The organism is Gillisella taibaishanensis (assembly GCF_001938985.1).
Lineage (GTDB): Bacteria > Pseudomonadota > Alphaproteobacteria > Rhizobiales > Rhizobiaceae > Allorhizobium > Allorhizobium taibaishanense.
On the sequence record NZ_MKIN01000026.1, the window covers coordinates 56,694 to 114,364 of the forward strand.

42 protein-coding genes (2 of these 42 cut by a window edge) are annotated in these 57,671 nt (G+C 59.2%); 13 read left to right on the forward strand and 29 right to left on the reverse strand.

The window, feature by feature from the left end:
* Nucleotides 1-3,736, reverse strand: the 5' portion of a protein-coding gene (locus BJF91_RS21060; protein ID WP_075616514.1) for an Eco57I restriction-modification methylase domain-containing protein. 344 nt of this gene lie to the left of the window's left edge; only the first 3,736 of its 4,080 coding nucleotides appear in the window; the start codon lies at nucleotides 3,734-3,736; the stop codon falls past the left edge of the window.
* Nucleotides 3,737-4,386: 650 nt separating this feature from the next.
* On the opposite strand from BJF91_RS21060, the gene BJF91_RS21065 reads away from it, so the two are divergent.
* The 12 genes from BJF91_RS21065 (at nucleotide 4,387) to BJF91_RS21120 (ending at nucleotide 24,759) form a co-directional block, all read left to right on the forward strand.
* On the forward strand, nucleotides 4,387-4,920 hold the full coding sequence (locus tag BJF91_RS21065; protein WP_075616515.1) for a hypothetical protein: 534 nt from the start codon (nucleotides 4,387-4,389) through the stop codon (nucleotides 4,918-4,920).
* Nucleotides 4,921-5,050: 130 nt separating this feature from the next.
* Nucleotides 5,051-5,902 (forward strand): RNA polymerase sigma factor, encoded by an 852-nt coding sequence (locus BJF91_RS21070; RefSeq protein WP_075616516.1) that lies wholly within the window; start codon nucleotides 5,051-5,053, stop codon nucleotides 5,900-5,902.
* On the forward strand, nucleotides 5,899-6,477 hold the full coding sequence (locus tag BJF91_RS21075; RefSeq protein WP_075616517.1) for a hypothetical protein: 579 nt from the start codon (nucleotides 5,899-5,901) through the stop codon (nucleotides 6,475-6,477). The genes BJF91_RS21070 and BJF91_RS21075 overlap by 4 nt, the downstream gene beginning before the upstream one ends.
* 1 nt (nucleotide 6,478) lies before the next feature.
* On the forward strand, nucleotides 6,479-9,877 hold the full coding sequence (locus tag BJF91_RS21080; RefSeq protein WP_075616518.1) for a UvrD-helicase domain-containing protein: 3,399 nt from the start codon (nucleotides 6,479-6,481) through the stop codon (nucleotides 9,875-9,877).
* Nucleotides 9,878-9,958: 81 nt separating this feature from the next.
* The gene (locus BJF91_RS21085) at nucleotides 9,959-10,705 is read left to right on the forward strand and encodes a multiubiquitin domain-containing protein (protein ID WP_075616519.1); all 747 of its coding nucleotides are present in this window, start codon (nucleotides 9,959-9,961) and stop codon (nucleotides 10,703-10,705) included.
* Nucleotides 10,680-11,852, forward strand: coding sequence for a ThiF family adenylyltransferase (locus BJF91_RS21090; RefSeq protein ID WP_075616520.1), 1,173 nt, complete (start codon nucleotides 10,680-10,682; stop codon nucleotides 11,850-11,852). The genes BJF91_RS21085 and BJF91_RS21090 overlap by 26 nt, the downstream gene beginning before the upstream one ends.
* Nucleotides 11,852-12,295, forward strand: a complete 444-nt coding sequence (locus BJF91_RS21095; protein WP_210289128.1) for a DUF6527 family protein — start codon at nucleotides 11,852-11,854, stop codon at nucleotides 12,293-12,295. Before BJF91_RS21090 ends, BJF91_RS21095 begins: the two co-directional genes overlap by 1 nt.
* A gap of 169 nt (nucleotides 12,296-12,464) precedes the next feature.
* Nucleotides 12,465-15,119 (forward strand): PD-(D/E)XK nuclease family protein, encoded by a 2,655-nt coding sequence (locus BJF91_RS21100; RefSeq protein ID WP_075616522.1) that lies wholly within the window; start codon nucleotides 12,465-12,467, stop codon nucleotides 15,117-15,119.
* Entirely contained in the window at nucleotides 15,119-18,511 is a 3,393-nt protein-coding gene (locus BJF91_RS21105; protein WP_075616580.1) for a UvrD-helicase domain-containing protein, read from the forward strand. The genes BJF91_RS21100 and BJF91_RS21105 overlap by 1 nt, the downstream gene beginning before the upstream one ends.
* Nucleotides 18,512-18,627: 116 nt before the next feature.
* Nucleotides 18,628-19,794 carry a DUF6361 family protein gene (locus BJF91_RS21110; protein WP_075616523.1) on the forward strand — a complete coding sequence of 389 codons (1,167 nt, stop codon included), beginning with the start codon at nucleotides 18,628-18,630 and terminating at the stop codon, nucleotides 19,792-19,794.
* The gene (locus BJF91_RS21115) at nucleotides 19,784-21,640 is read left to right on the forward strand and encodes a phospholipase D family protein (RefSeq protein ID WP_075616524.1); all 1,857 of its coding nucleotides are present in this window, start codon (nucleotides 19,784-19,786) and stop codon (nucleotides 21,638-21,640) included. The genes BJF91_RS21110 and BJF91_RS21115 overlap by 11 nt, the downstream gene beginning before the upstream one ends.
* On the forward strand, nucleotides 21,637-24,759 hold the full coding sequence (locus BJF91_RS21120; RefSeq protein ID WP_075616525.1) for a helicase-related protein: 3,123 nt from the start codon (nucleotides 21,637-21,639) through the stop codon (nucleotides 24,757-24,759). Before BJF91_RS21115 ends, BJF91_RS21120 begins: the two co-directional genes overlap by 4 nt.
* An 82-nt stretch (nucleotides 24,760-24,841) precedes the next feature.
* On the opposite strand, the gene BJF91_RS21125 is transcribed toward BJF91_RS21120, so the two are convergent.
* The 16 genes from BJF91_RS21125 to bhcA all read right to left on the reverse strand — a co-directional run bounded on the left by BJF91_RS21125 (nucleotide 24,842) and on the right by bhcA (nucleotide 40,219).
* Entirely contained in the window at nucleotides 24,842-25,096 is a 255-nt protein-coding gene (locus BJF91_RS21125) for a DUF2274 domain-containing protein (protein WP_075616526.1), read from the reverse strand.
* Nucleotides 25,093-26,283: a TrbI/VirB10 family protein gene (locus BJF91_RS21130; RefSeq protein ID WP_075616527.1), complete on the reverse strand. Its 1,191-nt coding sequence runs from the start codon at nucleotides 26,281-26,283 to the stop codon at nucleotides 25,093-25,095. The genes BJF91_RS21125 and BJF91_RS21130 overlap by 4 nt, the downstream gene beginning before the upstream one ends.
* On the reverse strand, nucleotides 26,280-27,320 hold the full coding sequence (trbG, locus tag BJF91_RS21135) for a P-type conjugative transfer protein TrbG (protein WP_139310807.1): 1,041 nt from the start codon (nucleotides 27,318-27,320) through the stop codon (nucleotides 26,280-26,282). The genes BJF91_RS21130 and trbG overlap by 4 nt, the downstream gene beginning before the upstream one ends.
* A gap of 17 nt (nucleotides 27,321-27,337) precedes the next feature.
* Nucleotides 27,338-28,027: a conjugal transfer protein TrbF gene (gene trbF / locus BJF91_RS21140; RefSeq protein ID WP_075616529.1), complete on the reverse strand. Its 690-nt coding sequence runs from the start codon at nucleotides 28,025-28,027 to the stop codon at nucleotides 27,338-27,340.
* Complete coding sequence (trbL, locus tag BJF91_RS21145; protein ID WP_075616530.1) at nucleotides 28,024-29,379, reverse strand: P-type conjugative transfer protein TrbL; 1,356 nt, start codon at nucleotides 29,377-29,379, stop codon at nucleotides 28,024-28,026. The genes trbF and trbL overlap by 4 nt, the downstream gene beginning before the upstream one ends.
* On the reverse strand, nucleotides 29,376-29,693 hold the full coding sequence (gene trbK-alt, locus BJF91_RS21150) for a putative entry exclusion protein TrbK-alt (protein ID WP_075616531.1): 318 nt from the start codon (nucleotides 29,691-29,693) through the stop codon (nucleotides 29,376-29,378). Before trbK-alt ends, trbL begins: the two co-directional genes overlap by 4 nt.
* Before the next feature lie 13 nt (nucleotides 29,694-29,706).
* Nucleotides 29,707-30,474 carry a P-type conjugative transfer protein TrbJ gene (gene trbJ, locus BJF91_RS21155; RefSeq protein WP_075616532.1) on the reverse strand — a complete coding sequence of 256 codons (768 nt, stop codon included), beginning with the start codon at nucleotides 30,472-30,474 and terminating at the stop codon, nucleotides 29,707-29,709.
* Complete coding sequence (trbE, locus tag BJF91_RS21160) at nucleotides 30,471-32,975, reverse strand: conjugal transfer protein TrbE (protein WP_075616533.1); 2,505 nt, start codon at nucleotides 32,973-32,975, stop codon at nucleotides 30,471-30,473. Before trbE ends, trbJ begins: the two co-directional genes overlap by 4 nt.
* Before the next feature lie 9 nt (nucleotides 32,976-32,984).
* Nucleotides 32,985-33,266: a VirB3 family type IV secretion system protein gene (locus BJF91_RS21165; protein ID WP_075616534.1), complete on the reverse strand. Its 282-nt coding sequence runs from the start codon at nucleotides 33,264-33,266 to the stop codon at nucleotides 32,985-32,987.
* On the reverse strand, nucleotides 33,266-33,562 hold the full coding sequence (locus BJF91_RS21170) for a TrbC/VirB2 family protein (protein ID WP_234801693.1): 297 nt from the start codon (nucleotides 33,560-33,562) through the stop codon (nucleotides 33,266-33,268). Before BJF91_RS21170 ends, BJF91_RS21165 begins: the two co-directional genes overlap by 1 nt.
* A 41-nt stretch (nucleotides 33,563-33,603) precedes the next feature.
* Nucleotides 33,604-34,611, reverse strand: a complete 1,008-nt coding sequence (gene trbB, locus BJF91_RS21175) for a P-type conjugative transfer ATPase TrbB (protein WP_075616536.1) — start codon at nucleotides 34,609-34,611, stop codon at nucleotides 33,604-33,606.
* Between the two features lie 190 nt (nucleotides 34,612-34,801).
* Nucleotides 34,802-35,689: a LysR family transcriptional regulator gene (locus BJF91_RS21180; protein WP_075616537.1), complete on the reverse strand. Its 888-nt coding sequence runs from the start codon at nucleotides 35,687-35,689 to the stop codon at nucleotides 34,802-34,804.
* A gap of 198 nt (nucleotides 35,690-35,887) precedes the next feature.
* Nucleotides 35,888-36,853: an iminosuccinate reductase BhcD gene (bhcD, locus tag BJF91_RS21185; RefSeq protein WP_075616538.1), complete on the reverse strand. Its 966-nt coding sequence runs from the start codon at nucleotides 36,851-36,853 to the stop codon at nucleotides 35,888-35,890.
* A gap of 38 nt (nucleotides 36,854-36,891) precedes the next feature.
* The gene (gene bhcC / locus BJF91_RS21190) at nucleotides 36,892-38,055 is read right to left on the reverse strand and encodes a 3-hydroxy-D-aspartate aldolase BhcC (protein ID WP_075616581.1); all 1,164 of its coding nucleotides are present in this window, start codon (nucleotides 38,053-38,055) and stop codon (nucleotides 36,892-36,894) included.
* A gap of 14 nt (nucleotides 38,056-38,069) precedes the next feature.
* On the reverse strand, nucleotides 38,070-39,017 hold the full coding sequence (gene bhcB, locus BJF91_RS21195) for a beta-hydroxyaspartate dehydratase BhcB (protein WP_075616539.1): 948 nt from the start codon (nucleotides 39,015-39,017) through the stop codon (nucleotides 38,070-38,072).
* Between the two features lie 11 nt (nucleotides 39,018-39,028).
* Nucleotides 39,029-40,219 carry an L-aspartate--glyoxylate aminotransferase BhcA gene (gene bhcA / locus BJF91_RS21200; protein WP_075616540.1) on the reverse strand — a complete coding sequence of 397 codons (1,191 nt, stop codon included), beginning with the start codon at nucleotides 40,217-40,219 and terminating at the stop codon, nucleotides 39,029-39,031.
* A gap of 192 nt (nucleotides 40,220-40,411) precedes the next feature.
* Here bhcA and bhcR point away from each other — a divergent pair, with 192 nt between their 5' ends.
* Nucleotides 40,412-41,221, forward strand: a complete 810-nt coding sequence (gene bhcR / locus BJF91_RS21205; protein ID WP_075616541.1) for an HTH-type transcriptional regulator BhcR — start codon at nucleotides 40,412-40,414, stop codon at nucleotides 41,219-41,221.
* 3 nt (nucleotides 41,222-41,224) lie between these two features.
* Here the strand turns inward: bhcR and glcF are convergent, their stop codons facing one another.
* The 12 genes from glcF to BJF91_RS21270 all read right to left on the reverse strand — a co-directional run.
* A complete protein-coding gene (gene glcF / locus BJF91_RS21210; protein ID WP_075616542.1) occupies nucleotides 41,225-42,550 on the reverse strand; it encodes a glycolate oxidase subunit GlcF in 1,326 nt (441 codons plus the stop codon).
* Nucleotide 42,551: 1 nt separating this feature from the next.
* Nucleotides 42,552-43,709 carry an FAD-binding protein gene (locus BJF91_RS21215; RefSeq protein ID WP_075616543.1) on the reverse strand — a complete coding sequence of 386 codons (1,158 nt, stop codon included), beginning with the start codon at nucleotides 43,707-43,709 and terminating at the stop codon, nucleotides 42,552-42,554.
* Nucleotides 43,706-45,163: an FAD-linked oxidase C-terminal domain-containing protein gene (locus tag BJF91_RS21220; RefSeq protein ID WP_075616544.1), complete on the reverse strand. Its 1,458-nt coding sequence runs from the start codon at nucleotides 45,161-45,163 to the stop codon at nucleotides 43,706-43,708. Before BJF91_RS21220 ends, BJF91_RS21215 begins: the two co-directional genes overlap by 4 nt.
* Nucleotides 45,164-45,410: 247 nt before the next feature.
* Nucleotides 45,411-47,645, reverse strand: a complete 2,235-nt coding sequence (locus BJF91_RS21225) for a methyl-accepting chemotaxis protein (protein ID WP_075616545.1) — start codon at nucleotides 47,643-47,645, stop codon at nucleotides 45,411-45,413.
* A 186-nt stretch (nucleotides 47,646-47,831) separates the two neighbouring features.
* The gene (locus tag BJF91_RS21230; protein WP_083943423.1) at nucleotides 47,832-48,803 is read right to left on the reverse strand and encodes an ABC transporter permease; all 972 of its coding nucleotides are present in this window, start codon (nucleotides 48,801-48,803) and stop codon (nucleotides 47,832-47,834) included.
* 26 nt (nucleotides 48,804-48,829) lie between these two features.
* On the reverse strand, nucleotides 48,830-50,371 hold the full coding sequence (locus BJF91_RS21235) for a sugar ABC transporter ATP-binding protein (protein ID WP_075616546.1): 1,542 nt from the start codon (nucleotides 50,369-50,371) through the stop codon (nucleotides 48,830-48,832).
* Complete coding sequence (locus BJF91_RS21240; protein ID WP_083943424.1) at nucleotides 50,368-51,330, reverse strand: ABC transporter permease; 963 nt, start codon at nucleotides 51,328-51,330, stop codon at nucleotides 50,368-50,370. The genes BJF91_RS21235 and BJF91_RS21240 overlap by 4 nt, the downstream gene beginning before the upstream one ends.
* A 76-nt stretch (nucleotides 51,331-51,406) precedes the next feature.
* Complete coding sequence (locus tag BJF91_RS21245) at nucleotides 51,407-52,582, reverse strand: sugar ABC transporter substrate-binding protein (protein WP_075616547.1); 1,176 nt, start codon at nucleotides 52,580-52,582, stop codon at nucleotides 51,407-51,409.
* A gap of 169 nt (nucleotides 52,583-52,751) precedes the next feature.
* On the reverse strand, nucleotides 52,752-54,266 hold the full coding sequence (locus tag BJF91_RS21250; RefSeq protein ID WP_075616548.1) for an amidase: 1,515 nt from the start codon (nucleotides 54,264-54,266) through the stop codon (nucleotides 52,752-52,754).
* Between the two features lie 330 nt (nucleotides 54,267-54,596).
* On the reverse strand, nucleotides 54,597-54,974 hold the full coding sequence (locus BJF91_RS21255; RefSeq protein WP_075616549.1) for a nuclear transport factor 2 family protein: 378 nt from the start codon (nucleotides 54,972-54,974) through the stop codon (nucleotides 54,597-54,599).
* A 256-nt stretch (nucleotides 54,975-55,230) separates the two neighbouring features.
* Nucleotides 55,231-56,961: an FAD-dependent oxidoreductase gene (locus tag BJF91_RS21265; RefSeq protein WP_075616551.1), complete on the reverse strand. Its 1,731-nt coding sequence runs from the start codon at nucleotides 56,959-56,961 to the stop codon at nucleotides 55,231-55,233.
* 39 nt (nucleotides 56,962-57,000) lie between these two features.
* On the reverse strand, nucleotides 57,001-57,671 hold the 3' portion of the coding sequence (locus BJF91_RS21270; protein WP_075616552.1) for a phosphoenolpyruvate hydrolase family protein. It continues 160 nt past the right edge of the window; only the last 671 of its 831 coding nucleotides appear in the window; its start codon lies off the right edge, out of view; its stop codon occupies nucleotides 57,001-57,003.

The window sequence follows — 57,671 nt, forward strand, 5'->3', positions numbered from 1 at the left end:
CAGCGGTCCTGTCGCCAAATCGCGTCCTTTCAAATTGGTCAAGTGGGACCATGGGAAGCTGCTCTAGAACAAACCAGCTCGCATGATTACTAAGGATTTTGGTCCGCGCAACAAAATCAAGAACAACGCTGTTAAAGTTGGCACAGAGCAGAGCCTGCGCTATAGCCCGCTCGCGACGGTCTACCAGTTCCAATTCTAGGATCGCGAGCGTATGACCCGCCGCATAGGGCGGTATGAGGCAGCTTATGATCGAACGCGCGTTCGTGGTGGATGTAATGTCCTTGATAGCAAGCTGAACTGCCATTGGCCTGTCCGCCTTCACGAAATAGCGTGGAGCGGGCGCAAAACTAGGGTTTTGGTGTTCCTCTTCAGTGGTTTGCTCGCCTTGACCGGGCCGGTACATGTTTTTTGACACAGTCACGATTCCGGATGCCCGATGATCGAAGGCCTGCACCATCTTGCCTTCATATAGAGGTACCCAATCGGCCTCTCCGCTTCGCCAGAGATTCTGCCCAATCGGGTAGGCCGCCTCTCGCTCTTCCAGCTCCCTGTGTGTACGGAAGAGTTGAGAATCGTTCGCCATATGGAACATCGTTCCGTACCGGACGGGCCACACTCTCATCTCTGACTCACCAGAACGGTTTACGAGAACGTTCATGCGGGAGTAGATGGTCGAGGAAATGTCCTTGTCACGCGCAGCGCGATAGATGGGCGCCGTGACGGTGTTTGGATTGACGTGACGAAAATGGTCGAGGGAAAGGACGAAGACCTTGCCCGGTTCGTCCAATTCATCAACGTTGCGTACGAACGTCGCGAAGCGGCAACCGTCAAATGACCGGCCTTGTGGTGAAAACACTAGCGCGGAAAACCTGAAGCGGTAATACACATCCGGGAAAAAAAGCTGCCCACTGTTACGCTTGTTGAAGAAATCGTACGCGCACCGCACACCGTCGGTAGCCATCAAGCCCGAAAAGAACTTCTGAGATGTATTTTCCGTGGCAATCCCTGAGGGCACCAGGAGGCCGACCACACCACCCGGCTTGCAAAGGTGCGCGGCGCGCTCCACAAAGAGAGAATTGATGGCCGTGTCGCCTCCTGACAGGAGCGGATAGTCCCCGCCTTTTTGCGCCATGCGCGCTGCAGTTTCGGCGCGCTCATTCGCTTTGGAAAAATCCGCGGCCAACGGATCATTCCCGTCCTCCAATGCAGCAATCATCTTCTTCCGATCTGAAGCGCGTTCGGCCATCGCAATCTCGGGCCGGCGCGCGGCAAACCATTCGACCTGCTGCAGTTTCAGACGGTCCCAAGGCGGGTTGCCGATTATAGCGTCGAAGCCGCCGGTTAGGCCGTCGCCCTCCCAACTGGTCCACACCCCCGGGAACGCTACCTGCCAGTTTAGGAAGCGCTCTTCATTAATCAGCTCGCGAGCGGCGGCAAGGATCTCGACAAAGCGGCGGCCATGATTGTCGCGGACCTGCGGCTCACGCTTACCAAGCGCAATCTCAAAAGGATCCCCAAAGGAACCGTCGAAGAAACCTTGGATTGCCTTCGTGTTATCCTTCCCTTTGAGGCCCTGCCATTCAATCGCGTGTAGCAGCGAAAGGAACGCATTCAGCGGCGCCGTCATCACCTGGACGCCTTCGAAGATTTCCTTCGAGCGATGCGCTTCCGCGATTTCCGCGTCGGGTAGGCCTTCGATCGTCTGCATTGAGGCCGCCGACCCTAGCGCCGTCTTAACAGGTTCATGGAGCAGCAGCGGACTTCCATAGACCGTGGCCTTCTTGATGCCGGTTTTCACCCAAGAACCGAAAAGGCTGTCGCCGCAGCGTAGATGGTGATCGAGGAACGACAGTGGTGCCCCCACCGTGAAACTGTGCAGCCAAAGCGCGACCTTGGCCAACTCAACGGCCATCTGGTTCTTGTCGACGCCGTAGACACAGCGCTTGAGGACCATGCGTCGGATAATGTGGCGGTCATCGAGCTGTTCCGGATCGACCGTCCATCTGCGCTCTTCAGCATTGCCCAGAATAGTGTTGCGGATGCCTTCGATCCGGTCGGCAAGCGGTGAGATATAGTCTGCCCACTCGACCATGGTTTCAGTTTCGGCCATGGCGGTGATGACTTGGTCGGCCATATAGTCGACGAGACTGACAAGGAAGTGACCCGATCCCATTGCTGGGTCGCAGATTTTGAGGTCGAGCAATCTTTCGGCTGGGTCGAACCGCTTCAAGATGCCGAGCTTGCGGCCTTCATCTTGATCGGAAGCCGCAAGTTCTTCGGCCTTTTCCCGGAACGCCGCTAGGCGGTCCTCGATTAGCGGCTTCAGCGTCTCGCCGATAATGAGATTCACGAGATCATCAGGTGTGTAGTAGCTGCCGGAGCCTTTGCGCGCGAAAATATTTGGGCGAATATCAACGATCGTGCCTACCCTGACGACCTCATGCTCCAGCAGCCGCTCATAGATCGAACCTAGTTGCTGCACACTCAGGTCGCGGTAGTTTATATATTTGCGTCCGCCGTCAGCGCGCTCGAAAGAGAGCTTATCGATTATCTCCGCCACAACGGAGTCGGAAAGGCGCACCCTGCGGAGAAGCGGAGTGCGTCCCGAGTCGAACAATCCGCCATTGTAAGGCGGCAGCCCGATCGACGTGTCGCCTTCGTCAACTGCACGGCACAAATCGTCGAGAACAGACCAGTAGCGTGCCGCAGTCGTCGAGAAGGTATCGCCCCTGTCCTTGCGGTCGCCGACATCGAGTCGAACCCGATCGCGCAAGCCATAGTCATCGTACCGGCGATCATTGACCGGCAGCAGGTTGCGGTCCTCGGCGTAAAGGATGAATAGTAGCCGGTAGAGCAGGATAAGTGCGGCTTCCCGCACGTCCTGCAGCGGAGCATCGGATGCGCTTTCCGCGATCGAACGAGCCAGCAGCGGGTAGATATGCTCAAATACGAGGTTCGACAGGTCGGCAGCGACGCGCTCCTCGTAGAACTTTCCTTCTTCGAGAGCTCGGACGTGGAAGGTCCTTGGATCGGTCGCGGAAGGTAGAAACGCCTCTCTCCGAAACACCAGAGCGAATACGCGAAGGGCGTGACGCTTCTGATCATTGTCAAGCGCGACGAGGCCGTCGCCGTATCCAGGGATTCCCAATATTGCGGCTAGGTCGAGTTCGAAGAACTGTTCAGATACTGACCGGGCACCCGAATAGTAAAGCCGCCACCTGCCGCCGTTCGTGAGAATGCCCCAACGCAAGTTGCCGGTCGTCAAATCATCGACGCGCCGCAGGTAGCGGAGCATTTGCGTTGAGGGTGCGAGCTCCTCGCCACGCCTACCCGATTGGCGATCGAGCGGTCGGCGCCACCTCTTTGATTCGACTATTGCAAGGCCAAACTGATAGCGCCTCCATTCTTCGTGAAACCGATCTGCTTGTGCCTTCGTTGCCGCATCTGCAAACAGCAGGCCATCCGGCACATCATCCCTTCCTTTGATTGTCAGATTTTGCTGGCGCATGACTTGATCCCACCCCAGCCGCCGTAAGACTGGCCAGATCAAGTCGTCCTCAGTTCGGGTTTCGTTGGGCGTTTGCCCTGTGGGAAAGGAAGAGAAAACGGCGCTGAAGTCTGCCGCTAAAGCATCGATATCCCGGTCACTTATGCTTTTCCAGTCCGCATTGTTGACGATGGACTGTGTCAGAAAGTCACTAGTGAAAAGGCTCCCCTGAAAGATGCTTTCGATCATTAACGCTACTGCCCAACCAATTGTCCACTCTGCAAGCGATAGCCCAACTGGTGGATTCGCGCGCCCCCTGTTTGCCCCTTATCCAACGGTATCCCACTTTAATCCGCGCCGGACGTACGATTTTGATCGACTGATGGCAGGGCGAAGCTATTGATCACTCAGGCGTGCGCGACGAGGGACGAACTGCACGCAAATGGTGCTGTTTCGTTAGGCACTTGCAATTCGGTGATGATGTCTAATCGCACATCTGTCACCTAGTGGCTTTGATGCCTGATTCCCCACGCACGTATCGCCCCGGATGCATTGCACGTCTATTTCCATCGGGGAAGTGGCAGCTGACGTTGAGTCCGCCTCCAGCGGCTACACTGCGCTTGAATTCCGGCACCGAAATCAATCTGCAGTGTCGTTGGCGCCTCGATTAGCAAGGCGCTGCGTTGGCACGCCGTCGATGGTAATGCCCTGATCGATACCGGCCTTGAGCGCCCAGGGAATAGAAATCGTCGACGGAGAAAATGCACTTTCTCACGCAGTACATGCAGGTTGCCCAACCCATGATCGCTAATTTTCTGGTTCTTAAAGTTGCAAATGACTGTTCGTATATCTCAGTTATCGGGTACCGTCGAAACGCAGACAGTGTTTGGTAGAATCACATGCACCAACTCGACGAAATACTTGCCAAAGCCACTGGGCAAGTCGAAGCCCACTTTTTCAATTTGCCGATCGATGGCGGAGGACCAATCTACCGAGAACGGGTCTATTGCTACGAGCTATATCACCAACTCAGAATCCTCTGGCCAAGGCGGGACGAGACGGATTTCGTTCTCAATGGCGAGGTGGATAAGCGCGGGCACCCGATACTTCATCGGCTGGGGCTTGATATGTCGATCCCCGATCTGCTGGTGCATGTTCCGGGCTATATGGGCCGGAATCACGCTATTATTGAGGTGAAGGCGGGAGGCAACGCGGCAAACAATCCCCGCGGGATCGAAAAAGATTTCGCCACGCTTTCTGTATTCCAGACAGAGGTTGGCTATGAACGTGGGCTGTATCTCTTCTATGGATATTATCCGGAGCGACTCGTTCGAGATATTGCGAGACGGTTTGAAAATGGCCCGCGTATTGAGGTTTGGCTTCATAGTGAACCGGGGCAATCTGTGGCGCTCGTTGACGTAATTGGCGGCTAAATCTCGGAAGCAATGACATGGGGAAAGTGCGGTGCAAGGAATGATTTTCAGAAACCATCCAAAGGCTGAGGTAGCGCACGACAAAATCTCCTCGCACGAGAGCACCTGAACGAGAACATGGGGCGCGACGATGAAACAGGTAGGGGGAAGTGCCGATGCGGGCAAGAGAGCAGACAGCCACGCACGAGTAGCGATCGTTACACCATTACGCAAACGTAGCCTCACCGGCGAACTCTATTCGCGTGATGCAGGCATGGAGAGACTCATTGCGGAATTGACCATCCTTCCACGTGATGAGTTGATCGGCAGGGCTGCAATCACGAAGCGCTCCGATCCAAACTTCGTGCCAAGCGAATGCCTCCTGCATTTCATTCGCGCTAGCCGTCACGACAATAACGAGGCGTGGTTCGAGCGCCTTTATCGTATTCTTATGCAGCGAGTCCTGCGCAGTTTGCCTAACTCAGAAAGCTCCGACGGCAAAACTGAATCGCTAACGCGCGGTCTGGTGCGCGACAAGGTCTTCAGTAGGTTCGTTGAATTGCTTTCAGCGGATCGAGCGTCGTATGTCGACAAACTCGACTATTTCGAGGTGCGTTTCGACGGTGCTGTTGCTAGCCTTCGACGCGATGCGCAGGAACAGGCTTGGCGCGAGGAAAACCGCTCTCGGCCTCTCGAATATGACGAGAGTGGCGAATTGTCTGCAGAGGTTGAGGCGGCGGCCGGAGTGCACGATCCTTTCGCCGGATCACATTTCGACGATCCGTCTTACCGGTTGCGTCTGGATGCGGCGATTGACGCTCTACCGCCAGAACAAATCAGGATCATACACATGCTGAAAGAGGGCTTTCCCATAGACTCAAAGGAGCCAAACGTCATGACCATCGCTAAGGCCTTGGGGCGCTCTGAAAAGACGATCCGGACTTATCGCGACAAAGCGATTGCAACATTGCGGTTGGCTCTGGCTGACGGTGAACAGCAATGATCCCGGCTGGCGAACGCCCCTCCCGTGAAGCCGTACTTGACGCATTCGCGGTCGAAAGCGAGCCAGATCGCTCAACCCTCGAGCGCTACCTGCGACTTTACCCAGAATACTCTACTGAACTAATTGACCTTTCGCTCGAGCTAAGCCGTGAGATTTCAGAGGATGAGGCGCCCCTCTCCGTTGCGGATCAGGCGCTGATCGATGCCGCGTGGTCGCAACATGCCAAGGCTTTGCCAGCGGCGGCGTCAGATCCTTTTGCGGCTCTGACAGCCGACGATTGGCGTACCGTCGCCCAACAACTGAACGTTCCGCGCCAGGTCATCACCGCGTTGCGTGAACGGCGCGCGTCGCTGCTTAGTATCCCGCAGCGGTTTCTCAAGAATCTTGCGACCGCAATGCACTGCTCGCTCACACAGCTCCAGCTGTCTTGGGGGACGGCTCCGTTGGTTGTGGCTCGCAGCTACAAGGCGGATGGCAAGCCGACCGCGGGTGAGCAGGTCACCTTCGAGAAGATTCTGATCGACGCCGGCGTTCCTGATGATAGGCGCGCCGAGCTTTTGGCAGAGGCGGACTGATATGGACAGTGTGGAGCTTGCAAGGCAAGTCGCCGCCGAGCTTCACGCTCATCTGGTCGAATCCGGCGCCAATCCCTGGTCACCGTATGATTTCGTCGTCGCCGAGGCCGCGCGACGGGGGATCGACGTTGAGCCGACAGCCGCGGGTGCAGCTGTGCTCAACGGCGGTCGGGCAACCTTTATCGCTGCCGACGATCTGATCCTCCACGAGAATGTAGGCTCTCTATTCGAGAAAGCCTTCCTTGTTGCGCACGAGATTGGGCATGTCGAGCTTGGCGATGATCCGGATGATGAGCCTGCTCTGACTATCGATCCCGCCCGCGCCGCCGAACCGTCGCCGGTCGGCATTGACCGCGTTGTCGACTACGGGCGCAAGCAACGGCGCGAAGTCCAGATGGATCTGTTCGCGAGAGAGCTGCTACTCCCTCGCAGCGTCGCGCGGGGCCTGCATCTAGATGGAGGGCTTTCTGCCTCGGAAATTGCCGCGAAGCTCGGTGCTCCGTTCGAGGTTGTGGCGCAACAGCTGTTTGATGCCCTGTTGTTGCCGTCGACCCCGACCAAGCCGGTCGCGGCCCATGTAGAGCGGCCGTTAAATGCCTTGCAAGCAACAGCGGCGGCCCATCGCGGGGAGGCTTACCTGCTCGAAGCAGGTCCCGGCACCGGTAAGACGCAGACGTTGGTGGCACGCGTGGAGGGCCTTCTCGCAGACGGTGTCGATCCGAGGCGCATCCTGCTTCTGACGTTCTCGAATAAGGCTGCGGGCGAAATGGCCGAAAGGATCGCGCGCAAGAGGCCCGACGCAGCAGCTGCAATGTGGATCGGCACGTTTCACGCCTTTGGCCTCGATATCATCCGTCGGTTCTATGCGGAGCTCGGCCTACAGAAAGATCCACGGATGATGGATCGAACTGAGGCAGTCGAACTCCTTGAGGAGGAGTTCCCGCGTCTGAGGCTCGCGCACTATCGCAACCTGTATGATCCCACCCAGATCATCTCCGACATGCTGGTTGCCATATCGAGAGCCAAGGATGAGGTGGTCGACGCCGACACTTACGCCTCACTTGCTGGCGCCATGCTAACGAAGGCGACTGACGCCGAAACCCGCGAAGCGGCAGAGCGTGCCGTTGAAGTGGCTCGTGTCTACGCGACCTATGAGCAGCTCAAGCGCAACGCGTATTGCATCGACTTTGGTGACCTTGTCGCGCTGCCGGTGCAACTGCTCGAGAAGGATGCGGCTATTCGCGCAACCCTCCAGGCGCAATATGACCATGTCCTGGTCGATGAATATCAGGACGTGAACCGCAGTAGTGTGAGATTGTTGAGCGCTCTACGACCTGACGGTCGGAATCTCTGGGTGGTCGGCGACGCCAAGCAGTCCATCTATCGCTTCCGTGGCGCCTCGTCTTTCAACATGACCCGCTTCGGAAGGCAAGATTTTGCCGGCGGCAAGCGCGGTCGATTGAAACGCAACTATCGGTCGACGCAGGAGATCGTGACCAGTTTTTCCAACTTTGCTGTCACAATGCGAGCCGGTGACACCGACAGTGGTCTGGAGGCAGAGCGGGACGGCAATGGACATGGTCCAGAGTTGCGCATGGTCAAGCGTGCCGAAGTGCAGCAGGTCGCCTTAGCCGACGCGATCGAGGAACTCCGGCGCCAGGGCCACGCCTATCGCGATCAGGCGGTTCTGTGCACCGGCAACGAAAAGCTGTCGAGGATCGGTCAAGACCTCGAGCGGCTCGGTGTGCCGGTGCTATTTCTCGGCAGTCTGTTTGAGCGGAGTGAGGTCAAGGATCTCCTGGCCATCCTGTCAATCTTGGTCGACCGACGCGCCATGGGTTTGGTACGGGTCGCGTGCTGGCCGGATTTCGCGATGTCTTTCGCAGACGTGAGCGCGGTTTTCGAGCACCTGCGAGCCACAGACCCCGCTCCGGCAAGTTGGCTTCAGCACGTCGAGTCAATCCCAGACGTGAGTGTGGCTGGCCGCCAGGCACTCGGCAAGCTCTCAGCTGCTCTCGCAGGCTTCGACGCCGCCGCCTCACCCTGGACAATCCTCGCGAAGCTGCTCGTCGACCGCACGCCGATTGCAGCGCGTCTCGGGACATCGCCGGATCTTGGTGATCGCACACGCGGTATTGCGATCTGGCAGTTCCTCAACTTCGTGCGAGTACAGCCGTCCGGGCGCGGGCTACCTATCACGCGCCTTCTTGATCGGGTTCGCAGGCTTGTCCGCCTCGGCGACGATCGCGATCTACGTCAGTTGCCGGCAGCCGCTCAACATCTCGATGGGGTGCGGCTGATGACCATTCACGGCGCCAAGGGCCTGGAGTTCGAAGGCGTGCATATCCTAGGGCTCAACAGCGATACGATTCCACGCACGCCCCCTGCCCCGGCCTGTCCGGCGCCCCCAGGCATGATCACAGGTTCTGAAGGCAGCGTTCTAGAGGCATTCCGAGCGGGCCAGACTGAGGAACAGGAGTGCTTGTTCTATGTGGCGCTCTCGCGCGCTCGCGATCGCCTGTTTCTCTACGCGCCGACACAGAAGAGCAACGGGAACAATCGGCCGCTCTCGCCATTTCTCGATCGGCTTGGGACCTTGATGCGCCGCTCGATCGTGCCGTCGCGGCCACTTCCGGTGGCAGCCGAAGCTCGACCTGTTGAATTGATCATCGATGGGCGGCTTCGTTTCAGCGGACCGCAAATCGCACTTTATGAATCATGTCCCCGCCGCTTCCTCTACACGCACGTCCTTCAGGTCGGAGGACGTCGGACCGCGACCGCCTTTATGCAATTGCATGAGGCAGTTCGTATCGTGGTCGGGGCGGTGATCTCGTCCGGCCTGTCGATTTCCGAGCAGGACATGCAAAATCGTGCCGAAGCAGCGTTCGCCAGCCAGGGGCTCTCCGATCACGGCTATCGCGCCGAATTCCTTGACTTGGCCATGGCGATGCTACGCTTCTTCCTGTCCAGCCGCGCAGGAGCGGTCGCGGCCGTCCCCGCGGCTGTCAGTCTCATAATCGATGGGGAGGAGATCTTCGTCCAGCCGGATGAGGTGCTGATGCGACCCGATGGTGTCCGCGCCGTGCGCCGCGTCGGAACAGGGCACCTGCGGTCTACCGAGAGCAAGGATGTCGGTGCGGCGGCGCTGATCCTCGCGGTTAAGCAGGCCTTTCCCGGCGCCGTTGCGGAACTGGTGCATCTCTCCGATGGCGAAGCACGTGCGCTGTCGTTGTCGGATCGCGAATTAACGGGCCGCAGGGACAAGCTCGCAAAGTTTCTAAGCGATATTCGCGCCGGGCGGTTTCCGGCTGATGTTTCACCATTCACCTGCCCGAACTGTCCGGCTTTCTTTATCTGCGGTCCGACCCCCGAAGGCCCACTCAAAAAAAAGTTTGCGTGACCTTACCGGTCGGCCAATCTCGCTCCGATTGGATCTTTAGAGCCGCGGCGTCGCCACGGCGGAAATCTAAGGAACCAATCTATGACTACAGAAGAACTTCTTGAATATGACGATGTCGGCGACGCTCTGCGCGAAGGCCGGCCGCTTCGTCCGGCGCGTGTTTATCGCTTCCTCCTCGCTGAGGGCGATCTCGCTTTTCAGCACCGTCAGGTGAGCGATCCCGTGCCGCTCGGCCGTCAGTTGCTCGAAGCCGCCGGACTCGATCCTCGGCAGGGTCACAGCCTTTTTGCGATTTTGTCTTCGGGCGATTTCGAGGATGTGCGTTTGAACGAGCCTTTCGATCTGCGCGAGCGCGGCGCTGAGCGGTTCATTGCTTTTCAATCGGACCGCGATTTCAAGCTGACCCTCAATGACGACGAACTGCGTTGGGGCAAGCCGATCATCAGCGGCACGGTCCTCTATGGCCTGGCCAAGCGCGGCGACGGCGAGGCGATCTACCTCGAGGTCCCGGGTGGCGAAGACCGTTTGATTGAACGGAATGAGCTTATCGATCTGACCGGCGCCGGGATTGAGCGTTTTATCACTGCGCCGATGACCTTTGAAATCATCGTCAATTCGCGGCCGCGCACGGTCGATGCTCGGACGGTCACGTTCGAACAGATCGTCCAGCTCGCCTTTCCGGGCCATCACCACCCGAATGTCGTGTTCTCGATGACCTACCGGCACGCGGCGTCAGCGCCGCATGCCGGGGAACTCGGGGCCGGCGGCTCTGTCGATGTCAAGAAGAAGGGCACGGTGTTTAATGTCACGCGCACTGTTCAATCGTAATCCGGACCTCAAGCGGTTGCTGGACGAAGGCTACTTCGTCCAGCAACGGGGTGGCTACCTCGTTATGCGCGAGATCCCTTACGTCGATGAGCGTCAACAACTGCGCATCGGCACCTTGATCTCCAGTCTTACGCTGGCCGGGGATCAGACGCGCACACCTGACACGCATGTCGTCCACTGGGACGGTGATTTCCCATGCCATGCCAATGGCGTTCGAATTCAGGGGATTTCGCACAGCAACGGCGCCTTCGACCTTGGTCACGGCCTGAAGGCGACGCACAGTTTCTCCAGCAAGCCGGAAGGTGGCTATACCGACTACCACCATAAGATGACGAGCTACGCGAACATCATTGCGGGCCCGGCGGCAGTGCTGAAGCCCGGCGTGACAGCTCATACTTTTCGTGAGCCCGAGCAGGAGGAAGAGAGCGTATTCAACTACGTCGAAACGGCCTCCGACCGCGTGGGTATCGGCCTGCTGACCGAGCGGCTCGTCAACGAGAAGATTGCCATCATCGGGCTCGGCGGAACCGGCGGCTACGTTCTCGATCTGGTCGCCAAGACACCGGTTCGGGAAATCCGCCTGTTCGACAGCGACGAGTTCCTCACCCATAACGCGTTCCGCGCACCGGGTGCTCCGAGCCTCGAGGAACTGCGGGAAGCACCCAAGAAGGTTGAATACTTGAAGCGCATCTACAGCCGCATGCACCGCAACGTCGTGGCACACGACACCGCTCTCGGCGCCGACAATCTCCACCTTCTCGACGGCATCACCTTCGCATTCCTCTCCCTCGACGCGGGGGAGGCGAAACGGTTGATCGTAGAGAAGCTCGAGGCGATCGGCGCCGCATTCATCGATGTCGGCATGGGTCTTGAGCTCGACGATGGATCTCTCGGCGGCATCCTGCGGGTCACCGCCAGCACGCCGGAGAAGCGAGACCACGCGCAGCAGCGCATCTCTTTTGTTGGCGGCGGCGCCAAGGACATCTACGCGTCCAACATCCAGGTCGCGGATCTCAACGCCCTGAATGCCGTTCTCGCGGTGGTGAAGTGGAAGAAGATCCGCGGGTTCTATCGCGACCTCGAGCGCGAGCATCACTGCACCTACACCACCGACGGCAACATGCTGATCAACGGAGACCTCGCGTGATGCGGCACCACCTGCTCGAACATCGTTTCGTAGAACACATCCCTGAGCGCCTCCAGCCAGGCGTACTTTATGTTTCGATGGAATATGCGACATCGGCCCATAGTTGCTGCTGCGGCTGCGGAGAAGAGGTCGTCACGCCTTTCACACCGACGGACTGGAAGATGACGTTCGACGGCGAGACAGTCTCGCTTCGCCCGTCGATCGGCAATTGGACGCTGAAGTGCCGGTCGCACTATGTGATCGACCGGGGCAAAGTGATCGAAGCCGGTCCCTGGAGTGAGGAGCAGGTCGAGGCCGAGCGTCGTCGCGATCGCGCGGCCAAGGCCCGTTATTATGGCCAGCCGCCAAAGGTCGCGCCTGCCGTTCAGCCCACTCCAGCGAAAGTACAGCACAGTCTCTGGCAGCGCCTCTGGGCGTGGATCTCGGGACGCCCCGCAAAATAAACTTGTGAGTTACATTTCCGCGCGAGCATATCGCGCGGGAGTGTACTTCGAAACATCACCGATACCTCATAGAAAGATGCAGTTCACTCTGCACTCCGAGAGAATCGTGCGTCTTCACGTAGGTCGTGCAAGGCGCCTCCGCGAGGATCAGCCCAGAAAGGAAAGCAGTATGACCAACTCGAGCCGGGCAACACTTGTCGTTCATGGTCGCCTCGCTATGCGCCAAGCCCGCCTCGCTGCGGCCAGCGGCGCCTGCCACGGCCTTCAGATCATGTCCTTTGAGCAAGCCGCGGTGCGGCTTGCCGGGGGATTTGCACGGCCGATCGACGAAGAGAGCCTGCGCGCGGCGATCCAAGCGGTCCTCCCCAATACGCCCATGGGCGAGCTGGAAAGCATCAAGATGCTGCCCGGCATGACCGGGGCAGCAGCGGACACACTGCACAAGGCTTGGCGCGCCGGCATCGATCTGCCTGCTCGGGCGGGTGAGCATCCGCGACTCGTAGCAATCGCCCGGCTGGAGACCGCTGTCCTGGAGCAACTTCCTGCCGGAATGATGCGCCCGGTCGACATCGTCACGACAGCTCTTAGCCGCATCGCCCATGCATCCGCGATCTTCGGTAAAATCGAGATCGTCGGATTGACAGAGCTTTCTCCGTGTTGGCGTCCGCTGATCAAGCAACTGGCCGAACGCCTTCCCGTTCAGTGGACGGCCGGTCCACGCTCAGTCCCGGCCTGGCTGGCCGATAGCGGCGTCACTGTCGTGCAAAGCAAGGCTGAAGCGCCATCGGTTCGGTCTATCAGTGGTGCGACCGCGTATCACGAAGCCATAGAGGCCATGCGCTGGGCTCGCACCTTGCTCGCGTCGGGCATCTCACCGTCAGAAATCGCAATCGCGACGGCTTCGCCGGCGGATTATGACGACCATTTCCTAGCGCTGCGCGCCGATGCCAACATCGACCTGCATTTCGTCCATGGCATCCGGGCGGTCGCGACACGCGAGGGACAGGCGGCTGCGGCACTAGCCGACATCGTTGTGCGCGGGCTCTCACAATCACGTCTGCGCCGCCTTGCCGCGCTGTGCCGAGAATCAGCGCCATTAGAGACCCTTCCCGACGGCTGGCTAGGCGTTCTGCCGAGCGATGCACCCTTGTCGACGTCTGCCGCCTGGAACCGGCTCCTTTCGCGGCTCACGCCAAAGGACTGGCCCGATGGCAAAGATCACGCACCAACGTTGCGCAAAGCGATTGACCTATTGGCAAAGGGACCGGACGCCGCTCAGGAGATCGGCAATGCCTTCCTTAAAGGTCGGTCGTTGGCCATCTGGCGCAAAGCGCTGCTGGCCGGGCCTGCCGCATCTGTCGATGCCACGCTCGAGGCGTTGAAGCAGGATGACGGGCTCGAGGCTTGCGTTTCGGTTGCCTGGATGCCAGCAAGTGCGCTCGCGGCCTCACCCCGGCGCTTCGTTCGGCTGATCGGTCTCAACTCTTCTCGTTGGCCGCGCGGGATTGCCGAGGACCGGCTGATCCCGGACCACATCATCCCGACCGCCGAGCTCGACCCGCTTCCAGTCAGCCTCGCAGATCGCAGGGACTTCGAAACAATTATCGCGACTACGTCCGGCGAAGTCGTCCTCTCTCGCGCCCGTCGCGACAGCGACGGTCGTCTCCTCGGACGCAGTCCATTGTTCGCTGCTCATGGCGACGAAACGTACCTGCGTCGCAACGCCATCCCCGAGCACGCCTTTAGCGAAACCGATCGATTGATGGCGCGACCGCAGGAATTCGCCGCCAACACCCAAGCGATCACTGCCCGCGATTGCTGGCGCGACTGGCGCGCGCCGGACATCACGCCCCATGACGGCCTCGTGCGGCCTGATCATCCGCTCATTCTCGCAATCCTCGCGCGGACCCAGTCGGCCAGTTCGCTGAAGACGCTGCTGCGCAGCCCGCTCGGTTTCCTTTGGCACTACGCCTTCGGCTGGCGCGCACCGCAGAGCAGCGCCGAGCCTCTAGTGCTCGATGGGCTCGCAGCGGGCGATCTGATCCACCTGGTGTTGGATCGCGCTTTGCGAACCCTCGAAGCGGCTGGCGGTCTGGCCTCCGCAGATGCGTCTGCGATTGAGAAAGCTGTCGCCGCGGCTGCGGATGCGGTCGCAATCGACTGGGAAAGTGAACGCCCGATCCCTCCTAAAGTTATCTGGGGCCGAACACTCGGTGACGTACGCCTTCTGACGGCGCAGGCCCTCGCTTATGGCGACGAGCATCTGCCGGCAAGCCGCTCCTATAGCGAAGTTCCCTTCGGCGGGTCCGAGCCTAAGTCGACGGCGGAGCTTCCCTGGGATGCGAGCTTGCCCGTCGTGATCCCGAACACGGGCTTTGAGATTGCGGGCTATATCGATCGGCTCGACATTGCCGGCGACGGAAGCCGGGCGCTCGTTCGCGATTACAAGACTGGCAAGCCTCCCAAAGGTGAAATCCGACTGAATGGCGGACGCGAGCTCCAACGCTGCCTCTACGCCTTCGCCGTGAAAGCGTTGTTGGGCGACCAGGTCGCGATCAGTGCGTCGTTGCTTTATCCGCGCGAACCGCTCGAAGTTCGGTTGGATGACCCGGAAGCCATGCTGGCTGAAATGACGCAGTATCTGCAGGCTGCTCGGAGCGCGTTTGCAAGTGGCGCCGCGCTGCCCGGTCCGGATACGGGCGGTGACTACGACGACCTCGCATTCGCCCTGCCGGCCAATGCCAACGCAACATACTGCAAACGCAAGCAATCCGCCGCCACGGAGCGGCTTGGCGAAGTCGCTCAGGTGTGGGAGGCCGAATGATGACCATCATGCAAAAAATCCTCAAGGATGACCGTGCCCGGCGCGATGCCATTAGCGGTCACGAGCGCTCCATCCTGGTTGAGGCAGGTGCGGGTTCGGGCAAGACAGCGGTTATGGCCGGGCGCATTGCTGTCATGTTGGCACAGGGTGTTGCACCTCGCGCGATTGCGGCGGTCACCTTCACGGAACTCGCGGCAAGCGAGCTCCTTTCCCGGGTTCGGGAGTTCGTCAGCGATCTTGCGGCGGGCAATATCGCACCAGAACTTCGGGTGGGGCTGCCAAACGGTCTGTCGCAGATGCAGCGTGACAATCTCATCGCCGCCAGCGCCGCGATCGACGACATCACATGTTCGACAATCCATGGGTTCTGTCAGCGTTTGATCAAACCCTATCCGGCAGAAGCAGACATCGATCCGGGCGCCACGGTCATGGACCGGAACCAGGCCGACCTCACCTTTCTCGAAATAGTGGACGGCTGGCTTCGGGAGAGCCTATCCGGCGACCAAGATGGCATCCTCGCCGAAATGGTTCTGCACAGCCCTGGCGAGACCGTGGCCCTGATGCACAGGGTCGCCGAAGCACTCCGCCGGCGCAGGAGCCTCATCACTCCGGCGGTGACACCGCTTGCCATGCATTTGGACGCCTTTCAGCAGGCGGCTGATGATTTCTCCGCCTTCATGCAGGCCGCTAGCGCCTGCGAGCCGGAGACGGAGGTTTATGCGGCACGCTTTTCCGAAATGGCTGCGCGCTTGCCCGCAGCGTCGAACGTGGAAACGCCGGCCGGATTAGTCGGGCTGCTGGTCTCGCGCCCACATCCCGACCTGTGCACCAAGGCTGGGGACTTCTCCTCCTATCGCAAGAAGGGCAAATGGGCGGCGGCGGCAAAACAGGCCGGGCTTTCCAAAGCCGACGCCGACCGGTTGAATGATGCCGCAGAAGGCTTCTTTGACGCCTGCTGCGCTACGTGGACCGCCCTCCTTCAGGCTGCGTCCGGCCAGGTGCTCGCGGCGCTGATCGATGAAGCACGGCCGATGTTGGAGCGGTATCGAGAGCACAAGCGCGCCAGCGCCCAGTTCGATTTCGACGACCTGATCTACGCCGCACGTGATCTGCTGCGCGATCATGAGGCGGTGCGACAGGCGCTCGGGCAACGGTACGCGAAGGTCCTCGTCGACGAGTTCCAGGATACCGATCCGCTTCAGGCGGAAATCTTCTGGCGGCTGTGTGGTGACCCCATGGGGGATCCGCGAGATTGGGTCAGCTTCCGAATCCGGCCCGGCGCGCTCTTCCTCGTCGGAGATCCCAAACAGGCGATCTACCGTTTCCGCGGCGCGGACGTCCGCGCCTACGTCCAGGCGCGGACAGCCTTTTCAGGACAGGATGCGGACGGCCTTGTGTCGATCTCGACCAATTTCCGGTCCTGCGCCTCGATCCTCACCTTCGTCAACGAGCGTTTCGAGGCAATCCTGTCGGCGGACGGACAGCCCGGCTTCACCGCACTCGATCCCTTCCATGACGATCGCGGCGGCGTCTGCGTCGCCGCGCTCGACATCGCTGTCGCCGACGAGAACGGCAAAGCCAGCGCGGAACAGCAACGCGATGCCGAAGCCGATGCGGTCGCTGATCTGTGTGCCCGGTTGATCGGTAGCCATCCCGTTCTGGATCGCAAAGCCGGCGCGGAACGCGCCTGCCAGCCGGGCGACATCGCTCTTCTCGCACCGACCGGCGCAGATTTGTGGCGTTATGAGGAAGCGCTTGAACGGCACGGCATACCGGTGGCAACGCAGGCCGGTAAGGGTCTGTTTCGCCGGCAGGAGGTGCAGGATCTGATCGCACTGACCCGGGTGCTGGCCGATCGCCGTGACACTCTGGCCCTGGGGGCGCTGCTGCGCGGCCCGCTGGTCGGACTCAGCGAAGAACAGTTGCTGGACGTCGTCTGGGCGCTCCCGCGGTCTGACGAGGAACCTAACCGCATCCCTCGCCTCAACCTTGGTGTCGACGCGGCGGCAATCAGTCATCCGCTGGCGCGCGATATAATCGAAAAGCTGCAGGCGCTCCAGCGACGCGGCAACAGCACCACACCGCACGAACTGCTTTCGCAGGCCGTGGATGTCCTGCGCTTGCGTCCCATTCTACTCGACCGCCATCGGGGTCAGGCCGAGCGGGCGCTCGCCAATGTCGACCTCTATCTCAGCCTCTCAAACAGCTATGCGGTGCGCGGCCTCCGCGCCTTCTCCGAGGCGATGACAGCGGCCTGGACCGACGAGGCCCGGGCGGTTGAGGGACGACCCGACGCGCAGGAGGAAGCCGTCGCGCTATTCACCATGCATGCCGCTAAAGGCCTCGAATGGCCGGTAGTAATCCCCATCAACACCATGACCGGCGTGATGGCACCTGACAGCGCGGTGATTGACCGGCAGAATGACACTTTCTATTGCCCTGTTCTCGGTGTCCCGCCCTCTGGTTATGACACGGCGCGGCAAGCCGAGAAGGCCGAGTTGGACCGCGAACGTGTCCGTCTCTGGTATGTCGCTGCGACTCGGGCCCGTGAGCTGCTGATTCTGCCGCGCCTCGACGTAACGCCTTCGAAGTCTGCCTGGATCGGTCTTGTCGATCTATCACTCGCAGGACTCGTCGCGCTGGACACATCGCATTTATCGCCAGATCCGGTGGTGGTGGCCGGCGGCCACGGCAACAGTCAGACGCGGGAGACTTTCGCCGCTGAGGCCGGCGCAATCGCCGATCGGCAGATGCGATTGAAATGGCTTGCTCCGAGCCGGGACGAGAACTCAGCCGGAGCGCTCTTGCAAGAGGAGGACGCCGATATCTGGACCGGCTCGGATGATGATGCGCCGCCTGAGCTCGTCGCTTCCTCCACCGTGCAGGGTGGCCGCGAGCGCGGGCTCGTCCTTCATAAGCTTATGGAAGAAGTCCTGACCGGCGAAACGGACGACTCGCCCGCGGCGCTCTCTGCGCGAGCCGAGGAACTCGTCCGTGCGCTTGGCAGGGTTCCGGTCCCCGACCCGACCGCCGGACTTTCCCCCGAGGAGTTGGCTGGTTGCATCGAACGGACCTTAGGGTTGCCCGAAATCGCAGCCTTACGGCCAGCACTGTCTGCGGAGTTTCCTGTTTATGCGCTTCGCGAGGAAGACGCTGAACTGGTCGCAACGGCGGGCATCGCCGATGCGCTGACGGTTGGTCCTGGGGGTCGGCCAGCGGTGGTCATCGATTGGAAAAGCGATGTGAATTCCGATCCCAGAACACTCGATCATTATCGGGCGCAGGTCCGCGCATATCTCGAAATGACGGGTGCAGAACAGGGACTGATCGTCCTGATGACGAGCGCGACGGTGATCGCGGTCAAGCCAAATGTCCCCTCCCCTCCATCGTAACCGCCGAATCTTCACATAAGCCCGCCGACCTTTCATCAGGCCAGTTCTAAAACCGTGACCACTACCGCGGCAGGAACGAGCCGTCTGTTCCCCTCAGCGCTTTAGACGGAATTTACATGTCCTATCTTGCCTGGATTGATTTCGACCCCGAGGAACGGCGACGCGCTCAAACGCTCATCGATCTCTTCAAACAACCTGAAGCCCGCGATGAATTAGGTTTGGGAACAGTGCGAGATGGCCTTGCCGATCTGCTTTTTCCGGGCACCAGTACGATCCAGACGCGGCTCCGCTATATGCTTTTTATTCCATGGATCTACCGAGAAGCGCAAAGTCGAAAGGCGACGCAAGCGGAGCGGACGAATGTTGCCCGGGACCTGGAATTCCGGTTGAGCGAAGCTCTGCTTCGGGGCGACGAGACGATCGGCGTGATCGGCCGGGATGCGGGCCGAAACCTCAAGCGGCTTGCCTCAAGCGTCTACTGGGCAGGTCTCAACACCCTTGGCATACGCACACTGGCGGGTTCCCAAGCGACCTTCCTGTCCTATGGTCCCGAAAGCCTCAAGGACCACGATCTGAAATTGTGGGCATCAAGCCTGCCCAAAGCGCCCGGAGATTTGTTTGATGAGGCAACATTTGCGCTGACGGTGGAAGAAGCGGATTTCCTGCGAGATCGCATCGCCGGCAATGCAAAGCCAACGCTGCTGAACGAGCTGGCACGCTCGGGTAAGTCTTACACTCAGGATTGGCCATGGCAGGTGAGCGAAAGCAGCATCTCGAAATCAAATCGCGCGATATTGCGACACGCAGAAAGGTTCTCCGGCGTGATGTATGGCGCCAGTCTGTTCTACAATCTTCTACTGGCGCTGCGTGCCGCTACGCGGCCAAATGCCAAAAAACATGCAGATGCTCCAGCCCTCGTGGAGCACTATCGGTCGCGCCTTGAGGACTGGGTGGCGGAGCTCGAGCATCTCAATTTGAACGAGTGGGATCTCGATGATCTTTTTAGCCTGATTGGCAAAACCAGCCATAGTCTGACCAAGTCGTCCCGCGACTTTATCCGCAGCTGGGCATCTATCGCGCGGGACGGCTCAGGCCAGTTGGAGACAGACAGTGCCGCGATCGAGCTTCTAAAGCACCGGGAACATGGCCTGAAGCGGTTGAAGGCGCGTCTGCTGCACGATGCGCCACTTGAGAGATGGTCAGGTGCCTCTGGCGACGCCCGTCTCGATTTCAGATGGGGTATCTCGAGAAGCTATCTTGGGGAGCTCGCCGATGCCGGCTGAACCCGTCTTCAACCCTGAAAATCGCGAACTCTACACATCTCTTATGCGCGCGCCCGATCATTATCGGTTCGACAACGCCGTTGCGACCACCTACTCGCTTGACTTCGAAACAGCCCTTACTATTCCGATCGCCATCGTTTTCCGAGACGCCGAGAACCGTGAAGAAATGTTGCGGAGCCCGCTTGCCCTGCTGCAAAGCGTCGAGCGAATGACCGGCAGGATGGCCATATACTGTGACCGGGGCCGCATCAAGGAAGCGCGCCCTAATGCAGCGCGGCTGATGGCGCTTTACGAGAAGACGATAATCGAGGTTTCGGCTCCAGAGGGGGGTGCATTCCATCCGAAGCTATGGTGCATCCGTTTCCAGCCGGAGCAAGAGGGACAGCCCACGCGAATACGGCTCGCCATTCTGTCACGCAACCTGACCAATGATCGATGCTGGGACCTGGCTCTTTGCCTCGACGGGAAGGTCGGCGACGATGTCAACGATGCGAACGAGCCTGTCGTGCAGCTTGTTCGTGCACTTCCAGGTTTGGCGAATTCTGCCAATCGCCCGCCGGCGCCAAAATTTCTTCCTTCTCTCATGCGGGATCTCGAGCAGTGTATCTGGGATGATCTCCCTGCAGGTGCCACCAAAGTCAGCTTTGCAGTGAATGGTTTGAAACCCGGCGCCTGGTCTCCGCAAAAGGGTGAGCGCCTCGCCGTTCTCTCACCTTTCGTAAGCAGTGCCGCGCTCGCGCACCTGGCCAAAGGCTACGACGACCCGTCAGCGTGTCAACTCGTGGCACGAGCCGAGGAACTGGATTGTATCAAGCCTGACATTCGCGAGCTTTTTGATATACGGACCCTCGATGACCGAGCGACCCGTTACGAGGAAGAAGATCGGGACGACATAGGTTCTGCCGATCTTGAGGGCCTTCATGCCAAAGCCTACGTGGTGGAGCGTGGGTCGCGTCTGCACATTCACCTCGGCTCCGCCAATGCAACGAGCGCTGCACTGGTCCCTGGCCGCAGTGGTCGTACGCAAAACATCGAAATCATGGCGACCCTCGACGGCCCCAAAAGCCGCATGGGTTCAATTGCCGAAACGCTTTTCTCCGACGAATTTCAGCGACTCCTAACCCCTTACGTGCCCTCTGAGCCGCCCGAGCAGGATGCTGCCGCAGCTGCTGAGAAGGTCCTCGAAAATTTGCGCACCAGGATCGCAGCACTGCCGCTTGACCTCTTCTGCACCCAACTTCCCGACGGCGTCGGGCTTGAATTGGCGGTATCCGGCGACGCGGCGCCTATCCAGATACCCGCGGGAGTGAGATGTTTCGTTCGCCCCATTACGGTTGCGAATGAACAGGGGTATGACGCGGCGTCTTTGTTCTCCGGCATGGCGCCGAGAATGGCTGTAAGCACCGTCCCTTTGAGCGACGTCACACGTTGGCTTGGAATGCGGCTCCGCGACGAGGGCACAGGCGTCGAGATTGCGTTTACGTTGGGCGCCAAGCTCATCGGCCTGCCCGATGGCCGGGATGCTGCCGTCCTGCGAGCGCATATTGCCAACGTCGAGAACTTTTTCCGCTATCTGAGCTTGCTACTCGGAAGTTTGGGTGAAGGCAGTTTTCTCGAAAGCGAAACTGCGGGTGAGGGCCAATGGATTCGACGGCTCGGTCAAGGTGGAAACGCGTTGCTTGAGCCGATGGTGCGGGCCCTTGCACTCGATGGCGGTGAACTCGCCGAGATCGATCAACTCATCAAACGCCTTGACGATGGTGGCAAGAGCATTGTCCCAGAGGATTTTCTTCAGTTGTGGGCCAGCTTCGCGCCGATTGTAGCCAGCAAGAGAACCCGAAAATGACCTATCAAGCGGAAGAGCATTTGAAGCTCCTCAAACCTTTTCAGCGGGCCACAGTCAATTATGTGTTTCGGCGTCTGTTCACTGATGCGCTGCCCACGGGGCAGTTTCTCGTCGCCGATGAGGTCGGCCTGGGAAAGACCATGGTGGCGCGGGGTGTCATTGCCAAAGCAATCGAAGAGTTGACCGGCAAGGTCGATCGTATCGACGTCGTCTACATATGCTCTAACCAGGCGATTGCCGAGCAGAACATCAAGTCGCTCAACGTCATTGGCTCGGCGACAAAACCTCTCAATACACGTCTCACTTTGCTGCCGCTCGAAATCGAGCAAGAGGGCGGAATTGCGTCGCAGCCCGTGAATCTTATCAGCCTCACCCCAGGAACAGCACTCGATCTGAAGTCATCATTGGGTACCGCAAAAGAACGGGTCCTGATTTACGAGATGCTGAGAAAGAGGCTCGGTATCCGACACAGCGGCGTGCAGCGTGTCTTCCGCGGAGGCGTTGACAAAGAAAACTGGCCTGGCTGGACCGACTGGATACGCTATCAGAAAATCTCCGAGCAGATTTCGAAGAATTTCAACGCGGCTGTCGGAGACGAATTCGTAGAGCGGATTCGCGCAGCCGCAGAACTGGCGAGGAGCAAGAAAAATCCAAACTATCCCCCCGATCAGCGGCCGCCTGCCATGATTGGGGAATTGCGCCGTGTCCTGGCACGAACCTGTGTCGATGCCCTGACCCCCGATTTGATCATCCTCGACGAATTTCAGCGATTCGCCGATTTGTTGCACGAGCACGATGAGCAGTTGGCTCCCGAAAAAGCAGCGGCGGCGGAGCTCGCGCGTGCGCTCTTTTCCTATTCTGGCGGCGACGGCTCGAAAGCTCGGCTTCTGCTATTGTCAGCAACTCCATACCGCATGCTGACCTTGAATAGCGACGATCCAGAGGACGGTGATCACTACAGTGATTTCCTGCGCACCATGCGTTTCCTCTTTGGCGCAGAAGCGGGTGATGCGCGGATTAAAGAGCTGGAAACAGAGCTTATCAACTTCCGCCGCGCGTTACAGGCAATGCCAGAGACAAGTGTTCAGGCTCGCGTCAGGCGCGATCGCGTTCAACACATTTTGGGGGAAGTCATTGCCCGCACCGAGCGCGTCGATTCCAGCGATGACCGCAATGCGCTTGTCAAGGAGAGCAAGCCGCAGCTGAGGATCGAGACGGATGATCTTAGGGAGGCGAAGGTGATTGCCCAGGTAGCAGCGCTCGTCGGTGCGCCGGGTATAGTTGAGTATTGGAAGTCGGCGCCGTACCTCCTCAATTTCATGCGTGACTACAAGCTCCGGCAGAAGTTACAGGCGGTGAAGCTCCGGCCATCTAGTGAACTCCGCCACGCAATCAAGGCTGCCACTCCGTTCCTCATCAGCAAGGAGCAAGTCGAGGGCTACGAGGAGATTCCGCTGCGCAACGCACGAATGCGCGTTATGGCGGACATGGCCTTCCAGCATGGGCTTGATCGCGCATTGTGGGTTCCTCCATCTCGGCCATCATACGGCGCGCAGATCCCGGCAGCGAAGTCGCTCATATTCTCTGATTGGTCGATGGTGCCTGACGCGATCGCCGCCCTTCTTTCGCATGAAGCAAGTCGCCGCATGGGCATGACGACCGACCTGGTCAGCCGCACCAGCCGCCCGATCGGCATCGAGGAGATGATGCCAATGCTCTGCCCCTCCCCTACCCTGGCGGCGTGGGTCGACCCGCTGGCCTTGGAGCGCCGGTTTGGACGTGCGTCAAGCTATGATGACCTGCACCTCCAGGCCGTCCAAGTACTCACCGAGCGTATCGATAAAAAGCGACTATTACGCCTGGCCGAGAGATCCGATCGCCTCCTGCCGCTCACACTTGAGGAAGGATTGGGGACCGGCGTTGACTGGGGAAGGGTCGGTGCGATTGAGCATGAAGGCCATGATGAACACGGGGCTATGGCGCGCGCCATCGAGGTAATTGGAAACGCACTCGAAGCCGAAGATCATCTTGACGACGGAGACGTCAAGGAAACCTGCGACAAGCTCGCAGAATTTGCCCTTGGGTCCCCAGCGACCTGCGCACTTCGCGCGTTGGGCCGCCTTTGCCCGGAGCTACCTCTGAACGACCCGGCCCTCGTCGGGGCAGCGATGGCGATCGCGCTAGGATTTCGGAGCCTGTACAATCAACCAGAGAGCAGGGCGTTGTTGGCAGAAGCATCGCCCCTGAATTACTGGCGCCAGGTCAACTCGCATGCAGCGAGACACGACTTGGCAGCTGTTTTGGATGAATATCTCCAACTCGTGGTCGATGCTGAGCACGCCGCCGAATTGCACGCGGGACAACGCGCGGCTCTCATCGCCAACAAGGTTGTCGAAGTAGTCGCTTTGAGACCAGCTCAGATAACCCTGGATCACTGGACGGCTGGACGCTCGCGCTTGCACGATAAGACCTTCGAGGTGAGGGCGCGCTTTGCGATGCGCTTTGCGACGAAAGCCGAGGATGAAAAAGGTGTTCGCCGTACGACGCTCGTGCAGGCTGCGTTCAAGTCGCCTTTCCGTCCGTTTGTTCTGGCGTCAACCTCGATCGGCCAGGAGGGCTTGGATTTCCACCCTTATTGTGCCCGGATCGTCCATTGGAATCTGCCCCGTAATCCAGTCGACATTGAGCAGCGCGAAGGCCGGGTTCACCGCTTCAAGAATCACGCGGTCCGCCGCAATATCGCTGCCAAGCTTGGTGAATTTGCGATCTGCGGCGATGCGCGTGTCGCACCATGGGAGAGCATGTTCGAGGCCGCTCGGCAGCATGAAATCGCGCAAGGTCGCCCTGGGGATATCGTGCCCTACTGGCTCTACCCCGGCGACACAAAAATTGAGCGGGTTGTTCTCATCCCCCCGTTTAGCAGAGAGGTTGAGCGCTTCGAGAACCTGAAGAAATCTCTCGCGACGTATCGACTTGCCTTCGGACAGCCCCGTCAAGATGAACTGATCAACCTTTTTTCCGCCTTCGGACCGGACGTCGTCGCGGAGCTCGCTGACCTGCAAATTTCACTCAGGCCGGTGGGTGAAGCAAAGATATCGCCCAGCCCTACGGAAGGATGATCGACCTCGACTAAGATCGCGGTCGATCATAGTGTCACATAAGATTCTGTGATCGGTGAAATAGAAACCTAATCGTGAGCGATCATATGGCGGAATTACTGTCCTTCCGCGGCAGAGGGTGATTTCGCTTCGCCTTCCCAAAGTCTCGGTCACTCGCCATAAACTTCTGGATCATCGGCGCGATTAGTTTCACCGGCTCCGGTGGTGTAGCCTCCCCATTCGCCCTTGCAAGAATAACTGCATAGGCCTGCAAATCCTGAAACACCGCAGCCGGCAGTTCGACGGTGATCTTCACGGGCCTGTCGTCCGGAATAGCGGAAAGCTTCAGCTTGGTCATGTCGGTTCCTTCGCGGCTCGGTAAGGCTGCATAACGAGATCCCGATTGACGATGACACGAACCGGGAATCCCTGCCGAATAGTGAGCGTTGGCTGTATGTTCAGCTGCCGGCCAACGATCTGCTGACCAACGTTGGAAGCCGTCCCTTGCGCGCTTTCCCGTATCGCCTGAGCGATTTCGCTTTCCTCGTCGTCGCTGCCGATCTGCGTGCCGACGCCGAGCAGCGTCGAGAGCGCGGCCGCCTTGAAGAGCAGACCCCAATGGTAATCCACCTCATCCTCGAGGCCGGAGAAGCCCTGCGGATCCGTGCCCTGAAGGCGTTCGAGCACAATGGATGTGCCGTCCGGCATGACGACCCGGTTCCAGACCAGAAGCACGCGCGACTGCCCGAAGGCGACCTGGCTGTCATACTGACCGATCAACCGCGAGCCCTGCGGGATGAGCAGATGCGACCCGGTCGGGCTGTCATAAACGTTCTCCGTCACCTGCGCGGTGATCGAGCCCGGTAGATCGGACTTGATGCCGGTGATCAGGGCGGCGGCGATCACCGACCCAGCCTGCAGCACATAGGGCGAGGCCTTCTCCTCGACGCGATCGGGGCTGACGGTACGCCGGTCTGCCTCGGCGTTGACAAAGGCCAGCTTGCGGTCCTGCATGTTCTGCGCCGCGCCGGCGTCGAGCGACGGCACCGTGTCGGCCTGCGTAAGTGCGTTAGGATCGGCCGTGCTTGTCCGCGTGCTTACGACCTGGTCTGTGCGCTCGGCTCGGCTGTCGGTGAACAGCTTGGCAACACGCGCGGCTTCGATCTCCGCCAGGCGGCGCTGCTCCTCCGGATCGGCACGCGGCGTCTGGATTGTCGGGACGGCGACAGGCTTGCCCTCCTCCTGCGCCTTCAGGATCGGTCGACCGAGATCCCCGGGAAGTGCAGGCCCGAGTTTCGGAATGCCGGTATAGTCCTTCGGTAGGTTGGCGAGGCCGTCCGCCGGCGTGCGGTTGTCGGTATTGTAGAGTTCGGCAGGCGTCTGGGCCCTGCGCCGATTGGTGTCGAGCGCAAAGAACAATGCTGCGGCGATCGCGAGGCCCGAGACACCGCCGAGACCGATCAGCACCTTGCGCGACAGGCGCGTGACGCGTGGCGGTTCCGGCCGCAGCCGGAACTCCGCCTTGAGATCGGAGGGACCGGTCATCGGCTTCTCTCCGACGAGAACAGCGCCGTGCGGTTGGCGACGCGTCGGCCATCGGTGCGCACGATGCGCACGCGGCGCTGGCTGTCCTTGTCACCGAGCCGGAGTTCCGCGGCAGCAAACAGCCGGTCGACGACATAGTAGTTCTGCTGGGCGCGGTAGTTCACGAGCTCCGAATTGCCCGACGCGCCGATGACGAAGAGCGGCGGCATTTCGCCCTGGGCGATGCCGGAGGTGAACTCGATATAGACCTTAGTGCCATCGTCGAAGGCGCGCAAGGGTCGCCAGGGCGCGCTGTCACCCTCGATCCGGTAGCGGAAGTTCAGGCTCTGCAGATCGACACCGCTCGCCACAGCCTGTGTTTCAGCGGCCCTGGTGTTCTGGCGCCGTAGCGCGATCAGCTGGTCGGCCGGATATTGCCAGGAGACCGAGGCCATGTATGTCTTTTCCGTCGAGCGCAGTTCGAGATGATAGGTGCGAAGATTGGTGTTGATCACGAGATTGGTTTGCAGCTCGGAGCGCGTTGGCTTGACGAGGATATGCATCTGTTTTGCTGCGCCCGTGCCGCTCTCGGTATCACCGACGATCCAGCGCACGGTGTCGCCGGCTGCAACCGGGCCTGAGCCAACCAGCTGCTCGCCCGGCTGCAGCGCGATGTCGGTCACCTGCCCGGGTGCTGCATAGACCTGGTAGAGGGCGCCGATGGCGAAGGGATACACCTGGACGGCATTGATGAAGCCGTCGCGGACCGGCTGCATGCGAGCCGCCTCATTGGCGGCGGCAATCCGCGCCTTCGGATCGGAGCTGTCGGGCTTCTTCTTGCCCTCGTCGATCGGCTTCAACTGGCCGGGCAGCGGAAGCGGCTTCGATACCTCGACCACTTTTACCGGCCCGACTGGATCAGCAAGCTTCACCGCGGGTGCCGCATCGTCATAGTCGATTTCCGGCGGGATGTACTTCTTGGCGCAGCCAGCCAGCGCTGTCGCTGTCAGCAGTGCCGTTGCGAGCACGGTGGCTCTGCCCGATCGGATCCTGTTCATGGCTTTTCCTGCCCCCTTCATTGCGAAAGCTCCTTCGACCAGTTGATGGCGTTGACAAAGACCCCGAGCGGATTGGCGCGCAGCTTGTCGGCGTTGCGCGGCTGCTCGATCACGACGGTGAGGATGGCCGTCCACCGCTCGGTGGATGAGAGTTGCCCGTCCTCGTAGCGGTGCTCCGACCAGGCGACGCGGAAGCTCTCGGGCGAGGCGCGGATGACGGATGAGACGTCGACCGCCACCTGCACCTTGCCGACCTTGGTGAAGGGATCATTGGCGCGGGCGTAGTCGTTGAGCGCCACCGCGCCACGGTTGGTCGTGAACTCGTAGGCGCTCAGCCAGTTCTGGCGGACGATCACCGCGTCGGCCGGGATAGAGCGAACGTTTTCAACGAAGCGGGCAAGATGCCAGGCGACCTGTGGGTCGGTCGGCCTGTAGTCGGCGGTCGCCGGCGCGATAGCCTGGGCTTCGCCGATCTTGTCGATCTGAACCACCCACGGCACCACCGTGCCTTGCGTCGACTGCCAGATGAGGGCGGAGGCAAAGCCGCCGGCCAGTATGAGCGAGCCGAAGGCCATCAGCCGCCAGTTCCTCGCCTGCACACGGGCGGAGCCGATCCGCTCGTCCCAGGCCTGAGCAGCTTTCTGGTAAGGGGTTTCAGGCTCAGGCGTTCGGGCATAGCGCACCGAGGCGCGTTTGAAAGGGTTCATCTGCGGTCATCCTGATTGAGGGAAACGGACATGGAACCGCCGCCGTGATCGCCGGAGCGGACGGAATGAGCGGCGGTGCTGACACCGTGCTGGAAGGCGGTCTTACGCTGCATGCGCTCAGCCCATGGCGGCGGCGAAGAAGCTTGCGCGGCTCCGCCAGAGGTCTCGCTAGGCGTGCCGGACGCACCGGCGCCGACATCGTTCCCGCCGCCTGTGGCCTTCCAGCCAGCAGACTGCCCTGTTGCGTAACTGGAGTGCAGCCCCTCGCCCGAAAGGCCAGCAGCTTCCTTCGCCTTGCTCATTACAAAACCGGCGCCAGCTTTGGCCATGCCGGCGAGACCCGCGGCGGCGCGCCCAGCACTACCTGCGTCGGAGGAGGCACTGGCAAGCCCATAGGCGGTGCTGGCGCCACCTGCGACAGCCGCCCCTCCCCGCATCGCTCCGCCGATAGCGCCGGCAGCCGCGCCCATTCCAGCACGGGCGCCGACATAGCCGGCAGCACCGAGGCCCGCGGCAGCAAGCCCCGTTCCGACGGCAGCGCCGGCGCCAAGCTGCGGTGCGCCCGACACAAGGCCCGTGGCGATTCCGGGTCCGAAGATCGAAAGCCCCATCAGCGCAAGCGCGCCCAGAACGAGCGACAGCGCCTCCGAGATAGTAGGCTGCTCGGAAAAGCCGGCAGTGAACTCGCCGAAGAGACCTGACCCGATACCGACGATCACGGCAAGCACCAGGATCTTCACGCCTGAGGCGACGATATTGCCGAGCACCTTTTCGGCTAGGAAGGCGGTCTTGTTGAAGAAGGCAAACGGGATCAGGACGAAGCCGGCCAGCGTCGTCAGCTTGAACTCAATCAGGGACACGAAGATCTGGATCGCGAGGATGAAGAAGGCGACCAGCACGATCACCCAGGCGGTCATTAGCACGAAGATCTGCACGAAATTCTCGAAGAAGCTGACATAGCCCATCAGGTCGCCGGCGGCCTGCAGGATCGGATTGCCGGCGTCGATACCGACCTGAGCAACACGACCGGGCTGCAAAAGCTCGGTGCTCGACAGCGAGGATCCCGCTGCCTTCAGACCAAGACCGGAGAAACTCTCGAAGACGATGCGGGCGAGATTGTTGAAGTTGCCGACGATGAAGGCGAAGAAGCCGATGTAGAGGGTCTTCTTGATCAGGCGCTGGATGACGTCCTCATCCGCGCCCCAGGCCCAGAAGAGACCAGCCAGCACGACATCGATCGCAATCAGCGTCGAGGACAAGAACGCCACCTCGCTACCGAGCAGACCGAAGCCGGAATCGATATAGGAGGTGAAGGTTTCCAGGAAACGATCGATGATGCCGGTATTGTTCATGGCTTCACCGTGGCATCGGCGCCAGATGCCGGCGTGGTCGGGCGACCGGATACCGAAGGCTTCAGGAACCGCCGGCGGTTCTCCATCCAGGCCTTCAGGCAGTCCTTGTCTCTTAGCGCCTCGGCGCCGAGATCACGGCAGCGGAGCAATTCCTTTCGTGCCCCATCAGTCTCAGGATCGCCGCCCGGATCAAGGGACCGGAAGATGGGGGCTTCTTCTGGTCCCTGTCGCTGGCTGAATGCCATGAGCGTCGCGGTCAGTCCTGCTCCAATGGCAAGCACAGAGGTCATCCGGGCGGCGATCTTGAAGTCCATGGGTCCAAAGCTCCTACTGGTGGAACATGCGGACGCTGGACGGACTGTAGGCCGTACCGGTCATGAAACGGCTGAACTGTTCGCGCGCCTGCTCCTGGGCGGCGGCTTGGCGCGCCCACTCGAGCGCTTCCGCCCGTCCCTGAGCGGCTAGCATGGCAGTGAGATCCGACATCTGCTTCGCCTGCACCGCGAGCAGCTGGTTGCCGGCCTGGGCGGCCTGCAGGACACCGACGGCCGACTGGCTGGCGCTGACGAGGGTGGAGGTTTGCGCCTGGGTGCTCGCAATACCATCAACCGCGACCGCGCCGGTCTTCAGCGAATCCTCGAAGGCCGAGACCGACTGCCGCCAGCGTTCACGTGCCGACGTCACAAGCTGATCGTTACTCTTTCCGGCGGCAAAGGTCTCGTAGGTGGAGCTGAACTGCTGGTCGATGGCCTGGACATTGTAAGCAAGCTGCTCGGCCTGATCGAGCAGGCTCTTCATCTCGGAGAAGTTCCCCTCGATATCGGAGAGCATCGACGTCGGCAGACTGGTGAGATTGCGCGCCTGATTGATCAGCATTTGCGCTTCGTTCTGAAGCGAGGTGATCTGGTTGTTGATCTGCTCCAGCGCGCGGGCGGCGGACAGCAGGTTTTCGGTATAGTTCTTCGGGTCAAAGACGATCAGCGCATGGGCCGGCTGCGGCACAAGCGTGACGGCGATCGGCAATAGCGTGGCGGCGCTGAGCGCGAGTGCGATTGCACGGCCGGAATGGCCGGGGCGGAAAACGAAACGGGTCATGGTGTGATCTCCTCTTCGAGTGATGGGGAATTGGAATTGTGGTCGCTGGCTCCGCCGGGCGTAGCTTCAGTGAGGTTGGCGAGGACCGGAATGAGGTCGGCGGCCCAGCGGAGACCGCGGGCGACAAGCCACGACTCCAGGAAGCGGGGACGTTCGCCGTCTTCGACCAGGTCATTCATCGCCGCATGGGCGGCCTTGTCGGAGGAAGCGCAGAGCGCGAGCGCCACCTCGCCTAAGCCCAGTTCGAAGAGCCGGTTGCCGCGCCTAGACTGGCAGTAATAGTCGCGCTTTGGCGTCGCACGGGCGACGATCTCAATCTGCCGATCGTTGAGGCCGAACTGCCGGTAGACGCTGGCGATCTGCGGCTCGACGGCGCGTTCATTGGCGAGGAAGATCCGGGTCGGGCAGCTTTCGACGAGCACCGGTGCGATCGGCGAAGCCTCGATGTCTGCAAGCGACTGGGAAGAGAAGACGACACTGACATTCTTCTTGCGCAGGGTCTTCAGCCATTCCTTGATTTTCTGGGCGAATCCGCCGTCATCCAACGCCCGCCAGCCCTCGTCGATGATCAGCAGCGAGGGCCGGCCGTCGAAGCGCGCCTCGATCCGGTGGAAGAGATAAGCGAGCACGGCAGGCGCGGCCCCGGTTCCGATAAGACCTTCCGTTTCGAAAGCCTGGACCGAGGCATCTCCCAACCATTCCAGTTCCGCATCGAGCAGACGACCGTATGAGCCGCCAATGCAATACGGCCGAAGCGCCTGCTTCAGGGCGGTTGACTGCAGAAGGACCGTCAGGCCGGTGATCGTCCGTTCCGGGACCGGCGCGGACGCAAGCGATGTCAGCGCCGTCCAAATATGCTCCTTGACACCAGGCGTTATCTCCACCCCTTCGCGGGTGAGAATGTCCACGAGCCAATCGGCCGCCCAGGCACGTTCCGGCGTGTCGTGGACGCCAGCAAGTGGCTGCAGCGCGACCATGTTCAGGAAGGATGTTGCGTCCGAGATCGAGCCACCGAGATCCTGCCAGTCGCCGCCCATGGCAAGGGTCGCCGCACGGATTGAACCGCCGAAGTCGAAAGCGAAAACCTGGGAGCGCTCATAGCGCCGGAACTGCAGCGCCATCAGAGCCAGCAGCACCGATTTGCCCGCCCCTGTTGGACCGACGACAATGGTATGGCCGACATCGCCAACATGCAGCGAAAAGCGAAACGGGGTCGCGCCCTCTGTCCTCGCATAGAAGAGCGGCGGCGCGTTGAGATGCTCATCCCGCTCAGGGCCTGCCCAGACCGCCGAGATCGGGATCATGTGGGCGAGGTTCAGGGTCGAGATTGGGGGCTGGCGGACATTGGCATAGACATGGCCGGGAAGGCTGCTGAGCCAGGCCTCGATCGCATTGACCGTTTCCGCGATGCAGGTGAAGTCGTGGCTCTGGATGATCTTCTCGACGAGCCGGAGCTTTTCCTCGGCAATGCTGGGATCGGCATCCCAGACGGTCACGGTTGCCGTCACATAGGCCTCGCCGATCTGATCGGAACCGAGGTCCTGGAGTGCGGCATCGGCCTCGGTCGCCTTGTTGGCGGCATCGGAATCGACCAGCACCGACTGTTCATTGGTCAGCACTTCTTTCAGGATTGCCGCGATCGACTTGCGCTTGGCAAACCACTGCCGCCGGATTTTTGTGACGAGGCGCGTCGCGTCGGTCTTGTCCAGCATGATGGCCCGAGTGGACCAACGATAGGAAAAGGCAAGTCGGTTGACGTCATCGAGGATGCCGGGAAAGGTGACCGTCGGAAAGCCGATGACCGTCAGCGTGCGCAGATGGAAATTCCCGAGCCGCGGCTCCAGTCCGCCTGCAAGCGGCTGGTCGGCGAGAAGTGCATCAAGATGCATCGGCGTCTCTGGAACCCGGACGCGCTGGCGTGTCACCGAGACGGTGGAATGCAGATAGGTGAGTGTGTCTGCGTCATCGAGCCATGCGGCTTCCGGAACGAACCCTTCGAAGAGATGCAGCACACGGTCGGTGCGATCGATGAAGCCCTTCAGAATCTCCCATGGATTGATGCCGGACTGCTCGCGCCCCTCGTAAAGCAAGCCTTCCATGCGCGAGGCCTCCTCGGCCGGCGGCAGCCAGACGAAGGTGAGACAATAGCTGCTCTCGAACAGGAGGCCGCTTTCCTCGAACTGCTCACGGCGTTCGACATCAACAAGCGCAGACGCGGTATCCGAAAACGCGCTAGCCGGATAATCATTGGCGGGATTGCGCTGTGCTTCCACAAAGACGGCCCAGCCGGAGCCAAGGCGCCGTAGTGCATTGTTGAGGCGCGCGGTGACTGCCACGAGTTCGGCCGGCGTGGCGCTGTCGAGGTCCGGCCCGCGAAACCGCGCCGTCCGCTGGAACGACCCGTCCTTGTTGAGAACGACGCCGGGTGCCACGAGCGCTGCCCAGGGCAGGAAATCGGCGAGGCCGGTATTCTTCTTCCGGTATTCGGCAAGGTTCAACATGATCGACCCTCACACGCCCATATGCGCGGGATAGCGCAGGTGGCGGCGACCGACGTCGACGAACTGCGCGTCCCGCCTCGCCGCCCAGACCGCCGTGAAATGGCCGATCGCCCAGATGGCTAGCCCCGCGAGCCAGAGACGGAGACCGAGACCGACGGCGCCGGCAAGCGTGCCGTTGACGATCGCCACTGCGCGCGGCGCACCCCCGAGCAGTATCTGCTCGGTCAACGCGCGGCGGACCGGCGCGTAGAAACCGCGGATCTCGTCGTGTTCAGAGTCGAACGCCGCCATCAGACCAGCGCTCCGCCGCCGAAAGAGAAGAAGGAAAGAAAGAAGCTTGAGGCGGCGAAGGCGATCGACAGGCCAAAGACGATCTGGATTAGCTTGCGGAAGCCACCAGACGTGTCGCCAAAAGCGAGTGCAAGGCCAGTCGCGATGATGATGATCACGGCGACGATCTTGGCGACTGGCCCCTCGATGCTTTCGAGGATTTTTTCCAGCGGCTCCTCCCAGGGCATCGAGGAACCGGAGGCGTGGGCGGGTAGCGCCGTCATAATGGAGGTGGACAGGAGCGCTGTTGCCCGCATGAACTGGCGACGGGATCGGCGAAACAGGGAGATGGCTAAGATCATTTCTGTTCTCCTTTCGGGAGCGGTTGACGGTCGGTTGGGAGGTGGGCGCTGAGGGTGCAATAATCGCCGGTTGCCGGATCGAGCCCGTCGACGAGGGCGATTTCGACAAGCCGGCGGGCGGTGCCGCGGCCGGAAAGCACGGCAATCAGATCAATCGTGTCGGCGATTAGCGCTCGTGGCACGGTGACCACCGCTTCCTGCACGAGCTGTTCCAGCCGCCGAAGCGCGCCCACGCCCGAGTTGGCGTGAATGGTGCCGATGCCACCCGGATGGCCGGTGCCCCAGGCTTTGAGGAGGTCAAGCGCTTCCGCGCCACGCACCTCGCCGATCGGAATACGGTCGGGTCTGAGTCGGAGTGACGATTTGACGAGATCGGAGAGTGAGGCGACGCCGTCCTTGGTGCGCAGCGCTACAAGATTGAGCGAGGCGCATTGCAGTTCGCGCGTGTCCTCGATCAGCACAATGCGATCGGATGTCTTGGCGACTTCGGCAAGGAGGGCGTTGGTCAGCGTCGTCTTGCCGGTGGAGGTGCCGCCGGCGACCAGGATATTCTTGCGTCGTTCGACCGCGATCCGTAGCACATCGGCTTGCGCTGCGGTCATGATGCCGGCCGCAACGTAATCGGAGAGCGTGAAAACAGCGACCGCCGGCTTGCGAATGGCGAAGGTGGCAGCCGCGACGACGGGGGGAAGCAGGCCTTCGAAGCGCTCGCCGGTTTCTGGAAGCTCAGCGGAGACACGTGGATTTGCGGAGTGAACTTCAGCGCCGACGTGGTGTGCGACGAGACGGACGATGCGCTCGCCATCCGCCGCCCGCAGCGTTTCACCGGTGTCGGCGAGCCCTTCCCCCAACCGGTCGATCCAGAGCCGACCGTCTGGATTGAGCATAACCTCGACGACCGCGGGATCCTCAAGGTGACGCGCAATGGTCGGCCCCAGCGCCGTGCGGAGCATGCGCGCGCCACGCGAGATCGCTTCCTGATTCTGATAATGATGTGCCGACATTCGGTCCCCACTTTCGGCGATCGGGGCCAAGCGGCAGATCGCGACGGGGACAATCAAGAAAGGCAGAAATATGCGATCAGCAACAAGATAATCGCGGGGTTCGCAGAGGATCGTAGGCGGTCGGAAAAATACTGGCCGGCTGCGGTTCTGCTCTGATCATTATCGTGCGGGAGCTATGGTTCTGCGAGAATCAATCCGCGCAGCGGAACACATCGAAAAAATTCTTGAGAACCGGATTGGAGTTGTCGGGTCTCCAGCATGCGATATAGCCGAGCCGTATGCCGCCGTTGCCGTCGTGAACAGGTCGGGCAATGACGCCCTCTCCCGCAACAGGCTGCGTGCCCTCGCATTGCAGGCTGATCCCCTGCCCGCTTGCGACCTCGCCGAGGATGCTTTCCCGGCTTAGCTGACGCATGATGATTTCCGGATGATCGGAAGGTGCGGCCAGGTGACGAAGCAGGATGTTTCGCAGGTCTGGCCCAGGATCATCGTGGCTGATCAGGAAGCGCTCCCCCTTCAGCTCCGACCAATAGACCGTCGCTTTTTCAGCAAGCGCATGGTCCTCCGGCAAAGCTATCACCAATTGCGTGGACCAGAGCGGCATGGAGTCGAGAAGCTCTATTCTTCCGATATCGCCGAGAAGGATTGCGAGGTCGACCATCCCGGACATCACACCAGCTTTGAGCTCGATGTAGGAGGCCTCCATCAGCTCCACGTCAACTCCAGGGTATTTCCCGCGGAACATCCTTAAGGCATTCCGGAAACAGCCTGACGACATCGACTTATAAGAGCCAACTACTATGCGCCCGGTCCTGCCGGTACCGCTCGCCTTCGCCCGTTCGGACAATCGCTGGAAACCGTCGATGATCCGGCGAGCGCCGACTACGAATTCCTCTCCTGTCGGCGTGAGCCGTGCTCCAGCCGTTGAACGGTCGAACAGGAAAACGCCGAGTTCATCCTCCAGCTCGCGGATACGCTTGCTGATGATCGGCTGCCGCACGTTTAGCTCCTGGCCGGCGGCGCTGAAGCTCCCGTTCCGGGCAGCTGCAACGACGTATCGGAGATGACGAAGATCCATCAATTCCCCCAGCCTCAGTTACGACGGGCGTAAACGTCACCGTAGCTGTTGTGATTTGCCACATCAGCGCCTTTGGTCGCTAGCGCCTACCCTTGCCGGCGACAGCGCCGAATTCCCAAAAAGCCTGGCCGCCTTTTACAAGTATCGTCTTTGTGATCATCCACCAACGGAAGCTATCTTGTATGGTGGGTACAATTTTCAAAAATCAATCTCGATGGCGACACCTTTCACCAACGCCAGCTCGACGGCCACCGAAGCGACAGCAAGATCCTGCAGCGCAATGCCGGTGCCATCGAAGAGCGTGATCTCATCCGCTGAGCTTCGGCCGGGATGTTTTCCACTGATCACCGCACCAATTTCGATAATTGCCTCTTTGTTGGTGATGCCCCTTTCGACGGCGTGCTGGCACTCACCGATGGTCACAGCTTGCGCAATTTCGTCGGTGAACACGGTGGCCATGGCGACTAGTTCCGGCTCGACCTCCTGCTTTCCCTTGGTGTCGGTGCCCATGCAGGCCACATGGGTGCCTGGCCGAACCTGCGATGCTTTTAAGAGTGGGGCAAAGGATGAGGTGATCGAGATGATCACGTCCGACTCGGCCCCAAGCCGCTCAAGATCAAGCACCTCAAAAGGAAGCCCTTCGTCATTGGCGACTTGTTCCAGGCGGCTCAGCATCTCGGGATGGAAGTTCCAAGCCACCACTTTCTCGAATTGCCGCTGCTGAAGGGCTGCACGAAGTTGGAAGGCGGACTGGTGCCCCGCGCCGATCATGCCGAGCACCTTTGCTTCCTGTCGGGCAAGATATTTGATCGACACTGCCGACGCGGCTGCCGTGCGGAGCGCAGTAATCAGATTGCCCCCGACGGCCGCACGGCATTTTCCCGTATCGGCGTCGAAAAGAAAGATGGTCGACTGATGATTCGTCAGTCCCTTTGATACGTTATTCGGCCAGAAACCACCCGCCTTGAGGCCCAGTGCTAAGCTCTCGCGATCAAACCCGGACTTGAAGCCGTAGAGCGCATCCGCATGACCAATCGCCTCCCGAATGACTGGGAAATTGTAGGCCGCCTTGTTGGCCATAGACGCGAATACGCGTTCCACAGCGGTGAAGCAGTCAGCCGCGGTGATGAGATTAGCGATCTCTCTCTCAGGGACGATGAGCATAAGGTCTCCGATCGGTGCGGCCGCGGCCGCCTTTGATGTTAGTAGGCTTTACCGCGGGCTGAGATTGGCCACAGAGTTTCGACCTTGCCGTTGCGGACGCCGACATACCAGTCGTGAACGTTGCATGTAGGATCGCAGTGGCCGGGAACGAGGCGAAGCTTCTCGTTGATCTTGAGAACGCCGTTCAGGTCTTCGATAACGCCGTGCTCATCGGAGCATTTGATGTATTTCACGTCGTTGCGACCGTAGACAAAGGGCAGCCCGGAATCGACCGATTGTGCCTTGAGGCCGGCATCGCAGATTGCCTTGTCGGCTTTGGCGTGGCTCATCACACTGGTCAGAATGAAGAGCGCATTCTCCCATTCGCCATGGTCGATCCTCTTGCCATCCTTGTCCTGAATGCGGCCGTAGTCGGCATCCATGAATGCATAGCTGCCGCATTGCAGCTCGTTATAGACGCCCGAATTGCTCTCGAAATAGTAGCTGCCGGTGCCGCCGCCGCTGACCAGTTCTGGTTCGAGACCTTCGGCCTTAAGGGCATCGACGGCATCCTTGACCTGGGCAATGGCCGCATCGAGCTTCGCCTTGCGGTCTTCATATTTGTCGATGTGCTGCATCGCGCCCTGGTAGGCCTGAATGCCGGTGAACTTGAGACCGGGTGCCGCATGGATGGCATTGGCGAGCTCGACGACGGCCGACGTCGTCGTGACGCCGCAGCGTCCGGCGCCGCAATCGATCTCCACGAAGCATTCCAGCGTCGTGCCGTACTTCTGTGCCGCCTTCGAGAGCTCTTCGACATTTGCGAGATCATCGACGCAGACGATGATGCGCGCACCATGCTGCGGCAGGAGTGCCAGGCGATCGATCTTTGCCGGGTCGCGAACCTGGTTCGAGACCAGCACATCCTTGATACCACCGCGAACGAAGACTTCGGCCTCGGACACCTTCTGGCAACAGACCCCGACAGCGCCGCCAAGTTCCTGCTGCAGCCGCAAGACATCAACGGATTTGTGCATCTTCCCGTGTGCGCGGTGACCCATGTTATGCGCCTTTGCATAATCGCCCATTTTGCGAATGTTGCGTTCAAGCGCGTCCAGATCGAGGATCAGGCAAGGCGTCTGGATTTCGTCGACTTTCATTCCAGGAAGAGCCGGCACGTCGTAGCCGACTTCCATGCCAGCGAATTTCGTTTCGATGTTCATCATTGGATCTCCCTTTACTGCCAAGGTAATTTGTCAAGATCGACGTTGCCGCCCGTGACGATGATGCCGACACGTTTCCCGGCGAAGATCTCCTTGTTCTTCAGGATCGTCGCAAGCGGCACTGCGCTGGAAGGCTCCATCACGATTTTCATCCGCTTCCAGATGAGCTTCATCGCGTCGACGATGTCCTCTTCGGAGGCCGTGAGGATATCGGACACGTGGTTCCTGACGAAATGCCAGGTCAGATCCTTGAGCGGGACTTTCAGACCATCGGCCACCGTATTCGGCGCGTCATCAGCGATGATGTGTCCGGCTTTGAAACTGCGGTAGGCGTCATCCGCCTGCTCCGGCTCAGCCGCATAAATCTTGATGCCCGGCGCGAGATTGGACAGGGTGAGGCAGGTGCCGGAGACCATACCGCCGCCGCCGATCGGCGCGACGACGGCATCGAGCCCGTCCACTTGTTCGATCAATTCCCTCGAGCACGTTCCTTGGCCGGCAATCACCCTGGGGTCATTGTAGGGATGGACGAATTCTGCGCCTGTCTCGGCGACAACGTCTGCAAAAACGGCTTCGCGTGACGAAGTCGAAGGGTCGCACTCGACAACCTTGCCACCATATCCGCGAACAGCATCCTTCTTTGCCTGTGGCGCGGTGTGCGGCATGACCACGGTACATGGAATTCCCCGCCGGCCGGCGGCATAGGAAAGGCAGGTTCCGTGGTTGCCCGATGAATGCGTTGCGACTCCTTTGGCGGCCTGCTCGTCACTTAGGCCGAAGACGGCGTTCGATGCGCCACGAGCTTTGAAGGCGCCCGCCTTCTGGAAGTTCTCGCATTTGAAGAACAGTTCGGCGCCCGCAAGCACGTTGATGTAGCTCGACGTAAGAACCGGCGTAAGATGGATATGAGGTTTGATCCGCGTATGTGCGGCAACCATGTCAGCGAGCGTTGGAATATACATGATTCAACTCCTCAAGCCGCAGCTTGGACTGCAGACAAGTGGACGTTCCGGTAGTGATCCTGTGCGGCTGCAACACCTGATCCGAGTGTGATTTCGAGGCCGAGGTCGACCATGACCATTTCGGCCGTAGCAATCCCGGATAAGGCCATCACGTCCGTCAGGCTGCCGAGATGTCCGATGCGGAACACCTTCCCGGCCACTTCGCCCAAGCCAACCCCGAAAGCGACGTCGTACTTTCTCGCGGCGTGCGTGACGATCGATGTGGCGTCGAAACCTTCGGGCGTGCGGATTGCGCTAACAGTGTCTGAGTAGAGTTCCTCATCTTTTGCGCAGAGTTCGAGGCCCCAGGCCCGGACAGCAGCGCGAATACCGGAGGCAATGCGCCGGTGCCTTGCGAATACGTTTTCCAGCCCTTCCGCCAGCAACAGTTCCGTCGACAACTTTAAGCCATTCAGCAGGCCGACTGCCGGTGTGTAGGGGTAAGCGTTGTTCGCGTAGCTCTTCGTCATATCGCGGACATCGAAGAACGTGCGCGGAAGCTTTGCGCTATCCAGTGCTTCCAACGCTTTAGCTGAAAACGCCGCAATTGCCAGGCCGGCGGGCAGCATGAAGCCCTTTTGAGAACCGGTAATCGCGATGTCGACAGCCCATCCGTCCATGCGGAAATCCATCGACGCGATGGAACTGACGCCGTCGACGAAAAGCAGGGCTGGATGCTTGGCAGCATCTATTGCCTGGCGAATCGCACCGATGTCCGATTTAACCCCGGTGGCCGTCTCGTTGTGCGTGACGAGAACCGCCTTGATTTCGTGTCCGGTGTCGGCCGTCAAGATTTCCTCGTACCGGTCGGCAGGCGCGCCGCCGCCCCATACGCTTTCGATGACATCGACCTTGAGACCATGGCGTTGGCACATATCGATCCAGCGGTGGCTGAACATGCCGTAGCGGGCCGCCAATACGCGGTCACCCGGACTGAGCGTGTTGGTAATAGCGGTTTCCCACCCGCCCGTGCCAGTAGAGGGAAATACGAATACCGACGCCGTTTCAGTTTTCAGAACCTTCTTTACGCCCGCAAGAGCCGGCCTCAGAATCTCACCGAACAGCGGCGAACGGTGATCCAGCGTCGGCATGTCAGAAGCCTTTCGAAGAACTTCGGGCATGTTAGTCGGGCCAGGGATAAAGACGGGGTTTTGCATGTACATCTAGGCGTCCTCCGCGTGTGAGAAACTCCTAACACGAGAGCCGCGCACAAGATATTTTTCTGAAAATGGTTTTTAGAACCTGATGCAACGGCTATAATCTTCGTGAAAACAAGCAATTAAGTTTTTTCATTGTACAAAGCAATTTTTCAGTTCAGAGATTTTCTGAACCCATTCTCACGGAGACGATTTCCGATGCCCGTTGAAATGCGCAAAAGAGGACGGCCGAAAGCCTTCAATGGACCACAGTCACAAAACACCATTCAAGCACTCGACCGGGCACTGGATGTACTAGAGGCTCTCGCTACACCGGAGGGTATGACGCTTTCGAAGCTCGCTGACCATCTTGGTCAATCAACGGCCACGATGCACCGCGTGTTGGCTACTCTTGAACGGCGTGAATTCGTCGAAATCAGCCCCGATCGCCAGGTCTGGCATATCGGCCCTGAAGCGTATCGGCTGGGCTCGGCGTTTCTGCGCAGATCCAACGTCGTCGAGCGTAGCCGCCCAATCATGCGCGAGCTCATGCTGGAAACGGGGGAGACGTCCAATCTGGGGATCGAGAAGGGCGGTCATGTCCTGTTCATAAGCCAAGTGGAGACGCACGAGTCGATCCGGGCCTTTTTTCCACCGGGAACACTGTCTCCTCTGCATGCTTCTGGCATCGGCAAGGCACTTCTCAGCACCTATGACGGTGATCGGCTCACGGCTCTCTTCAAGACGAGGGAACTCGAGCGGTTTACGGAAAACACCGTGCGCTCCCTCGATCAATTGAAAGAGGAACTGCAAAGGACGCGAGAAAGGGGCTATGCGTTTGACGACGAGGAACGCACCTGGGGTATGCGATGTGTCGCGGCGCCGATCCTCAATGTGCATGGAGAGGCCGTGGCAGGCATCTCTGTCTCCGGACCGAAAATTCGCCTCCAGGACGCCGACGTGCACCAGATTGGAGAGCGTGTGAGACGCGCGGCGAGCATGGTGTCCCGCCGCATTGGTGCGCCATGACGGTCAGGCGTGCGCTTCTTCTCGAACCGGCACTTCGGGCGGGGCAGCCAGACTCGGGGGCATGGGGCCACCTGTTGCCCAATCGAGAAGTTCCACCGTGTGAACCACCGGAATGGCCGTTGCCGATCCGATCTGCATCATACAGCCTATATTGCCCGCGCTGATCACCTGGGGCAGCGTCGCCTCAAGTGTCGCGACCTTGCGCGTCTTGAGGTCGACCGATATTGCCGGCTGCATCAGATTGTAAGTGCCGGCTGACCCGCAGCAGATGTGGCTTTCACGGGGCTCGAACACTTGGAATCCGGCGGCTTTCAGCAGGTCTTTTGGCGTCGAGCGGATCTGCTGGCCGTGCTGCAAGGAACATGCGGCATGATAGGCGACGCGCAGCGGTTCGGCGTGCGACGGGTCCCTCAGCCCGACGTCGGCAATCACCTCGGAAATGTCTTTCGCACGAGCTGCAACGCGTCCAGCATCAGCGGCCAGCGGACCATTGCGGAACATGTGACCATAGTCTTTGACCGTGGTCCCACAGCCTGAGGTATTTATGACGACGGCATCAAGCCCCTTACCATCAAGCTCGGCGACGATCGCCCGGATGTTGGCAGCGGCCATCGCATGACTGTCATCGGTCTTACCCATATGATGGGTAAGCGCGCCGCAGCAACCGATTCCCTGCGGAATGACAACTTCGCAGCCGTGCCGTCTCAGCAACCTGATGGTCGCGTCATTGATGTCGGTGTTGAGGGCGCGCTGTGCGCAGCCGGTGAGAAGAGCAACGCGTTTGATCTCCTGACCCTCAGCAGGAAAGCATTGCGGCCGATCATTCTTGCTCGCGAGCGGTATTCGGTCCGGCGCCATTTCCAGCATCGCCCTGAGCCGGAGATCCGGAACAATTTTCCTCAAGGGTCGAGCGAGCATTGCGCATGCCAGTGCAAAGCGAAATCGGTTGGGATAGGGCAGGATCTTCGAGAGAAGCCATCGAAGCGCCCGGTCGTCCCACCTACGTTTGTAGTTCCGCTCAATGTAGGCGCGCGCGTGATCGACAAGGTGCATGTAGTGAACGCCGGACGGGCAGGTCGTCATACAACTGAGGCAACTCAGGCACCGGTCGACATGCATCACCGTCTTTTCATCCGGCTTCCTGTTGTTCTCCAGCATGTCCTTGATCAGGTAGATGCGGCCGCGCGGACTATCGAGCTCATCGCCGAGCACCTTGTAAGTTGGACATGTGGCCGTGCAGAAGCCGCAGTGGACGCATGATCTCAAGATTTCGTTGGAACGTTGGGTAGCGGGGTCGGCCAGTTGCGCTTCGGTAAAGTTCGTCTGCATCTCAGTTGCCCATCAGGCGGGGATTGAAGATCCCGGCGGGATCGAATGTTTTGCGCAGCGACGCTGATATCCGGGCAACGGCGCCGTATTCAGGTGGGAAGAGGTCGGCGGCAGGCAGCGGACCACGTCTCACCAGCATCGCGCGTCCCTTGCCCACGGCTTTGCGAACAGCCGCACTTGCGGCCACACCTGAGAACCAGATCAAGCCCCCGCCCCAATCGGCAGATGCATCTCCGCCAAGCTGACGCAGTGCCTCTACCACGGCCGGTGCTTCGCTCGGCTTGATCAGGATCCGCCAAATCGGAGCTTTCGAATCCGCGAAATGTTTAACGTCGCGCAGGTCACGCCACACGCTGCGGCTTACAGCGTCCGCGACGACATTGATTTCCCGGGGCAAGAACAGCTCCTTGAGCCGTTCCACGCGATAGTCGACTTGTGCCTCGAAACCTTCGACCCTCAACCATGCAGTACCCCCGTGAAACGCGGCGCCGGACACCTCGAACGGCATGGCGAGAGCTGCGACGAAGATTTCGCATGCATCGCGGAGAGTGATCCGAGGAAATGCCAAGCTCTTCTCGACTTCAGCCCGAGGCAGCGTCTTCAGCGCGACTTCCGTCAGCACACCCAGAGTGCCAAAGCTGCCGCAAAGGAGCTTGCCGAGGTCAAGCCCGGTGACATTTTTCATCACGCGGCCGCCATTCTTGATTGTTCGGCCGCGACCATCAACGAACCGAACACCGAGAAGGTAATCTCTACATGCGCCGGCCTGGATTCGTCGTGGTCCTGAGACATTAGCGGAGACAATGCCGCCGATCGTCGGTGTGCCTTTTGAATCGAGGATTTCCCTGTGGTCCATTGGTTCAAACGCCAGGGCCTGCCCTTCGGCTGCCAGCGCGTCTTCCACATCCTGCAAGGACGTGCCCGCGCGCGCGATCAGCGTCAATGCGCCCGGTTCATAGGTTACGATCCCCGACATCTTGCGAGTTGTGAGAATATGCTCCGCTTCGGCGGCTCCCGCCTCAATCCGCGTCCCGCCCCCGACAATGCGCATCGGCGCTGCCCTTGCATGGCTTTCGCCAACGAAAGCTGCGAGCTCGGCTTCGTCCTTCGGACTGATGAGGGAATGAGATGCCTCAATTGTTGACTCGTCGATGTTCATCGGCCCCTCACCACCTCGCCCCTGTATGGCTGACTTGCTTCCAGGGGGAAAACCTTGGCCGAATTTAGCAGCCAGTTTGGGTCAAAGACGCTTTTGATCTCCATCTGGATCGCCAGGTCTTCAGCCGAATATTGCTTGGTCATCAGATCGCGCTTCTCAATTCCGACGCCATGCTCCCCGGTCAGACACCCCCCGACGTCGACGCAGAGCCGGAGGATATCGGCTCCGAATGCTTCCGCCCGCTCTAGGTCGCCGGGCGCATTGGCGTTGAACAGGATTAGGGGATGCATGTTGCCGTCACCGGCGTGGAAGACGTTGGCTACCTCCAGGCCGTACTCTTTGGAAAGCTCGCCGATGCGCTTCAGTGTATAAGGCAACTGCGAGACGGGTACGGTTCCATCCAGACACAGATAGTCGCCGAGCCTTCCCATGGCACCAAAGGCCGACTTGCGGCCTTTCCAGATGGCAAGCGACTCATCCGCGTTGCGGCTGATGCGAAACTCCACAGGGTTGAGCTCTTCAGCGATCTGGCGAATCCGCTCGATCTGGTGAAGGATCTCACCGTCGGAACCCTCTACCTCGACAATCAGAACCGCTGCGCAGTTTGGATATCCGGCGTTCGCAAAAGTCTCGATCGCCCGCAGGCAGACATTATCCATGTATTCGATTGCAACGGGGAGCAGACCGGACCGAATGATGCTCGCTACGCACTTGCCTGCGGTCTCGGCGCTGTCAAATCCGATGAGGATCGGGCGCGCGCCTTCCGGCTTTGGCAGGATGCGCAAAGTCGCCTCGGTGATGATTGCAAGCTGCCCCTCCGAACCGCATAGCAGGCCCAAAATATCGAGCCCGCTTCCACCCAGCAAAGGCCCACCGAGATCGACGATATCTCCGTTGGCCATGACCATCCGGACGCCCATTAGATTGTTCGTGGTGACACCATACTTGAGGCAGTGCGCGCCGCCGGAATTCATCGCTATGTTCCCGGCAATGGTGCATGCGAGCTGGGAGGACGGATCCGGTGCGTAGAAGAAACCCTCAGCCTCCAGCTCGGCGCTCACCGACAGATTGGTGATACCTGTTTGGACGCGGATGAAGCGGTTCGCGGTGTCAACCTCCAGAACGTCGCGCAAGCGAATGGTCCCGATGACCACGCTGTCAGCCGTTGGCAACGCCCCGCCGGCTAGCGATGTGCCAGCACCTCTCGGAATAACGGGCACGCCCAGGTCATGACAAATCTTCATCGCTGCTGAGACCTCCTCCGTCGTCCGCGGCAGAACCACCGCAAAGGGCGGGCAACGATAAGCAGCTAATGCGTCGCACTCGTAAGCACGGGTCTCTTTAGGATCCGAGATAACCGTGTCTGGCGGAAGCGCAGCCAAGAGCCGATCGACAATGTATGAGGCTCTGGCGAGTATGCGCCGGTCAGGTTCCGGCATGGCTATGATTCCCATGAAAAGCTCCTCCCTTGGGTTGATCACGATGCGAGCGCTACTCACACCTATGCCTGCGCCTCTAGCCGGGCCTCGAAAAGGCATGCTCGGGAGCCAAGACGTCCTTTACTCACCGTTCCACGCCACGGACGCCCCTGCTGAATATCCCATGGATCAGATAAGGTGGAGGTGAAACGGGGGGTGAGCTGGGTAAGTTTGGGTAATGTCGTCGCGGTTTGATTGTCAAGCGGCAGCCAAACCCTAAAAGCTAGCTTGCAAGCAATTGCTGCTCGGCTGACTTATTATCGGCTAACGAAAACTGACTGATGAGTGTTTGCAGATGCGTGGCTTCGCTCTGCAATGACCGACACGCCACCATGGATTCGTCGGCCATGCTAGCGGTCCGCTGTGTGGCGGCATCGATCTGGGATATCGTCGATTTGAACTCAGCGAGATGATTGGCTTGGCCAGCAGCTGTGGTCGCTATTTCAGATACCATAGACCTGATAAGTTTGATGTGGTTGGCTACATATTTTAGGACATCGCTCGTCGAACCCACGAGTTGCATTCCTTTCTCGACCCGTTGAGATGAGACGTCAATCAGGCCCTTGATTTCCTTTGCCGCCTCCGCAGAGCGTTGCGCCAGCGCACGCACCTCTGAGGCAACCACCGCAAAGCCCTTGCCGGCATCGCCTGCCCTCGATGCCTCGACCCCAGCGTTGAGGGCAAGAAGGTTTGTCTGGAAGGCTATCTCGTCGATAACGGTGATGATGCTGGCGATATCGAGGGATGAACGCTCGATTTCGGCCATGCCACTCAGCGCGCTGGAAATGATCTCGTCGGATGACGCGGCCGCCTTATGGGCCTCGGAAACCAGTTGGTCAGCCTTAGTGGCAGCGGCAGCCGTCTGGCTGACATCTCGCGCAATCGCAGTCATCGTGTTGACCGCTTCGTCAAGGACGAGGGCTTGTCGCTCGGTTTGCGCCGCCAAGCTGTTGCTGGCATTGCTGATCTGGTCGAGCGTGGCTGACATTGACGTCGCCTGCCCTGCAACGGATTGGATCGTATGATTCAACTGCACAAGCGCGTCATTGAAATCGCTCTTTAGTTGCCGGTAATCGTCAGGAAAACTTCCGGAAATTTGACACCTGAGATTACCTTTTGCGAGCGCCGAGAGGCCACGACCGATCTGGTCGACAATCTCGGCTTGGGTTTTGAGCCGCTTCATCCTTTCGGCCTCCATGGCCAGGCGTTCGGCTCCGGCAAGCTTTTCAGCCCTGAGCGCATCGGCCTCGGCGTTGGTCTTCGCCACGGCATTATCACGAAAAACGACAACTGCGCGTGACATGTCACCCACTTCGTCACCACGATCGATGCCCTCAATCCGCCCGGTTGTGTCACCCGTGGCGAGCCTCTTCATGCTCGAAACCAGCCGGGTGATTGGCTTTGAAATAGAGCGAGAAGCCATGATCGACACGATGAGCGTCGCGAACGCTGTAAATCCGGTTATTCCGAGAATCTTGTAAATCATCATAACTGCTGGGGCGAAGACCTCAGCCGTCGGCTCCACAGCCACCACGGTGAGTTGCCGGCCCCCCCACTTCAATGTCTCGGAAGCAGAAAGCACGTTCAGACCCTCGAAAGTGCCTGAAGATATGCCCTCTGCGAGGAAGCGCGTGTCGATTGATCCAGTCTCGTCTTGCGAAGCCCCAAAACGGGATGTTGAGCGTAGGCGCCCGTCATCGCCCACGATCACCGCTTGACCGCGGGCGCTGAAGCCCGCCGCGTCATGCATAATGTCGTCGAGTACCGTTGTACTCACCGCCACGACCAATGTTCCGCTTCGCTCGTTCGGATTATATGGATCCGCAACTCCGACCGTAAAATAGGCTTCCCCCGGCCCCACCACCGAAGGTGCGGTAAAATCCGTCATTGTGATGTTTTTGGCATCTTGGGAGGAGGCGACGAGTCGACCGGCTGAGGTGTCCGCCTTCAACGGACCCAACGGCTCTTTACCGGTGCTGAATACGAGATCATCATTTTTGTTTATAAGGGTAATACTGGCGTATCTGTGTTCACTGCTGAATTGCCGTAGCCATTGCTCAAGCTTCGCGTAGTTCGATAGGAAATACTTGGCCTTGTCCGGCGCGCCAGCCGTAATATCGCTGCCCGCTTCTTTTTTGCTGGAGAGGGCCGATACGATTTCTGCCGGCAACATCTTCAAGCCGTTGTTGGTGTCATCAAACAGTTGCACCAGTCCCGGATTGGCAGCCAGTGCCTCGACTTCGAGGCGCGTGCTGCTTAATTTCGACGCGACCGTGTAGCGCTTAGTGCTCGCTATGTATTCGAGATGCTTGCCAATCAGATCCCGTGTCGCTGAAAACGATGTGATACCCGCATATGTAGCGACTACGCTACATGACACGACAGCTATGCCGACCGTGAGCGCGGGAATTTTTTTACTAATCGTCCATTGGTATCGTGTTTTGAACAGGCGCCGCATTCAATTCCCTCCCAAAATCGATAAGCATCATGGAAACGTCCGCTAATGAAAGCGCCCGTGGAAGATAGTTTTTCATCATCAGCCGGTTCTTCGTCTCAGTCGGATCGTCAGCAATCGCAGTCCGATAAAGACATCAATGCAACTGCTGCGGTGACAAAGAAGAGTGACTTGTTCAAGTCTCGCTAGTTATTTGATAAAGGCTAGCCGCGACCTATCCAGCGTGATGGTCACCGACAGGATCACGATCATGCCCGTCACCATGATCTGAACGTAAGGGTGGACACCGGCGATGTTCAGCCCATTTTGAAATACCGCTATGACCAATACGCCGGTCAGCGTCCGATGCACTCCTCCAGAGCCGCCGGACAGTGCAGTCCCACCCATCACAACTGCTGCGATTGCCTGAAGCAGAAGATCGTCACCCATGTGTGCGGTGCCAGTCGAGGTTCTGGACACAAGCAGCAGTCCTGCCGTGCCGCACAGTACGCCGGAAGTGATAAACGCAAGAGCTTTCGTGCGGACAACACTGATGCCGGAGAGCCGGGCAGTCACTCCGCCTCCGCCGATCGCAGTCAGCGACCGACCAAAATGGCTGCGAGCGCCGACGAACGAGGCTGCTGCGAATATTATTAGGGCTAGGACGCCTGAGTTAGGAACTCTGCCCACCATCGCGCCCGAAGCGATCCAAGTTAATTCGGGGCTGCGAAAGAAGACAGTAACGCCACCGCTTATCCAGGTGGAAATACCACCAACTATCGTCATCGTGCCCAAAGTGGCGACAAATGAGGGCAGTCTGAACTTGAGAACCAGGACCGCGTTGAGAGCGCCGCAAATAGCCCCGATCCCCAGTGCGGAGACAGCCACAGGCAACGCACCGAACCCAGCCTGGGTCACCAAGACGGCACACGAGACGCCGACCAGGGTGACGATGGCACCGACAGAGAGGTCGATGGCACCCATTAGTATGACGAAACTGATGCCGGTAGCCACGACGAGCAGGATGGACGACTGCCTCATTAGATTGAACAGATTGATCCAGCTAAGGAAGCGCGGATTGATGGCAGTGAAGACTGCCACCATCACTAGCAGCAGAACCACAGGCCCCAGGGCGCTGACGAAAGCACGGTGTCGATGATAGAATGTCGTAATGGGCTGCATCTGCTTGCTCTCCCTTCGTTACCTGTTCAGACCATGTGCTTTACAAGCTCCTGCTCGGTCGGCTTGTCTTTCGCCGGCGCAGGTCGCTCGAACTGAATTGATCCGTCCCTCATGACCAAGATTCGATTGGACAGACCAATTAGCTCCAGAAGATCGTCAGATATCAGAAGCACCGACACACCTTGGTCGGCCAGATCGCGCAGCACCCCGTAGATTTCCTCCTTCGCACCCACATCGACGCCTCTTGTAGGGTTATCAAGAACAAGGACGCTCACCCCTCGGGCAAGCCACTTCGAAAGAACGACTTTCTGCTGATTGCCGCCTGAGAGAAACTGGCACAGCTGGGCAGCGCTGCTGCAGCGGATACTTAGAAGTTCCACGTGCTTTTTGGCTAAGCGCCTTTCAAGGCGCCTGGAGATAAATCCCCTAACATTCGAAACTGCTGGGAGCGATGCCAAGGTGACGTTTGCCTCGACCGACATGTAAGGAACTATGCCTTCCGTTTTCCGTTCCTTCGGGACGAACCCTACGCCAAGCTCCATTGCCCACTTGACACGGTTGCGGACAGGAAGAGGCTTTCCGCCGACTTCCACCGTGCCGCCAACAGGGAATGGGTCATATCCGACGATGGCTCGTGCAACTTCTTCCTTGCCGCAGCCTACAAGGCCTCCAAGGCCGAGAATCTCACCACGCCGTACCTGGAAGCTCACCTCGCGTACCGTTGCCCCTGACAGCCCGTTCACGGAAAGGGCGACTTCCGCGTTGCCTACTTCCAGCTGACGGTGCTCCTTGAAGTACTCGTCATCACGAATGCGGCCGACCATGGCCTTATGAAGGTTCTGTTCGGAATTCGATTCGCCGATGAACTCGCCGACGTTCCGGCCGTCCTTGAACACGTAGATTCTGTCGCAGAGCTCGGTGTATTCTGCAAGACGATGAGTAATGAGCACGAAGGAAGCGTGCTTTCGAAAGCGGCGGACCGACTCAAAAAGAACTTTGACCTCTCGCTCGCCGATCGCAGCAGTCGGTTCGTCCAGGAGGATGATCGGGTGCTTGATATCGAAGAATTCGGCTAACGCGAACGCCTTGGCGATCTCTATCATCTGTCGGTCATGAAAGGGGAAATCGCTGGTGCGTTTGCGAGGATCAATATGGTCCAGTCCAAGCTTCGCAAGGTGACGCCGGCTATATTCAATCATCTGTTGGCGGTTAATGATACCGGCAAACCTGGAGAAGTTTCTTTCTAGTGAAAGGAACATGTTCTCGTAAACCGCCATGTTGGGGATTAGGGCCTGCTCCTGGAAGACCATCGATATCCCAGATTCCACAGCGTGGGTGTATCTTGAAGGCCTGAATTCCTTACCGAAAAGCCGCATTTCACCCGAAGAAGGAGGATGAATTCCGGCGATCATCTTGAGAGTGGTGGACTTGCCAGCTCCGTTCTCTCCTGCAATTCCAACGATCTCGTTCGGGAATATCTGGAGGTCGATACCCTCCACGACGGTGATACCGTTGAAGGCCTTCGACGCGTTCGTCATTGTGAATATGGGTTCACGCAGGCTCGTCATCTCACGTCCTCCGCGCGGGCACGGCTGGTGTTAAGTAGAACAGCCAAGAGAATGACCGTGCCCTGGATTATGGTCTGTAGAAACGGCTGTAAGGCCATGATATTCATGCCGTTGGTGAGTGTCGTGATAAATGCAACGCCTAGAAGCGTGCCCGCGACAGTTCCGATGCCGCCAGTTATCGCCGTTCCTCCGACGACGACCGCGGTGATGGAGTCCAACGTCATGGAGTTGCCCATCGTGGCGGTACCGGATCCAAGTCGTGCTGCAAGCAATGCGCCTGCAACGCCTGCAAGAAGACCGGAAAAGGCGAACGCCTTGATCTTCGTTGATTTGACCTTGACCCCCACCAATGCCGCGGTTTGTTCATCGCTGCCCATAGCAACGGTCATTCTGCCAAAGATCGTGCGAGAGCCTATCGCCACGGAGCCGAGATAAATTGCCACCGCAATGAGAACTGCATTCGGCACGAGGGGGATCCAAGTACCCTGCGCCATGTCGAGGATGATCGGATCGACGATCGGTACTGACTGGCCATCGGAGATAAAGAGCACCGCGCCGGAAAGCGTAGTGGCTGTCCCTAAAGTGACAAGAATTGAAGGAATTCTCAAATAGACATAGATAATGCCGTTGAGCACACCGAACACCAATCCTGCAGCGCAGGCGACCAGCACAGCTGCGAAACCCAACTGCGGCGCCAAGCCCGCCACCAGCATGCCGCAGAAGGTTGCAATTGCTCCGACTGAAAAGTCTATCGATCCCATAAGGATGACGAACGTCGCGCCAACGGACACGATCAGCAGCGCAGAACTCGAAAGAACAATGGCACGGACATTGTCTGCAGAGAGAAACGATGGTGCTAGGGCGCTGAATAGTAGGCATGCGACAATATAAATCACGACGGTAAGGAGGCGCCGGGTGAATTCGCCATGACTGGGGTCGCTAAACAGATCTTTAAGCATTTCGAAGTCCGGTTGAACGTGGGCAGGTTGCGATGCCCTCTTCGAGAACGAAGAAGGGCATCGCTCGAGTTCGCTTTTAGTCCGGAATGCGTTGCTTGTAGTGCGTTTCGTATTCCGTTTTCAGCTTCTCCACGCATCCGGAGTCAAGTGCCTCCTGATATGCCTTCGGGAAGGTATATCCAGCAGGAGTGGACTTACCCCAGTAGTTGGCCACGTCGATCGGCCAAACCACGTTCTGAGGATCCCAGTCATTTGGATGCAGCACGCGCGACATCTTCTTCCAGTCGAACGGCAGCTTATCGCCTGACAGGAATTTCTGATAGGTGTCCACATTGGCAGCGGTGATTTGGGTGGCGCCCGTATACATCATGCGCTCACAAGGGCTGGGTTTGAAGCCCTTGGATACATCATAAGCGCGAACGAGCGCATAGCCTGCCTGCCACTGAGGCGTGAACGCCATGGTGCCGAGAATGCGCCCTTCCTTAATGAGGTCCAAGGTCTCCTTATTGCCGTCGAGACCAACAATAGGCAGGTTTAGACCGGCATCCTCGACTGCCTGCATCGCACCAAGAGCGATCGAATCGTTCTGGCCGAATACAGCATTAATGTCAGGATGCGCGACGAGCAGGTCTTCCATCACCTTGCGCGAGTCGTTCTGGTTCCATTTTCCTGGCTGCCGGGCAACAAGTTTGATGCCAGGGTATTCGGCCAAAGCCTTGTCGAAACCTGCGGTTCGTGCAACGTCTGGCGGGGCACCGGGGAAGCCCGTGATATGAACCACATTGCCCTTTCCGCCGATCTTGTCAAACAAGAGCTTCGCCATCCGATACCCGCTCTGGACGTCATCGGGGGTAAAGAATGTTGCAAAGGCGTAGTTATCCGCGCCCGCATCAAGCGGATGGAAGCCGGGCAACGATTCCCATACACCCACGTGGACAGCACCGGCTTTCTTGGCCTTCTCAATGATTTGCTTCAGATTTGAAGCATTGAGATTTTCGCCAAAGGTGATTTTAACACCGCGAGCAAACTGAGCCTCGTAGATTTCGATCTGCTTCGCGGCGTCACCTTTGTCGGCCAACAATTGATAGTTGAGACCAAGAGCCTCAGCCGCTTGTTTGGCGCCTTGGTCCCAGTTGTTGAAGTATTCATTCTCGATGGTAGAGACCTCGGACAGGACGTCCTCGGCCCACGCCGCCGCGGACATTCCCGACAACGCGGCAGTCGCAAGCAGGCATGCAAGTAGTTTTCGCATCAGTTCACCCTCCTGTTGTAAACAGATTATATTTTGCTGCCAGTTTGCACGGGTACTATAGAGAAACCCTGCACGGTCATCCTGGCGATGACTTCCAACTTTGGCGTGAAAGCGTTGAGCTTCGCCAAAGCTTGAAACTTAAGCTGGTGGTTTGCTGAAGTGCGACTGGCTACATCGTTCGCCAGTCACCGCTCTGCTCGAAGGCGTGAGCTGCCGCGTAAATAGTCGACTCCTCAAAGTGCCGACCGACGAGCATGAGCCCAACTGGAAGACCGTCCACGAATCCGCACGGGATCGACATTGCCGGATGATGCGTGAGGTTGAACGGAGCAGTGTTCGTAAACATTTCCGTGGCACGGGTGATATACTCTTTCCGGCTCGCATCTTCCGGTGGCAGCTTCGTCGCCTTCATCGGTGTTGTGGGCATCAGGATGAGATCGTAGTCCTTTAAAACAAGGTCGTACGCGGCTCGAAGGCGTCGGGTGATGTTGACTGCCTTTCCGTAGTAGCGCGGTCCGTACATGTTGTTCACATAGGTACCAAGCAGCAGAAAGAGCTTCGCCTGATCAGAAAGCATATCGGCCTTCTGGCGCCAACCTCGATGGAAATCCATCAGCGAGAGCGAATATAAATCGTTACGTCCCACACCGTAGCCATCGCCGAACATCATGTTTTGCGTGGCACCTTCGGTGCCAATCGGCGTCCAGATGGCCGGACCATCCAAATGCATCGGGATGGAGACTGTATCGACCGTTGCGCCCAACGTCTTGTAGCGCTCAGCGGCTGCAAGCACCTTTTGGTTCACCTCAGCCTCGGCCCCCTCCTGAACAAAACCCTCCTTGAGCACGGCTACCTTGAGACCCCGCACGCCGCGGCCTAAAGCTGCTGTGTATTCCTGGACTTTCGGAGATTTGATTCGCGGATCGTATCCATCGTCTCCTGCAATTACTTCCAGCAGAAGGGCATTGTCAGCAACGTTTGCTGTCATCGGGCCGATATGGTCGATCGTCAATTCATTCGGCATGATGCCGGTGTATGGCACGAGGCCCCATGTCGGCTTCATGCCATAGATGCCGCAGAAGGAGGCCGGCATGCGGATAGACCCTCCCTGATCGCCTCCGATAGCCATATCGACTTCACCAAGCGCGACAACAACGCCCGAACCCGACGAAGAGCCACCTGCAGAATAGCCCATTCTGTGCGGGTTATGCACTGGCCCGAGGGCCGCGGTGTGGCTGCCGCCAGAAGTACAGAATGTTTCGCAGTGAACCTTTCCTGCTATCTCGGCACCTGCGTCAAGCATACGTTCCACAATTACAGCATCAATGTCCGGAACGAAGCCTTCGAGCGTTGAGGAGCCATTCATCATCGGCACCCCCGCAAGCAGGACATTATCCTTTAGCGCAATCCTTCTGCCCTTGAGCTTGCCCGTCGGAGCGCCCGGGATGCTGGTTTTGCGGTACCAGGCGTTATGGCTGTTCTCTTCTGGAGAGGGTTGGTATCCCGGCGTGCGGGGATATTTCACCGCAGGCACTTCGTCGTTGGCCATCGCTACATAGTTGTAGGCCCTGAGTGCGTCCTTGACGAGTGCCCCATAGGACTGGACGTCATCGTCCGTGAGCGAGAGGCCGCACTGCTTTGCGACCGCCAGCAGCTGTTCAGGGCTTGGCGCTACTATAGGCATAGATTTCCTCCACGATCGTCGTATCTCGCTGCAGCAGTTTGCTGCTATTCTGCGAATGGTTCACCCTTTTATGCGGCCAGACTATCAGGGAAAATTTTGGCAGCGATGAAATTTCATGTCGACTTGAGTAAAGTTGGGTAAATGAGAATGCGCTTGCCCGCGCTGAGGAAGCGAGGGGGAGACACAGGGGATTGCTCTGGCGACAACCATCTTTGCCAACTTCCCGAGCGGCATTTCGTACCGCGAATCGATCGCATTAACTGACAGAACGTCCGCTTCGGAACTACGCGAGGGACGTCAGGGCTTCGGCTCACCGCAGACGGCTGTGGCCTACAAAGGAGCTAAAGAGGAATGGTGGTGCAAAATCTGCGGCCGGGCACCGCCGAGTTCCAAGACAAAGGTAAATCTCGCTTCGATTTCCTTAATTTGCTTTCCTTCAGGCACCCGGAACATATAGTACCCAACGGCAAGCGCTCCTGCGTCTGGCAGGGAAGAAATCTTACTGCACAAAAATTCGACCGAGGCCTGTCCTTTGAAATAGCTTCGGATTTGCTCTCGGCCTTGGTATAGCAAAGCACTCGAGGTACCATGCAAGGATGCATGCTGCGCATACAGCAGTGCCAGTTGGTCGAATTCATGCGCGTTAAAGAGCTCGCGCCATGACTCCATGACAGCCCATGCAGCAAGTTCGAGCATTGACGTGCTCATGTCTTTAATCCCGGTTTTTCTGCTTCGTTTTCAAGATTACCGATACCGGCAGAGCCGTATGCAAATTTGCCGCCATGGCATCTGCCTCCATGAAGGCCACGTAAAAAGAGGCCCCGCAATCAGTTGCGGGGCCAAAGCTCTGTCCATCGCTTGGGAGGAGCGCTTCGTAAATGAGGACAGAGGACATTGTGACCTTTGCTTGGGAACGGCGTGCTCGCTGTGTTGATGGCGCGCAAAATCTGCAGAATATCGCCGCTCACGTGGTGCCAGCGATAGCCTTGGCAGCCCTGTAGGCGAACACGATCCCCGGACCAATCGTAATGCCTGCCCCTGGGTAGAGACCCCGCATCAGCGACGTCGCGTCATTACCGCAAGCATAGAGCCCCTCGATAGGCGAGCCTTCGCCATTCAAAACGCGCCCGTTCGTGTCCGTCGCAAGGCCGGTTGCGGTCCCGAGCGTCGCCGGCACGATACGGAGCGCGACGAACGGGCTCTTGCGGATAGGACCGAGATTAGGGTTTGGCTTTCCAATGGACGGGTCTCCAAGCATGCGGTTGAAAGCGGACTCACCACGGTGAAAATACGGATCAACGCCGCTCTTTGAATGGATGTTGTGCTCCGCCACGGTCTTGTCCAACTCTGACGGATCGACTCCAATCTTCCGCGCAAGGTCGGCGATCGTTGCTGCGACCTGGATGTAATTGACGCGCTCATATGATCTCGTTCCGAGTGTCCAGGGCCACGGAAGGAGATGACCCATGCCTCGCTTCTTCAGGAACTCGTAATCGCAAATGAAATAGAATCGTTTGTCCTGCGGGTATCCGTTCTGGAACATCGCAAGGCAGATGTCGTGATAGGAATTGGACTCGTTGACGAAACGGCGAGCGTTCGGCCCGATCGCAATGACGCCAGGCCGCCCGCGATCTAACCACCCATATGGAACCGTTTGGGTTTTTCCTTTCTTGCCATGCAACAAGGAAACAGGCGTCCAAAAGCCAGCGCTGGCGACATTGTTGTCGATGGCGCCGCCCAGCTCCGTCGCGAGCGTAATACCGTCGCCGGTCGCGTCCGGGTGTGCGAGCGTATCATCGTGCTGGTGCGTGCCACTCAATGCAGCGCGCAACTTCGCATCGCGCGCAAATCCGCCCGTCGCCAGGACAACACCACGCTCCGCTTTGATGCGCAGCTCGCGGCCATCGCGCCGAAGAACGACGCCAACGACACGGCCGTTATCACAAACCAAGCGTACTAACGGTGCATTCGTCCAAATATCGACCTTGCGCTTACGAAGACTTGTGATGAACCTTGCAATGAGCGCATTGCCGCCGCTCAGCTCAGTACCGCGCCGATAGCTCAGGCGGTCCTTTGCATAGCGGCCGACACGACGGAGCACATGCCGCATCGCGTCCGCTGATTTGAGCGGATTGAGGAATTTTCCGACCTCGCCGGAGGAAATCATCATGCCGCCGAGAACCACTCGAATAGGATCTCCGACCAGGTCAAAATCCTTGCCAAGCTGACGCCCATCGTAAGGAGCTGGACTAAGCGCCCTCCCTGAATCGACACCGCCTACTTGGCTCGAGTGGTAATCGGGGGCCGACGCGAGCGTGAACTTCACGTCCGTCCCCTTCTCTATTTCCATAAGCGCATTGGGACCGTCGATCAGATATGCGTCGGCGAAATCTTCACGGTAGTAGTTTCCAAGCTCGTTCTTGAGATAGGTTCGGGCGTTTTCAATGCTGTCCTTGACCTTCGCGGCCACTGCTTGCGGCGAACACGGAACCCAGATCATCCCGTTCGAGAGTGCGGTGGTTCCCCCCAATTTCGGCGATTTCTCGCAGACGAGGACCTTCAGGTTGGACTGAGCGGCGAACAAGGCGGCCGACAGGCCAGCTGCGCCGCTTCCGACACAAACGACGTCATAAGCCGCGTCCCATGCAGGTTTGACGGACTGTTGGGGAGAAAATGGGGTGACAACTTCAGACATGGCAAACTCTCGTAAAACGGAAACTGGTGGCGCTCTAGGTCACGAGCGGGGAGACATGGGCACCGCCTTGAAGGCCTTTGCGACTGCCTGTACCGCCCTCTCGATCGGTATGCGCTCGATCGACGAGGCTCCGACAAAGCCGACGCAGTCCGTTGACCGATAGACCTCCGCGGTATCCTCCGGATCGGCAATGGCGCCGCCGTGAGCAAGCAGGATGACATCCGGCCGAACCGCCTTCGCCGCGTCATTGATCTTGTTGATTTTTGCTATTGCTTCCTTGATGGCCTGGCCTTCCTCGTGGCCAGCAAGCCCGCCACGCGTTGCCCCGACATGCGGTACGATGCAGTCAGCCCCCGCCTCGGCCATCGCAACGGCGTCGTCCGCAGAGGCGACGTACGCCAGTGAGAAGATGTTTGTCTTACTTGCGAGAGCGATCATCTGCACTTCGCGGTCAAAGCCCAGGCCGACGCGACCGCGACGGTCACGCCATTTGTCACCCATTGTCGAGATCGTGGGGTAGTTGATCACACCAGAGTAGCCGGCCGCCCAGAATTTATCGAGGAGCTGGTCGAGGTCGAGGCGCACCGGGTCCCATGCTTCGATGCCGCCTATCACGGGAATATCCGACACGACATTGCGGATTTCCGCTGCCATTTCGATCGTACGGGCGTTGGAATCGCCAATGCGACTGGTCGGGAGCCCCATGAGCC

What these genes read in the sequence shown, in the direction of transcription:
- BJF91_RS21065 (WP_075616515.1), top strand. Translation starts at nt 4,387, where the DNA reads ATGCACCAACTCGACGAAATACTTGCCAAAGCCACTGGGCAAGTCGAA.
- BJF91_RS21070 (WP_075616516.1), top strand. Translation starts at nt 5,051, where the DNA reads ATGAAACAGGTAGGGGGAAGTGCCGATGCGGGCAAGAGAGCAGACAGC.
- BJF91_RS21075 (WP_075616517.1), top strand. Translation starts at nt 5,899, where the DNA reads ATGATCCCGGCTGGCGAACGCCCCTCCCGTGAAGCCGTACTTGACGCA.
- BJF91_RS21080 (WP_075616518.1), top strand. Translation starts at nt 6,479, where the DNA reads ATGGACAGTGTGGAGCTTGCAAGGCAAGTCGCCGCCGAGCTTCACGCT.
- BJF91_RS21085 (WP_075616519.1), top strand. Translation starts at nt 9,959, where the DNA reads ATGACTACAGAAGAACTTCTTGAATATGACGATGTCGGCGACGCTCTG.
- BJF91_RS21090 (WP_075616520.1), top strand. Translation starts at nt 10,680, where the DNA reads ATGTCACGCGCACTGTTCAATCGTAATCCGGACCTCAAGCGGTTGCTG.
- BJF91_RS21095 (WP_210289128.1), top strand. Translation starts at nt 11,852, where the DNA reads ATGCGGCACCACCTGCTCGAACATCGTTTCGTAGAACACATCCCTGAG.
- BJF91_RS21100 (WP_075616522.1), top strand. Translation starts at nt 12,465, where the DNA reads ATGACCAACTCGAGCCGGGCAACACTTGTCGTTCATGGTCGCCTCGCT.
- BJF91_RS21105 (WP_075616580.1), top strand. Translation starts at nt 15,119, where the DNA reads ATGACCATCATGCAAAAAATCCTCAAGGATGACCGTGCCCGGCGCGAT.
- BJF91_RS21110 (WP_075616523.1), top strand. Translation starts at nt 18,628, where the DNA reads ATGTCCTATCTTGCCTGGATTGATTTCGACCCCGAGGAACGGCGACGC.
- BJF91_RS21115 (WP_075616524.1), top strand. Translation starts at nt 19,784, where the DNA reads ATGCCGGCTGAACCCGTCTTCAACCCTGAAAATCGCGAACTCTACACA.
- BJF91_RS21120 (WP_075616525.1), top strand. Translation starts at nt 21,637, where the DNA reads ATGACCTATCAAGCGGAAGAGCATTTGAAGCTCCTCAAACCTTTTCAG.
- BJF91_RS21125 (WP_075616526.1), bottom strand. Translation starts at nt 25,096, where the DNA reads ATGACCAAGCTGAAGCTTTCCGCTATTCCGGACGACAGGCCCGTGAAG.
- BJF91_RS21130 (WP_075616527.1), bottom strand. Translation starts at nt 26,283, where the DNA reads ATGACCGGTCCCTCCGATCTCAAGGCGGAGTTCCGGCTGCGGCCGGAA.
- trbG (WP_139310807.1), bottom strand. Translation starts at nt 27,320, where the DNA reads ATGAACAGGATCCGATCGGGCAGAGCCACCGTGCTCGCAACGGCACTG.
- trbF (WP_075616529.1), bottom strand. Translation starts at nt 28,027, where the DNA reads ATGAACCCTTTCAAACGCGCCTCGGTGCGCTATGCCCGAACGCCTGAG.
- trbL (WP_075616530.1), bottom strand. Translation starts at nt 29,379, where the DNA reads ATGAACAATACCGGCATCATCGATCGTTTCCTGGAAACCTTCACCTCC.
- trbK-alt (WP_075616531.1), bottom strand. Translation starts at nt 29,693, where the DNA reads ATGGACTTCAAGATCGCCGCCCGGATGACCTCTGTGCTTGCCATTGGA.
- trbJ (WP_075616532.1), bottom strand. Translation starts at nt 30,474, where the DNA reads ATGACCCGTTTCGTTTTCCGCCCCGGCCATTCCGGCCGTGCAATCGCA.
- trbE (WP_075616533.1), bottom strand. Translation starts at nt 32,975, where the DNA reads ATGTTGAACCTTGCCGAATACCGGAAGAAGAATACCGGCCTCGCCGAT.
- BJF91_RS21165 (WP_075616534.1), bottom strand. Translation starts at nt 33,266, where the DNA reads ATGGCGGCGTTCGACTCTGAACACGACGAGATCCGCGGTTTCTACGCG.
- BJF91_RS21170 (WP_234801693.1), bottom strand. Translation starts at nt 33,562, where the DNA reads ATGCGGGCAACAGCGCTCCTGTCCACCTCCATTATGACGGCGCTACCC.
- trbB (WP_075616536.1), bottom strand. Translation starts at nt 34,611, where the DNA reads ATGTCGGCACATCATTATCAGAATCAGGAAGCGATCTCGCGTGGCGCG.
- BJF91_RS21180 (WP_075616537.1), bottom strand. Translation starts at nt 35,689, where the DNA reads ATGGATCTTCGTCATCTCCGATACGTCGTTGCAGCTGCCCGGAACGGG.
- bhcD (WP_075616538.1), bottom strand. Translation starts at nt 36,853, where the DNA reads ATGCTCATCGTCCCTGAGAGAGAGATCGCTAATCTCATCACCGCGGCT.
- bhcC (WP_075616581.1), bottom strand. Translation starts at nt 38,055, where the DNA reads ATGAACATCGAAACGAAATTCGCTGGCATGGAAGTCGGCTACGACGTG.
- bhcB (WP_075616539.1), bottom strand. Translation starts at nt 39,017, where the DNA reads ATGTATATTCCAACGCTCGCTGACATGGTTGCCGCACATACGCGGATC.
- bhcA (WP_075616540.1), bottom strand. Translation starts at nt 40,219, where the DNA reads ATGTACATGCAAAACCCCGTCTTTATCCCTGGCCCGACTAACATGCCC.
- bhcR (WP_075616541.1), top strand. Translation starts at nt 40,412, where the DNA reads ATGCCCGTTGAAATGCGCAAAAGAGGACGGCCGAAAGCCTTCAATGGA.
- glcF (WP_075616542.1), bottom strand. Translation starts at nt 42,550, where the DNA reads ATGCAGACGAACTTTACCGAAGCGCAACTGGCCGACCCCGCTACCCAA.
- BJF91_RS21215 (WP_075616543.1), bottom strand. Translation starts at nt 43,709, where the DNA reads ATGAACATCGACGAGTCAACAATTGAGGCATCTCATTCCCTCATCAGT.
- BJF91_RS21220 (WP_075616544.1), bottom strand. Translation starts at nt 45,163, where the DNA reads ATGGGAATCATAGCCATGCCGGAACCTGACCGGCGCATACTCGCCAGA.
- BJF91_RS21225 (WP_075616545.1), bottom strand. Translation starts at nt 47,645, where the DNA reads ATGCGGCGCCTGTTCAAAACACGATACCAATGGACGATTAGTAAAAAA.
- BJF91_RS21230 (WP_083943423.1), bottom strand. Translation starts at nt 48,803, where the DNA reads ATGCAGCCCATTACGACATTCTATCATCGACACCGTGCTTTCGTCAGC.
- BJF91_RS21235 (WP_075616546.1), bottom strand. Translation starts at nt 50,371, where the DNA reads ATGACGAGCCTGCGTGAACCCATATTCACAATGACGAACGCGTCGAAG.
- BJF91_RS21240 (WP_083943424.1), bottom strand. Translation starts at nt 51,330, where the DNA reads ATGCTTAAAGATCTGTTTAGCGACCCCAGTCATGGCGAATTCACCCGG.
- BJF91_RS21245 (WP_075616547.1), bottom strand. Translation starts at nt 52,582, where the DNA reads ATGCGAAAACTACTTGCATGCCTGCTTGCGACTGCCGCGTTGTCGGGA.
- BJF91_RS21250 (WP_075616548.1), bottom strand. Translation starts at nt 54,266, where the DNA reads ATGCCTATAGTAGCGCCAAGCCCTGAACAGCTGCTGGCGGTCGCAAAG.
- BJF91_RS21255 (WP_075616549.1), bottom strand. Translation starts at nt 54,974, where the DNA reads ATGAGCACGTCAATGCTCGAACTTGCTGCATGGGCTGTCATGGAGTCA.
- BJF91_RS21265 (WP_075616551.1), bottom strand. Translation starts at nt 56,961, where the DNA reads ATGTCTGAAGTTGTCACCCCATTTTCTCCCCAACAGTCCGTCAAACCT.